Source organism: Roseovarius halophilus (ex Wu et al. 2025) (assembly GCF_047086965.1).
Map to the genome: position 1 here is coordinate 1 of NZ_JBKOTX010000022.1, position 49,122 is coordinate 49,122.

General features: G+C 63.7%; 47 protein-coding genes and 1 tRNA gene. 32 read left to right on the forward strand and 16 right to left on the reverse strand.

The annotated features are described in order from the left end of the window. Nucleotides 1-90 precede the first annotated feature (90 nt). From ACH107_RS06585 to ACH107_RS06605, 5 genes are all read left to right on the forward strand, one after another. A complete protein-coding gene (locus ACH107_RS06585) occupies nt 91-381 on the forward strand; it encodes a hypothetical protein (protein WP_412505155.1) in 291 nt (96 codons plus the stop codon). A 218-nt stretch (nt 382-599) separates the two neighbouring features. Then, the gene (locus tag ACH107_RS06590; RefSeq protein ID WP_412505156.1) at nt 600-2,207 is read left to right on the forward strand and encodes an ABC transporter substrate-binding protein; all 1,608 of its coding nucleotides are present in this window, start codon (nt 600-602) and stop codon (nt 2,205-2,207) included. 206 nt (nt 2,208-2,413) lie between these two features. Next, on the forward strand, nt 2,414-3,370 hold the full coding sequence (locus tag ACH107_RS06595; protein WP_412505157.1) for an ABC transporter permease: 957 nt from the start codon (nt 2,414-2,416) through the stop codon (nt 3,368-3,370). An 18-nt stretch (nt 3,371-3,388) separates the two neighbouring features. Continuing rightward, nucleotides 3,389-4,453 (forward strand): ABC transporter permease, encoded by a 1,065-nt coding sequence (locus tag ACH107_RS06600; RefSeq protein ID WP_412505198.1) that lies wholly within the window; start codon nt 3,389-3,391, stop codon nt 4,451-4,453. A gap of 1 nt (nt 4,454) precedes the next feature. Next, complete coding sequence (locus ACH107_RS06605) at nt 4,455-6,158, forward strand: ABC transporter ATP-binding protein (protein WP_412505158.1); 1,704 nt, start codon at nt 4,455-4,457, stop codon at nt 6,156-6,158. A gap of 317 nt (nt 6,159-6,475) precedes the next feature. On the opposite strand, the gene ACH107_RS06610 is transcribed toward ACH107_RS06605, so the two are convergent. Next, nucleotides 6,476-6,598: a hypothetical protein gene (locus ACH107_RS06610; RefSeq protein WP_412505159.1), complete on the reverse strand. Its 123-nt coding sequence runs from the start codon at nt 6,596-6,598 to the stop codon at nt 6,476-6,478. 206 nt (nt 6,599-6,804) lie between these two features. Continuing rightward, a complete protein-coding gene (gene carB, locus ACH107_RS06615; RefSeq protein WP_412505160.1) occupies nt 6,805-10,113 on the reverse strand; it encodes a carbamoyl-phosphate synthase large subunit in 3,309 nt (1,102 codons plus the stop codon). A 156-nt stretch (nt 10,114-10,269) separates the two neighbouring features. Between carB and ACH107_RS06620 the strand changes: the two genes are divergently transcribed. Together ACH107_RS06620 and ACH107_RS06625 are read left to right on the forward strand one after the other, a co-directional pair. After that, nucleotides 10,270-11,394 (forward strand): aminodeoxychorismate synthase component I, encoded by a 1,125-nt coding sequence (locus ACH107_RS06620; protein WP_412505161.1) that lies wholly within the window; start codon nt 10,270-10,272, stop codon nt 11,392-11,394. Next, nucleotides 11,349-11,990, forward strand: coding sequence for an aminotransferase class IV family protein (locus tag ACH107_RS06625; protein ID WP_412505162.1), 642 nt, complete (start codon nt 11,349-11,351; stop codon nt 11,988-11,990). Before ACH107_RS06620 ends, ACH107_RS06625 begins: the two co-directional genes overlap by 46 nt. Nucleotides 11,991-12,021: 31 nt before the next feature. Here the strand turns inward: ACH107_RS06625 and ACH107_RS06630 are convergent, their stop codons facing one another. Beyond that, the gene (locus ACH107_RS06630) at nt 12,022-13,260 is read right to left on the reverse strand and encodes a class I SAM-dependent methyltransferase (protein ID WP_412505163.1); all 1,239 of its coding nucleotides are present in this window, start codon (nt 13,258-13,260) and stop codon (nt 12,022-12,024) included. A 350-nt stretch (nt 13,261-13,610) separates the two neighbouring features. On the opposite strand from ACH107_RS06630, the gene aspS reads away from it, so the two are divergent. Next, a complete protein-coding gene (gene aspS, locus ACH107_RS06635) occupies nt 13,611-15,389 on the forward strand; it encodes an aspartate--tRNA ligase (protein WP_412505164.1) in 1,779 nt (592 codons plus the stop codon). 191 nt (nt 15,390-15,580) lie between these two features. Here aspS and ACH107_RS06640 read toward each other — a convergent pair whose 3' ends face one another. Beyond that, complete coding sequence (locus tag ACH107_RS06640; protein ID WP_412505165.1) at nt 15,581-16,213, reverse strand: MT-A70 family methyltransferase; 633 nt, start codon at nt 16,211-16,213, stop codon at nt 15,581-15,583. 145 nt (nt 16,214-16,358) lie between these two features. Next, a complete protein-coding gene (locus ACH107_RS06645; RefSeq protein ID WP_412505166.1) occupies nt 16,359-17,078 on the reverse strand; it encodes a response regulator in 720 nt (239 codons plus the stop codon). Between the two features lie 147 nt (nt 17,079-17,225). Between ACH107_RS06645 and mce the strand changes: the two genes are divergently transcribed. Then, nucleotides 17,226-17,630, forward strand: a complete 405-nt coding sequence (gene mce, locus ACH107_RS06650) for a methylmalonyl-CoA epimerase (RefSeq protein WP_412505167.1) — start codon at nt 17,226-17,228, stop codon at nt 17,628-17,630. Beyond that, entirely contained in the window at nt 17,630-17,896 is a 267-nt protein-coding gene (locus ACH107_RS06655; RefSeq protein ID WP_412505168.1) for a DUF1467 family protein, read from the forward strand. Before mce ends, ACH107_RS06655 begins: the two co-directional genes overlap by 1 nt. Here ACH107_RS06655 and ACH107_RS06660 read toward each other — a convergent pair. After that, the gene (locus tag ACH107_RS06660) at nt 17,880-18,584 is read right to left on the reverse strand and encodes an EI24 domain-containing protein (protein WP_412505169.1); all 705 of its coding nucleotides are present in this window, start codon (nt 18,582-18,584) and stop codon (nt 17,880-17,882) included. The genes ACH107_RS06655 and ACH107_RS06660 overlap by 17 nt on opposite strands. Further along, nucleotides 18,581-19,159, reverse strand: a complete 579-nt coding sequence (locus ACH107_RS06665) for a nitroreductase family protein (protein ID WP_412505170.1) — start codon at nt 19,157-19,159, stop codon at nt 18,581-18,583. Before ACH107_RS06665 ends, ACH107_RS06660 begins: the two co-directional genes overlap by 4 nt. Nucleotides 19,160-19,279: 120 nt before the next feature. On the opposite strand from ACH107_RS06665, the gene ACH107_RS06670 reads away from it, so the two are divergent. Next, nucleotides 19,280-19,534, forward strand: coding sequence for a DUF167 domain-containing protein (locus tag ACH107_RS06670; protein WP_412505171.1), 255 nt, complete (start codon nt 19,280-19,282; stop codon nt 19,532-19,534). A 10-nt stretch (nt 19,535-19,544) separates the two neighbouring features. Here the strand turns inward: ACH107_RS06670 and ACH107_RS06675 are convergent, their stop codons facing one another. Beyond that, nucleotides 19,545-19,784: a hypothetical protein gene (locus ACH107_RS06675; protein ID WP_412505172.1), complete on the reverse strand. Its 240-nt coding sequence runs from the start codon at nt 19,782-19,784 to the stop codon at nt 19,545-19,547. Nucleotides 19,785-19,904: 120 nt separating this feature from the next. On the opposite strand from ACH107_RS06675, the gene ACH107_RS06680 reads away from it, so the two are divergent. The 3 genes from ACH107_RS06680 (at nt 19,905) to ACH107_RS06690 (ending at nt 21,301) form a co-directional block, all read left to right on the forward strand. Beyond that, nucleotides 19,905-20,615 (forward strand): M48 family metallopeptidase, encoded by a 711-nt coding sequence (locus tag ACH107_RS06680; RefSeq protein ID WP_412505173.1) that lies wholly within the window; start codon nt 19,905-19,907, stop codon nt 20,613-20,615. Beyond that, the gene (locus ACH107_RS06685; RefSeq protein WP_412505174.1) at nt 20,615-20,971 is read left to right on the forward strand and encodes a YigZ family protein; all 357 of its coding nucleotides are present in this window, start codon (nt 20,615-20,617) and stop codon (nt 20,969-20,971) included. Before ACH107_RS06680 ends, ACH107_RS06685 begins: the two co-directional genes overlap by 1 nt. A 63-nt stretch (nt 20,972-21,034) precedes the next feature. Further along, nucleotides 21,035-21,301 carry a DUF6455 family protein gene (locus ACH107_RS06690; RefSeq protein ID WP_412505175.1) on the forward strand — a complete coding sequence of 89 codons (267 nt, stop codon included), beginning with the start codon at nt 21,035-21,037 and terminating at the stop codon, nt 21,299-21,301. A gap of 11 nt (nt 21,302-21,312) precedes the next feature. On the opposite strand, the gene ACH107_RS06695 is transcribed toward ACH107_RS06690, so the two are convergent. Next, complete coding sequence (locus tag ACH107_RS06695; RefSeq protein ID WP_412505176.1) at nt 21,313-22,002, reverse strand: FadR/GntR family transcriptional regulator; 690 nt, start codon at nt 22,000-22,002, stop codon at nt 21,313-21,315. Between the two features lie 474 nt (nt 22,003-22,476). On the opposite strand from ACH107_RS06695, the gene ACH107_RS06700 reads away from it, so the two are divergent. The 7 genes from ACH107_RS06700 to ACH107_RS06730 all read left to right on the forward strand — a co-directional run bounded on the left by ACH107_RS06700 (nt 22,477) and on the right by ACH107_RS06730 (nt 29,190). Continuing rightward, nucleotides 22,477-23,946: a glutamine synthetase family protein gene (locus tag ACH107_RS06700; RefSeq protein WP_412505199.1), complete on the forward strand. Its 1,470-nt coding sequence runs from the start codon at nt 22,477-22,479 to the stop codon at nt 23,944-23,946. A 145-nt stretch (nt 23,947-24,091) separates the two neighbouring features. Continuing rightward, a complete protein-coding gene (locus ACH107_RS06705) occupies nt 24,092-24,961 on the forward strand; it encodes a glutamine amidotransferase (protein ID WP_412505177.1) in 870 nt (289 codons plus the stop codon). Further along, on the forward strand, nt 24,949-25,818 hold the full coding sequence (locus ACH107_RS06710; protein ID WP_412505178.1) for a GXGXG motif-containing protein: 870 nt from the start codon (nt 24,949-24,951) through the stop codon (nt 25,816-25,818). The genes ACH107_RS06705 and ACH107_RS06710 overlap by 13 nt, the downstream gene beginning before the upstream one ends. Before the next feature lie 74 nt (nt 25,819-25,892). Beyond that, on the forward strand, nt 25,893-27,257 hold the full coding sequence (locus ACH107_RS06715) for an FMN-binding glutamate synthase family protein (protein ID WP_412505179.1): 1,365 nt from the start codon (nt 25,893-25,895) through the stop codon (nt 27,255-27,257). 76 nt (nt 27,258-27,333) lie between these two features. Then, nucleotides 27,334-27,747: a hypothetical protein gene (locus ACH107_RS06720; protein ID WP_412505180.1), complete on the forward strand. Its 414-nt coding sequence runs from the start codon at nt 27,334-27,336 to the stop codon at nt 27,745-27,747. 7 nt (nt 27,748-27,754) lie between these two features. Continuing rightward, nucleotides 27,755-28,603, forward strand: coding sequence for a carbon-nitrogen hydrolase family protein (locus ACH107_RS06725; protein ID WP_412505181.1), 849 nt, complete (start codon nt 27,755-27,757; stop codon nt 28,601-28,603). Further along, on the forward strand, nt 28,600-29,190 hold the full coding sequence (locus ACH107_RS06730; RefSeq protein ID WP_412505182.1) for a hypothetical protein: 591 nt from the start codon (nt 28,600-28,602) through the stop codon (nt 29,188-29,190). The genes ACH107_RS06725 and ACH107_RS06730 overlap by 4 nt, the downstream gene beginning before the upstream one ends. 26 nt (nt 29,191-29,216) lie before the next feature. Here the strand turns inward: ACH107_RS06730 and ACH107_RS06735 are convergent, their stop codons facing one another. Both ACH107_RS06735 and ACH107_RS06740 read right to left on the reverse strand, forming a co-directional pair. Further along, entirely contained in the window at nt 29,217-29,918 is a 702-nt protein-coding gene (locus ACH107_RS06735; RefSeq protein WP_412505183.1) for a response regulator, read from the reverse strand. Continuing rightward, nucleotides 29,915-31,822 carry a PAS-domain containing protein gene (locus tag ACH107_RS06740; protein ID WP_412505184.1) on the reverse strand — a complete coding sequence of 636 codons (1,908 nt, stop codon included), beginning with the start codon at nt 31,820-31,822 and terminating at the stop codon, nt 29,915-29,917. Before ACH107_RS06740 ends, ACH107_RS06735 begins: the two co-directional genes overlap by 4 nt. Before the next feature lie 196 nt (nt 31,823-32,018). Between ACH107_RS06740 and ACH107_RS06745 the strand changes: the two genes are divergently transcribed. The 8 genes from ACH107_RS06745 (at nt 32,019) to ACH107_RS06780 (ending at nt 40,853) form a co-directional block, all read left to right on the forward strand. Continuing rightward, the gene (locus tag ACH107_RS06745; protein ID WP_412505185.1) at nt 32,019-33,992 is read left to right on the forward strand and encodes an AMP-binding protein; all 1,974 of its coding nucleotides are present in this window, start codon (nt 32,019-32,021) and stop codon (nt 33,990-33,992) included. A 96-nt stretch (nt 33,993-34,088) separates the two neighbouring features. Further along, nucleotides 34,089-34,907 carry an ABC transporter ATP-binding protein gene (locus tag ACH107_RS06750; RefSeq protein ID WP_412505186.1) on the forward strand — a complete coding sequence of 273 codons (819 nt, stop codon included), beginning with the start codon at nt 34,089-34,091 and terminating at the stop codon, nt 34,905-34,907. Nucleotides 34,908-34,987: 80 nt separating this feature from the next. Then, nucleotides 34,988-35,974: a branched-chain amino acid ABC transporter permease gene (locus ACH107_RS06755; RefSeq protein WP_412505187.1), complete on the forward strand. Its 987-nt coding sequence runs from the start codon at nt 34,988-34,990 to the stop codon at nt 35,972-35,974. Between the two features lie 5 nt (nt 35,975-35,979). Beyond that, the gene (locus tag ACH107_RS06760) at nt 35,980-36,234 is read left to right on the forward strand and encodes a hypothetical protein (protein ID WP_412505188.1); all 255 of its coding nucleotides are present in this window, start codon (nt 35,980-35,982) and stop codon (nt 36,232-36,234) included. Beyond that, nucleotides 36,235-37,311, forward strand: coding sequence for a branched-chain amino acid ABC transporter permease (locus tag ACH107_RS06765; RefSeq protein WP_412505189.1), 1,077 nt, complete (start codon nt 36,235-36,237; stop codon nt 37,309-37,311). Nucleotides 37,312-37,390: 79 nt separating this feature from the next. Continuing rightward, the gene (locus ACH107_RS06770; RefSeq protein ID WP_412505190.1) at nt 37,391-38,671 is read left to right on the forward strand and encodes an ABC transporter substrate-binding protein; all 1,281 of its coding nucleotides are present in this window, start codon (nt 37,391-37,393) and stop codon (nt 38,669-38,671) included. A gap of 80 nt (nt 38,672-38,751) precedes the next feature. Further along, the gene (locus ACH107_RS06775) at nt 38,752-39,576 is read left to right on the forward strand and encodes an ABC transporter ATP-binding protein (RefSeq protein WP_412505191.1); all 825 of its coding nucleotides are present in this window, start codon (nt 38,752-38,754) and stop codon (nt 39,574-39,576) included. A 56-nt stretch (nt 39,577-39,632) separates the two neighbouring features. Next, nucleotides 39,633-40,853: a phenylacetate--CoA ligase family protein gene (locus tag ACH107_RS06780; RefSeq protein WP_412505192.1), complete on the forward strand. Its 1,221-nt coding sequence runs from the start codon at nt 39,633-39,635 to the stop codon at nt 40,851-40,853. 12 nt (nt 40,854-40,865) lie between these two features. On the opposite strand, the gene ACH107_RS06785 is transcribed toward ACH107_RS06780, so the two are convergent. Both ACH107_RS06785 and ACH107_RS06790 read right to left on the reverse strand, forming a co-directional pair. Next, nucleotides 40,866-42,635, reverse strand: coding sequence for a PHA/PHB synthase family protein (locus tag ACH107_RS06785; protein ID WP_412505193.1), 1,770 nt, complete (start codon nt 42,633-42,635; stop codon nt 40,866-40,868). A gap of 92 nt (nt 42,636-42,727) precedes the next feature. Next, nucleotides 42,728-43,969 carry an NAD(P)/FAD-dependent oxidoreductase gene (locus ACH107_RS06790; RefSeq protein ID WP_412505194.1) on the reverse strand — a complete coding sequence of 414 codons (1,242 nt, stop codon included), beginning with the start codon at nt 43,967-43,969 and terminating at the stop codon, nt 42,728-42,730. A 757-nt stretch (nt 43,970-44,726) separates the two neighbouring features. Here ACH107_RS06790 and ACH107_RS06795 point away from each other — a divergent pair. Beyond that, nucleotides 44,727-46,112, forward strand: a complete 1,386-nt coding sequence (locus ACH107_RS06795) for an ammonium transporter (RefSeq protein ID WP_412505195.1) — start codon at nt 44,727-44,729, stop codon at nt 46,110-46,112. A gap of 18 nt (nt 46,113-46,130) precedes the next feature. After that, nucleotides 46,131-46,301: a hypothetical protein gene (locus tag ACH107_RS06800; protein ID WP_412505196.1), complete on the forward strand. Its 171-nt coding sequence runs from the start codon at nt 46,131-46,133 to the stop codon at nt 46,299-46,301. A 164-nt stretch (nt 46,302-46,465) separates the two neighbouring features. Here the strand turns inward: ACH107_RS06800 and ykgO are convergent, their stop codons facing one another. Both ykgO and ACH107_RS06810 read right to left on the reverse strand, forming a co-directional pair. After that, nucleotides 46,466-46,591: a type B 50S ribosomal protein L36 gene (ykgO, locus tag ACH107_RS06805; protein WP_132827779.1), complete on the reverse strand. Its 126-nt coding sequence runs from the start codon at nt 46,589-46,591 to the stop codon at nt 46,466-46,468. A gap of 76 nt (nt 46,592-46,667) precedes the next feature. After that, nucleotides 46,668-46,742 (reverse strand) — tRNA-Val (locus ACH107_RS06810). Between the two features lie 143 nt (nt 46,743-46,885). On the opposite strand from ACH107_RS06810, the gene ACH107_RS06815 reads away from it, so the two are divergent. Further along, on the forward strand, nt 46,886-47,749 hold the full coding sequence (locus ACH107_RS06815) for an N-formylglutamate amidohydrolase (protein ID WP_412505197.1): 864 nt from the start codon (nt 46,886-46,888) through the stop codon (nt 47,747-47,749). A gap of 28 nt (nt 47,750-47,777) precedes the next feature. On the opposite strand, the gene ACH107_RS06820 is transcribed toward ACH107_RS06815, so the two are convergent. Beyond that, nucleotides 47,778-48,992 (reverse strand): DNA polymerase IV, encoded by a 1,215-nt coding sequence (locus tag ACH107_RS06820; protein WP_412505200.1) that lies wholly within the window; start codon nt 48,990-48,992, stop codon nt 47,778-47,780. Nucleotides 48,993-49,122: the final 130 nt, after the last annotated feature.

Below are 49,122 nucleotides of genomic sequence, written 5' to 3' on the forward strand. Positions count from 1 at the left end.
GCGCGCCCCACGCCGGGATAAAGTCGGGCGGGTGGGAGAATAACGGTTTGGGGCGGGGGGGGGGGGGCCCCCCCCCCCACGCCGGATGTGATGTACTCGTTGGCCTACAAGGCGGATGCCGACTGGAACGAAAGCCGCTGGAAGAACGAACGCTTCAACGAGCTGCTGCTTCAGGCCAAGTCCGAACTGGACGATGGCCTGCGGGCGGAAATGTACCGCGAGATGGCGATGCTGGCCCGGAATGACGGCGGCACGATCATCCCGATGTTCAACAACTTCGTTTACGCGCGGCGCAACAACGTCATGCGCGGTGACAGCCTTGCCGCGAGTTGGGAGCTCGACGGTGCGCGCGCACCGAGCCGCTGGTGGTTTGCCGGCTGAGCGGCAAGAAAAGGCCCGGCGCGCGACCGCGCCGGGTCACTGCCGTTGACCGGGTGATCCCGGTCCGGAAAAGGGGGCAACGAAAACACGAACGCACTTCATCAACCTGCTTACGATTTCAATAACTTGGCGCGCAGGGCGCGATAAACTGAAGCAGGTGCTCTTGGCTCCGACGAGCCTTGGGACAAATCACCTCAGGGTAATCTCAGGGAGACATCATGACGAAAATCAAGGATCAGGGTCTGGTAGACCGGGTGGTGGCAGCAGCACGCGAGGGCAAGATATCCCGCCGCTCCTTCATGAACTATTCGCTGGCGGCGGGGATGACAACCTCGGCGGCAACCGGGCTGTGGAGCAGCTCGGCACAGGCGCAGCCTTCACGCGGCGGGCGTTTCCGTCTTGGCGCGCACGACGGCAACACGTCGGACAGCCACGATCCGGGGACCTACGTCACCTATTCGATGATCATGCTCATCCACACATTCCGCAGCTACCTCACGCTGATCGAGCCCGACGGGTCGCTCGGGCCGGACGTGGCAACGGAATGGTCGGCAAGCCCCGATGCGACGGAATGGACCTTCAGGCTGAATGACAGGGCGACGTTCCACAGCGGCAAGAAGGTCACGGCGAATGACGTTGTCGCGTCGCTGAACCACCACCGCGGGGACGATTCGACCTCGGCGGCGAAAGCGCTCCTGTCGGATGTGGAGGACATCGTCGACAACGGCGACCACTCGGTGACGCTGAAGATGGCGACCGGCAACGCCGACCTGCCATGGCTGATGACGGATTATCACTTCGCCATCTGCCCCGCGAACGACGACGGCAGCATCGACTGGCAATCGGGCGACGGCTGCGGCCCCTACCGGTTGGTCGAGACGGAGTTCGGCGTGCGCTATCATCTGCAGCGCCACGATGGCTGGCACCTTGACGGCGCCTATTTCGACGAGGTCACGATCATCGTGTTGAACGACCCGAACGCGCGTCAGACCGCGCTGGTGACGGGTGACGTGGACGCGGTGACGCAGCTCGAACTCAAGACGCTTGCCCTGCTGGAGCGCGACCCGAACATCGAGATCGACAACGTGCCGTCGGCCTCGGCGATCACGATGCCGATGTTCTGCGATGTCGCGCCGTTCGACAACGTCGATGTGCGCAACGCCATAAAGCTGTCGATGAACCGCGACGAGGTGATCGAGAAGATCGTGTTCGGCGCGGCGACCAAGGGCAATGATTTCCACCATTCGCCGGCGATGCCCTACTGGCCCGATGACATCCCGCAGCGGGAATATGACCCGGACCAGGCGAAATCTCTGCTCAAGAAGGCTGGCGCAGAAGGCTTGTCGGTGGAGCTCAAGGTGGCCGACTCGGTGTTCTCCGGGGCGGTGGACATGTGCGTGCTCTTCGCGGAACAGGCCAAGGCGTCCGGCATCGACATCAAGGTGAGCCGGGTGCCCAGCGACGGGTATTATTCCGACGTCTGGCTGAAGGACCCGTGGTGCGTGGTTCAGTGGGGCGCGCGCCCGACACCGGACGTGATGTATTCGCTGGCCTACAAGGCGGACGCGTCGTGGAACGAAAGCCATTGGCAGAACGAGCGTTTCAACGAGCTTCTGCTTCAGGCGAAATCCGAGTTGGACGACGCGGAACGCGCCGAGATGTACCGCGAGATGGCGATGCTGGCGCGGAATGACGGGGGCACGCTGATCCCGTTCTTCTCGAATTTCGTGTATGCGCGGCGCAGCAACGTCAAGCACGGCCCGGATCTGGCGGCAAGCTGGCAGATGGACGGTGCGCGTGCGGCGAGCCGCTGGTGGTTCGGGTAAACGTGTTTTGCAGGACGGGTCCGGCGCGGCGGCGCCGGACCTTCACCGCCCGGTCGGTGCAGATTTCTTCCCATCTCATCACCGGGGCCACCAGTCGGGGTGGGCACTGCCAGACGAGCGCAGCGCCCTGACCCGCAAGAAAAACTGTTAAGCTGACCGCGCATGGGACATCGCGGCACGGTCGGGTTCAACAGCAGGAGGGACAAATGGGAGACATACTGGGGCTGATCGCGAGACGGCTCGGGCTTGGGGCGATCATTCTTCTGGTCATCTCGGTCATCATCTTTTTCATGGTCGAATTGTTGCCGGGCGACATCGCGACGGCCGTGCTCGGGCAGGGCGCCACCGAAGAGAACGTCGCCGCCCTGCGCAAGGAAATGGGGCTCGATCAGCCCGCGATCCTTCGCTACCTCGATTGGTTGAGCGGTGCGATCTTCTTCGACTTCGGCAATTCGATCGTCACCGGGGAAAGCGTGGCCAACACGATCAGCGACCGTTTCATGAACACGCTGTTCCTGGCGGCGTACGCGGCCGTGATCGCGGTGCCGTTCGCCATCATCCTCGGCATCATCGTCGCGCTGCTGCGCAACTCGATCTTCGACCGCGTGGCGAACGTCGTGACGTTGACCTCGATCTCGAGCCCGGAATTCTTCCTCGGGTACATCCTAATCCTCTATTTTGCGGTCAAGTGGGGCATGTTCCCCGCGATTTCGAGCCTGAGCGAGGACATGACGATCGGGGAGCTTCTGTCCCGCACCTTCCTGCCGGCGCTCACGCTGGTTCTCGTGGTGACGGCGCACATGATGCGCATGACGCGGGCCGCGATCATCAACCTGCTGGCATCGCCCTATATCGAGATGGCGCGGCTGAAAGGGGCGCCGCCGTGGCGGGTGATCGTCAAGCACGCCCTGCCGAATGCCTGGGCGCCGATCATCAACGTCGTGGCGCTCAACCTCGCGTACCTGATCACGGGCGTCGTGCTGGTCGAGGTCGTCTTCGTCTATCCCGGCATCGGGCAGGCACTCGTTGACGCCGTGAGCAAGCGTGACTTCCCGGTTGTTCAGGCCTGCTGCCTGATCTTCGCCGCCACCTTCATCCTGCTGAACCTGGCTGCGGATGTTGGCGCGATCCTGACCAATCCGCGTTTGCGGCATCCGAAGTAAGGGGGTGGACAGATGAGTATCTCAGTCTTCATATTCGGCTACTACACGGTTCTGTTGGCCGCCTCCTGCGTCGCGGCGTATCTGAACAAGCGTTCGGTCTTCATGCTGCTGTTCTCGCTCACGCTGGTGTCCTTCATCCTGGGGATCGTCGGCGGCGTCGGGGCGCTGCAGACGGTGGCGGCGATTGCCGGCCTGCTGGCGCTGGCCGGCATGGTTTCCTACGGGTTCAAGGAATTCCTGATCGCCATGTCCTCCGAAGAGATGGCCAAGGAATTGCGCACCGCGCCCCTGACAGCCGCATTCGGCATGTTCGTCATCTTCACCTACGTGATCATGGGTATCTTCGCACCGCTGATCGCGCCGCATGGCGAGGCGGAGGTGATCGCCTCGGCGTTTGCGCCGCGGGACGAAAACATGCTGCTCGGGGCCGACCAGCTGGGCCGCGACATCTTCAGCCGGATCATCTACGGCACGCGCAACTCGGTCGGGTTGGCGCTGGCCGCAACGGTCGCGGCCTTCGTCCTCGGCGCGCTTGCCGGGCTGCTGGCCGCCACCAAGGGCGGCTGGTTCGACCAGTTCATGGGTCGGCTCGCCGATGTGATCATGTCGATCCCGTCGCTGATCTTCGCGCTTCTGATGCTGTCGATCTTCGGGCCCGATATAAGCGTCATCATCATTGCGGTCGCGATCATCTATGCGCCCCGAGTTTTCCGCCTGACCCGCGCGGTCGCCGGCAACATCGTGGTGATGGACTATATCGAGGCGGCGAAGCTGCGCGGGGAAGGCACGTGGTACCTGATCCGCCGCGAAATCCTGCCCAACTCCACCGCGCCGCTGATCGCGGAGTTCGGGCTGGAATTCTGCTTCGTGTTCCTGCTGGTGGCGGGGCTTTCGTTCCTCGGCCTTGGCATCCAGCCGCCCACGGCGGACTGGGGCTCGATGGTGCGCGAGAACGCGACGCTGATTTCGTTCGGGGATATCACGCCCCTGATTCCCGCGGCTGCCATCGCGCTGCTGACCGTGTCGGTCAACTTCGTGGTGGACTGGATGCTGTGGCGGTCCTCCGGCCTCAAGGAGACATAAGATGGCAAAGAAGTTCAAGGAAAGTGACATCCTGCTGGAGGTCAAGGATCTCCAGATCCAGGGGTACTCGGACGAAACGTGGGTCGACATCATCAAGGGTGTAGACCTGACCCTCCATCGCGGGGAGGTGATGGGCCTGATCGGGGAATCCGGCGCCGGCAAATCGACGATCGGCGCGGCCGCCATGGGCTATGCCCGCGACGGCACGCGGATATCCGGCGGGTCGATCGAGTTCGACGGGATGGAGCTGACAACCGCCAGCGAAGCCGAAAAGCGCGCGCTGCGCGGGAACCGCATCGCCTATGTCGCGCAATCGGCGGCTGCATCATTCAACCCGGCACACAAACTGATTGACCAGCACACCGAGGCGCCGGTCCAGTACCGGTTGAAAAAGCGGCTGGAAGCACAGGAAGACGCGGTGGACCTTTACAACCGCCTGCGGCTTCCCAATCCAGACGAGATCGGCTTTCGCTATCCCCACCAGGTTTCGGGCGGACAATTGCAGCGGGCGATGACCGCAATGGCGATGTCCTGCCGGCCGGACCTGATCATCTTCGACGAGCCGACGACAGCGCTTGACGTGACCACGCAGATCGAGGTTCTGGCGGCGATCCGTGATATCGTGGACCAGTTCAACACCGCGGCCATCTACATCACGCATGATTTGGCGGTCGTGGCGCAGATGGCTGACACGATCAAGGTCCTGCTGAGGGGAGAAGAGGTCGAGGAAGCGCCGACGAAGGAGATGCTGGACAATCCGCAGGAGGATTACACCAAGTCCCTTTGGGCCGTCCGCAGCTTCAAGCGGCCCCAGAAATCGCGGCCGACCGACGGGTCCCCCCCCCTCATTTCGGTCAAGAACGTCGATGCCTCCTACACCGGCGGTGAGAAGGTGCTCGATGATGTCAGCTTTGACATTTACGAGGGGATGACGGTCGCTGTCGTGGGCGAGTCCGGCTCGGGGAAATCCACGACGGCGCGCGTGATCACCGGCCTGCTGCCGCCCTCCAAGGGGGAAGTGCTGTTCAAGGGCGAACCTTTCCCGCCGGATTACAAGGACAGATCGAAGGAACAGCTTCGGCAGTGCCAGATGATCTACCAGATGGCCGACACGGCCTTGAACCCGAAGGTGAAGATCGCCGAGATCATAGGGCGACCGGCACAGTTCTATTCCGGGCTCAAAGGTACCGCGTTGAAGAACCGCGTGGACGAGCTGCTTGACCTCATCGAGCTTGAGCCCGCCAAATTCTACAACAGGTTCCCGCCCGAATTGTCGGGGGGGCAGAAACAGAGGATCGGGATCGCGCGGGCATTGGCTGCCGAGCCCAGCTTCATCATTTGCGACGAGGTGACCTCGGCGCTTGACCAGTTGGTTGCCGAAGGCATCCTAAGACTTCTGGACCGGCTGCAGAACGAGTTGAACCTTGCCTACATGTTCATCACGCATGACTTGGCGACTGTTCGGTCGATCGCTGACGAGGTGGTTGTCATGCAGCACGGCAAAGTCGTGGATCAGGGGGCGAAGGACAAGATGTTCACGCCGCCGCACCACCCCTATACCGACCTGTTGCTGAGCTCCGTGCCCGAAATGGATCCGGAGTGGCTGTCAACCTTGCTGGAAGAGAGGGGGGTCGACAACGTTGGTGACGCGGCCACCTCGAAGATTGACCCGGAAGACGAAAAGGTCGAAGGCACGCAAGGCTGAAGCCCGAAAGAAAAAAACCGCGGGCGGCTGATACCGCCCGCGGTCTTCTTTTTGAGGGGTTCCGCGCGCGGACATGGCCCGGACGCGGACATCAGAGAATGGCCATCGCGCTGAATGCCATCGTTCCGACGATGATGGCGTAGAAAATCAGCACTGCCGGCCAGGATGCGCTGTGCATCCGGAGTTCGCGGTTGAGTTGGTCACGGTCCATTGCCTGCCTCCATGCGGAGAATGGGGTTCACAGGTATACAAAGAAAGGCGCCCGGCGGTTGTTTTCCCGCCCGGCGCCTGTTTTGTCGGCTGCTGTACGGGACGGTTCAGGCGGTGATCGCCATGGCGGAAAAAACCAGCGTTCCGACGATCACACCATAAAACAACACCACGGCCTGCCAGGTGGCGCTGTGCATCCGGAGTTCGCGGTTCAGTTCATCGCGGGTCATCTCGGCCTCCTGACGTCTGAAGGTTGCAATTGTAAGCGCTGAACTGCGCCTAGACCGACAAATAATGAAAAAACGTGACGGCGCAATGACCGCCTGGCCGAAAATTCATGCAATTCCGTCATACCGGATCTGGGAAAACGGCATGACTAGCGCGCATATTAAATTCTTGTTTCTGTATCAGGGCCTTACGCAGTGTGCGGCCCTGATCAGTCGCGCGCCTCCGATGGCCCCTGCAGCGGCATCGCCACGAGGTCCCCGTCCTGACGGGCCCGCATCGCCAGCGCGGCGGCGTGTGCGCCCGCCGCCGTGGTGAAATACGGGATCTTGTCGTAGAGCGCAACCGAGCGAATCTCGCGGCTGTCCTCGACGGCTTGGGCGCTTTCGGTGGTGTTCATGACAACGGCGATCTGCCCGTCCTTGAGCATGTCCACCACGTTGGGCCGGCCTTCGTAGACCTTGTTGACGACGTCACAGGCTATCTCGTGCGCGGCGAGGAAACCCGCCGTGCCCCGTGTCGCCACGAGGTCGAAACCCAACTCGACCAGCGTGCGGGCCGTGTCCACCAGCTGTTCCGTCTTGTCCTCGTCCTTGATCGAGAAGAAGACCTTGCCGCTTTCGGGCAGATGCGTGCCCGCCCCCATCTGCGCCTTGAGGAAGGCGCGGGGGAAGGACACGTCCCAGCCCATGACCTCGCCGGTGGACCGCATTTCGGGCCCGAGGATGGTATCGACCCCCGGGAAGCGGGCAAAGGGCAGCACGGCTTCCTTCACGGAGAACCATGGCATGTCGGGATCGGCCAGGGTCATCTGGTCGGCCATGGGCAGGCTGCCCGGCTTCGCGTCGGCGGGGTATGCCCCGCGATGCGGGAAGGCAGACATCTTTTCGCCCGCCATGAGCCGTGCGGCGATGGAGGCAATGGCCGAGTCGGTGGCCTTGGCCACGAAGGGGACCGTGCGCGAGGCGCGGGGATTGACCTCGATGAGGTAGATTTCGTCGTCCTTGACGGCGAATTGAACGTTCATCAGCCCGCGCACATCCAGCCCGAGGGCGAGCGCCTCGGTCTGGCGTTCGATTTCGGCCACGGTATCGCGCGACAGCGTGTAGGGTGGCAGGGAACAGGCGCTGTCGCCCGAATGGACGCCCGCCTCCTCGATGTGCTGCAGGATACCCGCGACATGCACGGTTTCACCGTCACACAGCGCGTCGACGTCACATTCGATCGCGCCGGCCAGATAGCCATCAAGCAAAACCGGGCTGTCGCCGGACACCACCACCGCCTCGGCGATATAGCGTTCGAGATGGGCCATGTCCCGCACGATTTCCATGGCACGGCCGCCAAGCACGTAGGACGGGCGAATGACAAGAGGAAAGCCTATGGACTCCGCGATGGACAATGCCTGCGCATCGGTGAAGGCCAGCCCGTTCTTCGGCTGTTTGAGGCCGAGCCGGTTGACCAGCGCCTGGAACCTTTCGCGGTCTTCGGCAAGGTCAATCGCGTCGGGGGACGTGCCGAGGATCGGGATGCCTTCGGCCTCGAGCGCATTGGCAAGTTTCAGCGGCGTTTGCCCTCCGAACTGGACGATGACGCCGTGCAGGGTGCCGTTCTCCTGCTCGATCCGCAGGACTTCCATCACGTGCTCGAATGTCAGCGGCTCGAAGTAGAGCCTGTCCGACGTGTCGTAATCTGTGCTGACGGTCTCGGGGTTGCAGTTGATCATGATGGTTTCGTAGCCCGCATCGGTAAGCGCGAAACAGGCGTGGCAACAGCAATAATCGAACTCGATGCCTTGCCCGATCCGGTTGGGGCCGCCACCGAGGATGACGACCTTCTTGCGGTCCGACGGGCGGGCTTCGCATTCCACGTCGCCCATGACGGGCGCCTCGTATGTCGAGTACATGTACGGCGTCTGCGCCTCGAATTCGGCCGCGCAGGTGTCGATCCGCTTGAACACCGCGGTGACCCCCGCCGCATGGCGGGCGCGGCGAATGTCGGCCTCGGTGAACCCCGTCAGGGCCGCCAGCCGGGCGTCGGTGAAGCCCATCGTCTTGAGCCGGCGCAGTGCCTCGGTGTCGGCGGGCAGGCCGTTTTGGCGGACGTCCTGCTCGGCATCGACGATTTCGCGAATCCGTTCAAGGAACCAAGGGTCATACTTCGTCGCCAGCTGTATCTCGTCGTTCGTCAGCCCGTGCCGCATGGCCTGCGCGATGGTGCGCATCCTGTCGGGCGTCTGCTGGCTGAGCGCCTTGATAACGGCGGCCTTGTCCGGCGCACCGTCAATCTCGACCTCGTCGAAGCCGGAGAGCCCGGTTTCCATGGAGGCGAGCGCCTTCTGCAGGGACTCGTGAATCGTCCGGCCGATCGACATGCCCTCGCCCACCGATTTCATCGCCGTGGTCAGCGTGGGTTCCGACCCCGGGAATTTCTCGAAGGCGAAGCGCGGGATCTTGGTGACGACGTAGTCGATCGTGGGCTCGAAGCTGGCCGGCGTGACCTTGGTGATATCGTTGTCGAGTTCGTCCAGCGTGTAGCCCACCGCCAGCTTGGCGGCGATCTTGGCAATGGGGAAGCCGGTCGCCTTGGAGGCCAGCGCGGAGGAGCGACTGACCCTCGGGTTCATCTCGATCACGACCATGCGGCCGTCCTCGGAGTTGATGGCCCATTGCACGTTCGAGCCGCCGGTTTCCACCCCGATTTCGCGCAGCACGGCGATGGAGCCGTTGCGCATGATCTGGTATTCCTTGTCCGTCAGCGTGAGCGCAGGCGCGACGGTGATCGAGTCGCCCGTATGCACGCCCATCGGGTCAACGTTCTCGATCGAGCAGACAATGATCGCGTTGTCCGCCTTGTCGCGAACAACCTCCATCTCGTATTCCTTCCAGCCCAGCAGGCTTTCGTCGATCAGGATCTGGCTGACCGGCGAGGCGTCGAGACCGGACTTGCAATAGTGTTCGTAATCGTCGCGGTTATAGGCCACGCCGCCGCCGGTGCCGCCCAGCGTGTAGGCGGGACGGATGATCGCGGGAAGGCCCACGTGCTCGATCGCGGCCATCGCCTCGTCCATCGAGTTCGCGATCGTGGCACGCGGGTTCTCGATGCCCAGCCGGTCCATGGCCTCGCGGAACAGCTTGCGGTCCTCGGCCATCTCGATGGCGTCGCGGTTCGCGCCGATGAGTTCGGCCCCGAACTTCTCGAGGACGCCCATGTCGGCCACTGCCAGCGCGGTGTTGAGCCCCGTTTGCCCGCCCATGGTGGGCAGCAGCGCATCGGGCTGTTCCCTTTCGATGATTTTCGCCACGACCTCGGGAGTGATCGGTTCGATGTAGGTGGCGTCGGCCAGCCCGGGATCGGTCATGATCGTCGCGGGGTTGGAATTGACGAGGATGACGCGGTATCCTTCTTCGCGCAAAGCCTTGCAGGCCTGCGCGCCGGAATAGTCGAATTCGCATGCCTGGCCGATGATGATGGGCCCCGCGCCGATGATCATGATGGACGAAATGTCAGTTCTCTTCGGCATGGTTTCCCCGTGGGCAGCGCAAATTGATGGCGTTATATCCATAGCGCGCAGGTGTGCAAGGGGGATCGGAAAACTTGCGGAAAAGGCCGCATTTGAGGGTGGCAAGACCGTCCGCGCCCACTAGAACGCTCACAAGGCGAACAGGGAACACATCAGGTGCAAATCCGATTCGATCACGGCCCCGACGGGACAGCCTGCCAGTTCGCGCAGGCCGAACGGCTGATCGCGGCCCACACACCCGCCGAGGTGCCGGCGGCCTTGGCCGCCCTCGCCGAGGCGCAGGCGGCCGGCCTCTGGCTGGCCGGCTACGCCAGTTATGAACTCGGGTACGCGCTGGAGCCGCGTCTCGGGTCCCTGATGCCGGGGCGCCGCCGGCTGCCCCTGCTGTGCTTCGGAGCCTTTGCCGGGCCCGGTGTGGCGCCGCCGCTGCAGGCCGGTCGGGCCGCGATCGGGGAGCCGAGGCCCGGTTGGGACGTCGCGCAGTACGCGCGCGCCTTCGAGAAGGTGCATGACTACATCTGTTCGGGGGACATCTATCAGGCGAACTTGACCTTCCCCATCGAGATGGCCGTCGAGGGCCGCCCGGCGGCACTGTACCGGGCGCTGGCGGCGCATCAGCCGGTGCGATACGGCGCGCTGGTGGAGCAGCACGAGGGCCCGGCGCTGCTTGCACGCTCGCCCGAGCTGTTCTTTCGCAGCGATGCCGACGGCCGCATTGCCACCCGGCCCATGAAGGGCACGCAGCCGCGAAGCAACGAGCCGGCCGAGGATGAACGGCGCCGGTATTTCCTGCAGACGGATGAAAAGAACCGGGCGGAGAACCTGATGATCGTTGATCTTTTGCGCAACGATATCAGCCGTATATGCGTGCCGGGGTCCGTCCGCGTGCCCGAGCTCTTCTCGGTGGAAAGCTACACCACCGTCCATCAGATGACATCGCTTGTCACGGGTCGTATGCTGCCGGAAACCGGGCTCGGGGATATCCTGCGGGCGCTGTTCCCCTGCGGATCGATCACGGGGGCGCCGAAGTTGCGGGCGATGGAAATCCTTGCCGAGCTGGAGCCCGCGCCGCGGGACATATACTGTGGCTCGATCGGCTGGGCCGCCCCGGACGGTCGGGCGGAATTCAACGTCGCGATCCGTACCCTGATGCTGGACGGGGCGCGCGCGACACTCAATGTCGGCGGAGGGCTGGTTTATGACAGCACGGCAGAGAGCGAGTACGAGGAGGCGCTATGGAAAGCCCGCTTCGCCCGCCTGACAAGCCCGGCTTCCGCCTGATCGAAACCATGGGATGGCATCCCGGTACGGGCATTCCCCGCCGGGACCGCCACCTTCGACGGCTGGAAGAAACGGCGGCGGCGCTCGGGATCGTGCCGCGCGACGTGGTGGAAACGCTGGACACCCTTGCGGCCGACGCGCCGATGCGCGTCCGCCTGACGGTTGATCGCCGAGGTGGCGCCGAGGTCATGACGGCGCCTTTCACGCCATTGCCGCAAGGCACGGTCTGGCGCTTGGGCCTGTCGCCGCATCGGCTGGATAGCGCAAACCCGTGGTTGCGTGTCAAGACGACCGAGCGCGCGCTTTACGACACCGCGCGCGCGGCGATGCCCGCGGGCGTGGAGGAGCTTGTATTCCTCAATGAGATCGGAGAACTGGCCGAGGGCACGATCACCAATCTGTTCATCGAGATGGGCGATGGGTTGCTGACGCCCCCTGTCGCGAGCGGGCTTCTGCCGGGTGTTCTGCGCGAGGAGTTGCTGGCGACGGGCCGTGCGCGGGTGCAGGTGCTCGGCATGGAGCATCTGATGGCGGCCAGCGCGATTTATGCCGGCAATTCCCTGCGTGGACTGATCCCCGCGCGGTTTGTCGGCTGAGCTTGGCGAGGCCCGTGTCCGAACACCGGTTTCATTCCGCGGCGTGGGACATGGACACCTGATCATCGCGGTACAGGTAGTCGCGGGTCAAGGGTACCGCGTCCTGTTTCGGGGACATCTGCAATTGGAACACGACCTGATCGTTGAAACGGAAGGTCAGCTCACAGGCCAGAAGATAATACCGCCACATCCGGCAGAAACGATCATCATAAAGTTCCCGGGCCTTGTCGATATTCGCCATGAAACGCGCGTACCAGTGTTTCAGTGTCTCGGCATAATGCAGGCGCCATATCTCGATATCAGTCGTCACCAGCCCCTGGTATTCGACCGCGGCGGAGGTTTCCGAAAGCGCGGGAACGTATCCGCCGGGGAAGATGTACTTGGTGATCCAGGGGCTGGTCGTGCCGGGCGGCCCCGCGCGTCCGATCGTGTGGATCAGGGCGATGCCGTCATCTGTCAGGCGGTCGCGCACCGTCGCGAAATACTCGTTGTAATGCGGCACGCCCACGTGTTCGAACATGCCGACGGAAACGATCCTGTCGAACTTGCCTTTGACGTCCCGGTAATCCATCAGCTCGAACCGCGCCTTGTCTGACAGACCGGCCTTCGCGGCCCGGGCATTGGCCATCGCGTGCTGTTCGCTCGACAGGGTCACGCCGGTAACCTCGGCGCCGTAGTCGCGTGCCAGCGTCAGGCCCATGCCGCCCCAGCCACAGCCGATATCGAGCACCCGCATGCCCGGTTCGATCAGCAGCTTGCCGGCGATGTGGTGCTTCTTGGCGTCCTGCGCCTGGTCCAGCGTCATCGCCGGGTCGCGGAAATACGCGCATGAATACTGCCTGTCCATGTCGAGGAAGAGATCGTAGAGATCCCCGCTGAGGTCGTAATGGTGCGCGACATTCGCGCGGGACCGCTTGACCGGGTTGAACTGTTGCAGGTAGCGCAGCATGTGGCGCCCCATGTCAAGCGGGCGGCGGAACCACGGTTGCCCCTGCGCGGCGATATTGCGGATGGCCAGCGTGAGAAAACCGTGCAGGTCATCCCCCTCGATCGTGAGTTCGCCGTTCATGTAGGCTTCTCCGACGGCGAGGTCGGGCGACAGCACGATGCGCCGTGGCAGGGCCGGCTCATGCAATGTCAGAGCGACGCTTTGCGCCCGGGCAGTGCCGTTGTCACCATAGCTACGGACCGTCCCGTCCGGGAAGGCAACCGTCAACGTGCCCTCGCGAATGAGATGCGAAAGCAGGGCATCCAAGGCTTTGGTCCACATGTTCACCCCCAATACTCGGCGCTTTGATCAGCGCGACAAGACCTGCATGAACCCGGCGAGGTGCCCCTGTGATATGTACGGGCGGCCTGCGCATTGGCCGGAAGTTTCGCCGAGAAAGAATTGCCTGTAAATAAGCAATCCCGTGGCGCGGAACCGGCGTGCCGTGTCATGAATGGCGGCGGTACTGTCGCCGTCGGGATCCTATTCTTGCCCGAATCGCAAATCCTGTAAACGTTTTTGCCCGGCCTCGCGGTCGGGGACGGCCGCGCAGGCCTTGACTTTGCCGCGTGGCCAAGGTGTATCGGCGCGGACCGATTGCAAAGCCTCACAGAGGGCCGAGAGAGGACGCCATGCACGCATTTCGCAGCCATACCTGCGCCGACCTTACCAAATCCAACGTTGGCGAAACCGTGCGCCTGTCGGGCTGGGTGCATCGCATCCGCGATCACGGCGGGGTGCTGTTCATCGACCTGCGGGATCATTACGGCGTCACGCAGGTGCTGTGCGACCCCGACAGCCCGGTCTTCGCCGAGGTCGAGGCGGTGCGCAGCGAATGGTGCATCCGCGTGGACGGCGACGTGAAAGCGCGCGACGACAGCCTGATCAATCCGAAAATCCCCACCGGCGAGATCGAGGTGTTCATTCGCGATATCGAGGTTCTGGGCGGCTCGGACGAATTGCCGCTCATCGTTTTCGGCGATCAGGAGTATCCCGAGGAGACGCGCCTGCGCTATCGCTACCTCGACCTGCGCCGCGAGGCGATGCAGGACAACATGAAGCTGCGCTCCGACGTTGTGGCATCGCTGCGGCGGCGGATGTGGGACATCGGGTTCCGCGAATACCAGACGCCGATCATCACGGCGTCCTCGCCCGAGGGCGCGCGCGATTTCCTAGTGCCGTCGCGCTTGCACCCGGGCAAGTTCTACGCGCTGCCGCAGGCGCCTCAGCTTTTCAAGCAGCTCATCATGGTGTCGGGCTTCGACAAGTATTTCCAGATCGCGCCCTGTTTCCGCGACGAGGACCCGCGCGCCGACCGCTCGCCCACCGATTTCTACCAGCTCGACATGGAGATGAGTTTCGTCGAGCAGCAGGACGTCTTCGACACGATCCAGCCGGTTCTGGAAGGGCTGTTCGAGGAATTCGGCGGCGGGCACAAGGTGGACAAGCACTGGCCGCAGATCAGCTACGCGGACGCCGCGCTCTGGTATGGCACCGACAAGCCCGACCTGCGCAACCCCGTGAAGATGGCCGAGGTGTCGGAACATTTCCGCGGCTCGGGCTTCGCGATTTTCGCCAAGTTGCTGGAGCAGGCGGGCACGCAGATCCGCGCGATCCCCGCGCCCGGCGGTGGCTCGCGCAAGTTCTGCGACCGGATGAACGCCTTTGCCCAGAAGGAAGGGCTGCCGGGGATGGGCTATATCTTCTGGCGGGAAGGGGAGAACGGGATCGAGGCCGCCGGCCCGCTGGCCAAGAATATCGGCCCCGAGCGGACCGAGGCAATTCGTCAGCAGCTTCGCCTTGGCAAGGGCGACGCGGCCTTTTTCCTAGGCGGCAAGCCGCAGGCGTTCGAGCGGGTCGCCGCCAAGGCGCGCGATGTCATCGGCGAGGAACTGGACCTGACCGAGAAGAACCGGTTCGCCTTTGCGTGGATCGTTGATTTCCCGATGTACGAGGCGGACGAGGAAACCGGGGCGATCGATTTCTCGCACAACCCGTTCTCGATGCCGCAGGGCGGGGCGGCGGCGCTTGACGGTGATCCGCTCGACGTGCTTGGCTACCAGTACGATCTTAGCTGCAACGGGTACGAACTGGTGTCCGGCGCGATCCGGAATCACAAGCTGGACGTCATGATCAAGGCCTTCGAAAAAGCCGGGTACGACGAGGCCGAGGTGCACAAGCGCTTTGGCGGACTGGTCAACGCGTTCCGCTACGGCGCGCCGCCGCATGGCGGATGCGCGGCCGGGATCGACCGGATCGTGATGTTGCTGGCCGATGAGGCCAACATCCGCGAGGTCATCATGTTCCCGATGAACCAGCGCGCCGAGGACCTGATGATGAACGCGCCGTCCGACCCCACGAGCGATCAGCTCATGGAGCTGGGGCTGCGAGTGATCCCGCAGGACGACTAGCGAGACGGTCGAGCCTGTCTCGGACCCGGAGCTGTCGGACGATTTCGCACCGGGCTTTCCCGTTTTTTTGTCATGGGCGAGCACGGCATGGCCACCATACACCGGGCCAGGCTGGCCGCGGGCATCGCGCGCGGGGTGGGCAATCAGTGGCCGCTGCCGTTGATCTGGCTTCTCGATCCGGTCGTTCGGCCCTACTCGGCCGCGACGCCCGAATTGTAGGGATAGGTCTTCCAGCCGGGTTTGTAATCCGCATCGGCCTGGTTGCCCCAGACCGTCCAGCCCTCGCGGATGCCGCGGCCGAAAAGTTCCAGGTACGGTCCGCGGGAACATTCCTCGATGAGTTGGTATTGCTCGTCGGGTTTGCGCGAATGCTCGCGCTTGCGCGTCTGGATCATGTTGACTTGCCGCCGGGCCGGCGGAAGGGTGCGGGCATTCTTGCCGCGTGTGCCGAACAGCAGTATCTCCGTCACGTTGCGGAAATAGAACCCCACGCCGCGCCCGTCACTGCCGCCATCCTTGCGGATCTTGTGCCAGACGATGTTCGACTTGTAATCGAATCCCCATGATTGCATGACCTGCAATCCTTCGGGCAGTAGCGCGTTCGGCACCCAGAGATAGCAATGCGCCGTATCCTCGAGATGATCGGCAACGGGCAGGTCGCAGATATCGTCCAGCGTCATGGTCGGATAACGCGACAGACGCTTGTGTTCCGGGGCGACCTTGCCGGTGCGATTGGTGAACCGCCACGGGGGATCTGCCATGACCGTCGCGAAACGGTCATGGTTCAGAAAGTTGGCCAAATCTTGATTGGCGTCTGTTGCCATTTCCGACATATAGCTTGTAACGGCACGGAATGTCACTTGGAACTTTATGGGAACATAATTTCGCGGTGTTTGCAGAGTCTTCCGCCACGCCAAGCGCCGTTTGCCGTTCCGGCGGCGCGTGCGTACGCGGATAAGGGGGCGATCGTCAGACGGCATGGCTCGGTTCGAGACGGGCCTGTACCAGATTTGCGAGCCGGTCTAGGTTGGCCGTGATCGGCCGCCCGGCGCTATGGCTTTGGGCAAGGTCGTCCGCCGCTTGTGCGAGCGAATTGTCCCGGGCCGCGCGGGCGATACCACCAAGGAACTGCGCCACATAGTCGATCGTCGGGCCGTCGCTGTGCTGCGCGAGGATGTTGGCGACATGGGCCATGTCATCGCGATACGCGGCCGGATCGGGATCGACGTTTTCTTCGTTGAGAACACGGGGGCCGACCGGCTGCCAGTCACGCGGGAGTTGCGCGATCACTGCCGCCTGGAAACCGGCCAGACTGTCGATGGGTTTCGAAAGGAACGTGTCCGCCCCGGCGTCGCGGGCCGTCTGCTCGGCCGCGGGCGTCCCGCTGATGCCGATGATCGCGCCGACGCGCGGCACGGCCTGTGCCATTTCCGAGATGAGCTCGGCGCCGTTGCCGTCTGGCAGTCCCAGGTCAACGATCGCGATGCAGGGGCGGTAGACCTTGAGGTGCCGGCGCGCGGATCTCAGGCAGTCCGCGCGCCGTATCCGGGCGCCGCTGCGAAGGCACATCTGGCGCAGTGCTTCGCAGGTGAATTTGCTGTCTTCCACGGCGAGAACGGTCATGCCCAGAAGCGGGCGGGCGGCCGTGCCGTTGCGGCGCTTGCGGGAAGTGGTGTCGAGGTCATCCATGGTTGCGGTCCTTCACAAGGGGGACCTCAAGGATTAATTCCGCATGGCTAACGAGAGGTTAATGCACACGTTGCGTCCCTGTGTCCCTTGTCAGGGCGTCGGCGGCGGATCATAACGGGCTAATCTGACAGCAACGGGATTTGAAGAATGATCGGACGTCTGAACCATGTCGCAATTGCCGTCCCCGACCTCGAGGCGGCGGCCGCACAGTATCACACCGCTCTTGGCGCGACGGTCGGGGAACCGCAGGACGAGCCGGAGCATGGCGTCACGGTCATATTCATCAACCTGCCGAACACCAAGATCGAGCTGCTTCATCCCTTGGGGGACGACAGCCCCATCAGCGCCTTCCTCGAAAAGAACCCCGCCGGCGGCATCCATCATGTATGTTACGAGGTGGAAGACATCGTTGCCGCGCGTGATCACCTGAAGGAAGCGGGGGCGCGTGTTCTCGGTAACGGGGAGCCGAAAATCGGCGCGCACGGCAAGCCCGTGCTGTTCCTGCATCCCAAGGATTTCAATGGCTGCCTCGTGGAGCTGGAGCAGGTCTGATGGGAATCACGTCCGGTATCGTTCTGTACATGGTGATCTGGTTCATGACGTTTCTCGTCGTGATCCCGATCCGGCTTCAGACTCAGGCAGAATCAGGTGACATCGTTCCCGGAACGCATGGCGGGTCGCCCCAGACGCACCATCTGAAAAAGAAGGCAAAGATCACGACGATCGTCGCGGCGGTCCTTTGGGCCATCATCGCAGGCATCATCATCACGGGCACGGTCACTGTCCGCGATATCGACTGGTTCAACCGGATGAACTGACCCGTGCCTGCACCGCGTGGTAGATGTGGGTGAACGTGGCCGCACCGAGTATCGGAATGAGCAGGTTGAGCACCGGAACGGACAGCGGTATCGCCATCAGCGTGCCGGCCAGCCAGATCAGTGCGACGTTACGGCGTCTCAGCGCCTTGGCCTCGGCTCGGCCGATACGGCGCATTGCGGCGAGCTGAAAGTACTCCATGCCCAGCAGATAACCGTTGAGCGCCCAGAAAATGAACAGGGCCAGCGGTGAAAACAGGGCATAGAGGATGAAGGCGAGCAGGTTGGCCGCTATCAGGATCCCGAGGAAATTGACCGTGTCGCGGAACGCTTCGGCGAGCGGGATCCTCGGCGGCGCCGGCAGGTTGGGATAATGACGATCCTCCACGGCTTGCGCGACCTCTTCGAGGAACATGGACGTGATGGCCGAGGCCACCGGTATCATCAGGAAAACGGACAGCACGACCATCAGCAGCAAGCTGCCCCATCCCAGAAGATCATTCAGCCACGTCACCTCGCCAATGAGGGGCAAGGTGCTGCTGTCGCCGAGGACCCATTGCAACAATGCCAGGAAGCCGGCGTAGAAAGCGACAAGAAGCGCCAGTGTTAGGCCGACCCCGAGAAACAGAACCCTGCGGAAACGCGGGTCGGTTGTCTGGGACAGGGCCTTGAAGAAGGAAGAGAGAATCATTCGGTCATCCATTGGGTGATGGCGGCGATGTCGGGTCGCGGGCGTTCCGGCGGCGCCGTGGTTTCCGTGCCGATGTGAATCAGGCCGGCGACGCTTTCGGTTCCGGATAACCCGAAGGCTTGCTGGCAGAATGTCGCATCATGGCTGGGCCATCCGCTGAGCCAGTTCGCCCCCCAGCCGGCGGCCAGCGCGGCATTCAGCAGGCCGAGGCAAACGGCCCCCGCCGAATAACTCTGTTCGATCGCCGGGATCTTGGGGGACGGTTTCCGGACCTCGATCACGGCTATGGCCAGAGGGGATTCCGCGAACTGGAGCCGCGCCTTGGCGATTTCCTCGGCGGTCCTGCCGAGTCGGGCCCCGCAATCCGGGACAAGATCGCCAACGCGTTCCAGGGCCGCGGGGCCGAGAACGATGAAACGCCAAGGTTCCAGCTTGCCATGATCCGGGCAGCGCGCGGCGGCCGTGAGCAGGCTGTGCAGCGCTTCGCGGTCGGGGGCCGGTCGGACAAGGGTCTTGGCAGGGCGGGAGCGTCGCGTTTCGAGGAAGGCCAAAGCTTCGGGATTGGGTGTGGGCATGTGTCCGGATGTTTTGTTGGAGACGCCACCACATGTCGGCGGTCGGGCGGCGCGGGTCAAGAGGGCAGGGGCCTGCCGGTTTCGATTGGACGGGCAGCCGGGACAGGATATCAGCAAGGCATGGAAATTTCGGATCTGAGCCATCTGGCCGTGGCCGGCGCAGAAATCGCGGTGACCGTCACGCCCAAGGCATCACGCGACAGGATCGTGATGCGAGACGGCAGGCTGCGGGTGTACGTGACGGTTGCCCCGGAAAAGGGCAAGGCAAACGCCCGTGTCAGGAAACTGCTCGCGTCGGTACTGGGCGTTCCGAAAACCCGGCTGGAGGTCATCAGCGGCCTCACATCGCGGGACAAGGTGTTCAAGCTCCGGTGACGGCGCGCTTTCAGGACTTATGGGAAACGAGGTTGTAGACGCCTTCCGGCAGGTCGAGCGCCGCGCCGAGATCGCGCAGCTGGGCCATCGACAGCGTGATAACGTTCACCTGCTCCGTGCGCGGGTCGACCTGTTCTATGGTGATGCATTCCTCGAAGGCGTTGATGATCACGTCTTCCTTGAGTGGCGCATCGCCATCATCGACCAGTGTTATCACGGTCGCGTCGAATTCGTGTTCGATAGAAAACATGCTCCCAGCTTACTGGCATGGAATTTCATTGCAAGTGCAGCGGTCCTCACGTCACCGGGGCTGTTGTCAGGCCCAAAGGCTGCTAGAAAGGGCGGACCAACATCAATTCGGGAAAACGCGATGCGCCGCATAAGCCTTGTCCTCATGTTTGTTCTGGCGGGATGCGTCTCGACCGTCGAGGGCCCCCGGCCCGGACAACCCGCACCCACGCAACCGGCGGCGAGCGAAATCGAGACGCCGACCGCGGCGGAGGTTCAGCGATTTCAATCAGTGGTCGCACGGGTTGAGCCGGTGGCGGAGCGGCTCTGCCGGCAGCAGGCGCCGAACCTCAACTGCGACTTCCGGATCGTCGTCGACGACCGGCCCAACCAGCCCGCCAATGCCTACCAGTCACTCGATGATAACGGCCGTCCCGTGCTTGCGTTCAACCTCGCGATGATCGCGGAGGTGCGCAATCGCGATGAACTGGCTTTCGTGATGGGGCACGAGGCGGCGCATCACATCGAGGGGCACCTGCCCCGCAAGCAGCAGAATGCGGCCGCCGGTGCGCTTCTGCTCGGCGGGCTAGCCGCGATCACGGGCGCCAGTTCGAACGTCATCGATTCGGCCGTTGATATCGGCGGCGCGGTCGGCGCGCGCACCTATTCGAAGGATTACGAACTGGAAGCAGATGCGCTCGGGACAGTCATCACGCGGCGCGCGGGCTACGACCCGGTGCGCGGGGCGGAATTCTTCACGCGGATCCCGGATCCCGGTGACCGGTTCCTCGGGACGCATCCGCCCAATGCGCAACGAATCGATACCGTCCGCCGGGTGAACGCCGGCCTCTGATGCGGCAGCTGATCGGGGTCATTAAAGACCGCGGATCGAAGTACGCGGTGTCGGGCGGGCCCGTTGCAAGCCGCGCGCAGGCTGACGCGTTTCTCAAGACGCTCAAGAAGGACAAGAAATTCGCCCGGGCCACGCACAACACGTGGGCGGTACTGCTATCCACAGGTGACGCCCTGAAATCCGATGACGGTGAAGCCGGCGCAGGCAACGTGATTCTCAGGATGCTGGAACGCGCCGGCAAAGCGGATCACATCGTCGTCGTGACACGGTGGTTCGGCGGCAAGAAACTGGGTGGGGACCGGTTCCGGCACGTTCAGGACTGTGTTCGGCTCTACCTCGACGACATCGAGGATTGATTCAGGTCAAGGTATCGGACTGCCTGCGCTGTCATGCTTCGTGAAACTGCGGGGAGAACCGACATGCCCACAACAGCTACGCTGAAGCGACACGCCGCTCTCGTCGATCGGATGGCCGAATCCCTCGGGCTCGATCTCGAGGAGAAGATGCTCGAAGCGCGTCTTGATGTCGACGATATCACGGATGCTGTCCTTGGCTGTACGGGCTGCTCCAACCCTGACGGGTGTGAACGCTGGTTGGATACCCGGCAGGGCAAGGCAAGTCGCCCGCCGGAGATTTGCCGCAACTACGAGCTTTTCGAGCGGCTCAAGGCAGGCAAGCGCGCCTGAGGGCGCGCTTGTCAGGTTTCCGAAGCCCGCGTCAATGACAGACGGGCTGTCTCAAGGTGTTCTTTCATGATGTTCGCGGCGCGCTCGGGTTCGCGGGTACGCAGGGCGTTCAATATCTGCCGGTGCTGCGCGTTGTAGGTGCTGATCGTACGCGCATCCAGTGTCAGATGACGCATCCGCGTCCAGTCGTCCTGGCTGCGAACCGTGGCGATCTGGTCCAGTATCCAGATCAGCAGACCGTTTCTGGTGGAATCTGCCAGCGCGCGGTGAAAGTCGGTGTCCGCGTCGGAAAAGCCGACCGGGTCGTTAACGCAGTCCTCCATCCGCGAGCAGAGTGACTCCATACGGTCGAAATCGGTGCGCCGCCCGTGAAGGACCGACAGTCTGCAGATATGCGGCTCAAGAGCGAATCGGGCATCCATCAGTTCGAGCGGTGTCGCGTTATCGATGGGGGCGACGGATGCCTCGTCCGGCTGATGTACCACATATGTACCGCTACCGGGGCGGATTTCCACGAATCCCTCTTCCTCAAGAAGCGTGAGGGCTTTGCGAATCGTTCCACGGGCGGCGCCGTAAGTGTCAGCCAGGACTCGTTCGGGCGGTAGACGATCGTGCAGTTGCAGATTTCCCTTGGAAATCTCGCGCCTTACGAGCGCCGCGATATCGACCGCGCCCAGTTTTTGCTCAAAGCGTCTGGTCATGGATGGTCTCCGGGCAGGTAAGAACCAATATTGTACCAATATGGTTGTTTTTCGCGGAAAATGCATTTCTTTGGATCAAAAGCGGTTGACTTTTGGATCGCTCAAGGGAAACACTATTCACAGGGCGGCACTCCGTCGCTCATGACAATGTCAACATCGCCACCCGCGCCAAGACCTAGATTAGGGATAGCTGACAGATGGCACCTTCGATGCAGGCCGCTCTCGCGACGATCCGGGCGTGTATACACGCCGAAGGTGCCGTCGCAAAGCGCTGCGATGGTTCAACTGGCGTGGTTGTTGATCATGACAAGCCCGATGCACCGGCCGGGCGGGCAATTCGCGCGGCCGGTCTGTCCCCGTTTCCGATGCTCCACGGCGAACGGAGAAGGGCAGCGCAATGGAGCCTTCAAACTGGCCGTTACCGGGCGACAGACCCGAACCGGCGCAACCATCAGGGAGAAAAACGTGGCTGAAATGGATATCGAAAGATTTGTCGAGGCCGAGGGGCGCGACGAGAAGGTCAAGGCGGTCCGCAAGAAGATCGACGAGCTGGGGATAGAGTACCTGTATCTTCAATTCGTTTCGGTCACCGGCAAGATCATGGGCAAGGGGATCCCGGCCGACCATTGGGAGCGCGTCGCGAAAAAAGGCTTCCAACTGGTTTATGGCTCGACGGTCAACCTCTTCCTGAACCGCGCGGGCGACTATCTAGGCTATGGCCCCGAGGCGGCCGAACTGGTCGGCATTCCCGAGCCCGAGACCTTCATGCAGCTGCCTTGGGCCCCCGAGATCGGTCGCTTTTATTGCACCCTGTTCCGCAACCGCGAGGAAAAGGAAAATCCCGGCGGTTACCTGACCGCGGACAGCCGCGGCAACCTGCGCCGGATGCACGAGGAATTCCAGAAGAAGCACGGCACGCAGCTGCGCATCGGGACCGAGCCCGAGATGATGTGGCTTAAGTTCGACGAGAACGGCAAGCCGGGGCCGGGCTTCTCGAAGCCGTATTGCTATCACATCGACCAGTTCGAAAGCCTGCGGCCGGTATCGCTGCAGGTGATCCGCTATGCCCGCAAGATGGGTCTCGACATGATCCAGGGCGACCACGAGGACGCGCCCGGTCAGCTGGAGCTCAACTGGGAATTCGACGACGTGCTGCGCAACGCGGACCGTCTGACGACCTACCGCCAGATCTGCGCCCAGGTCGCGCGCGAGCATGGCATTTTCGCCTGTTTCATGACCAAGCCCTTCATGGGCGTGTCGGCCAGCGGCTGCCACCACAACATGTCGCTGTGGAGCCCGGGGACGGACGAGTTCAAGCCCACCGGCAACGACCCTGACAACCTGCCCGGGTCGCCCGAGAACTACATGTACGTGAAAGGTGGCGAAAACACCTTCATGCCCGATACCGACGACCCGCAGATGCCGGGCAAGGAGGGCCTGAAGGCGATCGGCGGCGTGGTGCATCACCTGCAGGCGCTGACCGCGATCGGCTGTTCCACCGTGAACTCGTACCGCCGGTTGTGGGACACGGGCTTCTGGGCGCCGGTCTTCAGTGACTGGGGCTTCCAGAACCGGACGACCGGCCTGCGCGTGTCTGCCCCCGGCCGGTTCGAGTATCGCTCCGTCGACTCGATGGTGAACCCCTACCTGATGGGGTCCACGCTGTTGGCCGCGATGGATGACGGGCTTGAGAACAACCTTGACCCGGGCGAGCCGGAAGAGCGCAACATCTACGAAGCCATGGAGCAGGGCAAGGAAGTCAAGAAGCTGCCGATGAGCCTTGGCGAGGCGCTGGACAAGCTGGCCGACAACAAGGTCGTTCAGCGCGGCATGCCCGGCGAGATGTACAGCCTTTATGACGAGTACAAGCGGGACGAATTCGCGCGGTTCATGTCAACCGTGACGGAGTGGGACAACGAGATGTACATGGAGTGTCTGCCCTGAGGCATTCCGTACCTTGGGCGGCGGGCCCTGTGGCCTGCCGCCTTTCTTGAAGATCGTAACCTAGAGGAGGCGCATCCAGATGTGCGGAATTGCTGGATTGATCCACAAGGGCAAAAGCAGCGCGGTCGGGTCTGAAATGACTGCCATGCTGCAAGCTCTGAAGCACCGCGGGCCGGACAGTACCGGCTATGCGGTATACGGCGAACCCAAGGAAGGCGACTTTATCATGCGCCTCAAGGTGGCCGAGGCCGAGGATATGGGCCGCGGGCGCGGCGTTCACCAGATCATCGTGGACCGTATTCAGGCGGTCGAGGACATCCTGACCGAGCACGATGTTCGTATCAAGGACCGTCAAGCGCCCACTGAGTATTCGCTGCGCTATGTCCTGACCGGCGGTGGCGACATCGGCGAGATGGCGACGCATATCGAGGAGACCGACGGTGTCGAGATCCTGTCGCTCGGCGCGGGGCTAGAGCTCATAAAGGATCTCGGTGACGCGTCTGTCGTCTCGCAGCAATATGGCCTGATGGATTTCAAGGGGACCCACGGGATCGGGCACACCCGCATGGCCACGGAATCCGATGTCGATATCAAGTCGGCGCACCCTTACTGGGCATTCCCGTACAACGATGTCAGCGTCGTTCATAACGGACAGATCACCAATTACTGGATCATGCGCCGGGAGCTTGAACGCAAGGGCCACCGTTTCATGTCGAATTGCGACAGCGAGCTGCTGGCCGTTTACACCGCTCAGAATCTGGCTAACGGCATTGCGTTGGAGGACAGCCTGCGCAAGTCCATCAACGAGATTGACGGCGTGTTCACCTACCTGGTTGCCACGAAGGACCAGCTGGGCATGGCCAAGGACACGATGGCGGCGAAGCCTCTCGTTCTCTACGAGAGTGACGACCTGATCGCGATGGCCTCGGAAGAGGTCGCGATCCGGGCGATCCTGCCGCATGAAATCGACACGACTGACCCCTATGACGAGGAGGTTCGGGTATGGCAAGCGTAACCGACGAAGAACTGAAACAGATGACCCAGGAAGAGCGGGTGACCGCTCTGGGGATGCGCACCGAGCAGCTGACGGGAAAATCGCTCTACATCGAGTTTGACCCGGAAGCCACGGAACGTTTCACCTATCCATGGGCACCGGATGTCGATTTCAACAAGCGGACCGAGATCGACACCGACAAGATGACCACGACAGAGGTCAACGCGAATATCCGCGACCTCATGCGCGAGGGCTACGGCACGATCGTTCTGCAGAACCCGCGGGGCAAGCATTCGCTGGGTGTGGGCATCCTGAACAAGCTGAACCTGATCATCGAAGGCTCTTGCGGCTACTTCGGGGTCGGTCTGATCGACGGACCGAATGTCCGCATCAGTGGTCGCGTTGGCTGGTCCTGCGGCGAGAACATGATGGCCGGGACCGTTGTCATCGACAAGAACGCCGGGTCCACGTTCGGGGCGGCGATGCGCGGCGGTGACCTGGTTTGCAAGGGCTCGGTCGGTTCCCGGACGGGCATCGACCAGAAGGGCGGCACCATCATCGTGGGCGGCGACACCGGCGCGTTGTCGGGCTTCATGATGCAGCGCGGCCGGATGGTCGTCTGCGGCAACGCGGGCAAGAACCTCGGCGACTCGATGTATGACGGCACCATCTATGCCGGTGGTGACATCCGGTCGCTCGGCGTCGATGCTGTCGAGGCTGAACTGACCGACCTCGACAAGAAATGGCTGACCCGCAAGCTCACCCAGTACGGCCTGATGCCGGACAAAGGGGTCGACCACTTCACGAAAGTCGTCGCGGGCAAGCAGCTGTGGAACTACGACAACCTCGAGCCCTCCGAGAAGAAACTGATCCTGTGACGTGGATACCGGCACCGCTCCGCGAGCACGCGGGGCGGGCCGCGCCACCGATCTAAAGCGAAAGGAACGAAAACATGGCTGATGGTGATCTGCCGAAGAAAAAACAGCTGGAGCGCGATGTAAACCGCATCGGCGACAGCTTCATCTTCCCGCCCCGGGTCATGGATGACATCCATGTCAAAGCCGAACTCGGCCGGTACCGGATGCGGGCGTTCTCGTTGTTCAAGAAGATACCGCACTGGGACGACCTGACTTTCCTGCCCGGCACGCTGACGCGTTTCGTCATCGAGGGCTATCGCGAGAAATGCGAAACCAAGACGGTTCTCGGCCCGCGTGCCAAGAAACCGCTGGAGCTTGATATCCCGGTCTACATCACCGGTATGAGCTTCGGCGCGTTGTCCTACGAAGCCAAGACCGCGCTTGCGCGGGGGGCGACGATGGCCGGAACGGCAACCTGTTCGGGTGAAGGCGGCATGATCCCGGACGAGCGCCGGTACAGCTCGAAGTGGTTCTACCAGTGCATCCAGTCGCGCTACGGCTTCAACCCGAACCACCTCGTGCTGGCGGATGGCTGTGAATTCTTCATCGGGCAGGGCTGCAAGGTCGGCCTCGGTGGCCATCTCATGGGACAGAAGGTGACCGACCAGGTTGCCGAGATGCGGTCCCTGCCGGCGGGCATCGACCAACGGTCGCCGGCGCGTCACCCTGACTGGCTCGGACCCGACGATCTGGCGCTGAAGATCCAGGAAATCCGGGAGGCGACGGACTGGCAGATTCCGATCCAGCTCAAGCTGGGTGCGGCGCGTGTGTATGATGACGTGCGCATGGCCGTGAAATGCGATCCCGACACCATCTACATCGACGGGATGGAGGGCGGCACCGGCGCCGGTCCCCACCTCGCGACCGAAGATACAGGTGTTCCCGGTATGGCGGCCATCAGACAGGCGCGCAAGGCCATCGACGACCTTGGCAAACATGGTGAGATCAGTCTGATCTATGCCGGCGGCATTCGCAACGGCGCCGACATTGCCAAGGCGATCGCCCTTGGCGCCGACGCCATCGCGATCGGCCATTCGGCAATGATGGCGCTCAACTGCAACAAGGACATTCCGGAGGCCAACTTCGAGGAAGAGATGGGCGTGGAGCCGGGCTACTGCTACCACTGCCACACGGGGCGGTGCCCGGTGGGCGTGGCGACGCAGGATCCCAAGCTGCGGGAACGTCTTGACCCGGATGCCGCGGCGGAGCGTGTCTACAACTTCCTGCACACGCTGACTATCGAGGCCCAGCTCTTTGCCCGCGCCTGCGGCAAGACCTACCTGCACAGCCTTGAGCCGGAGGATCTGGCCGCGCTGACCATGGAGGCCTCGGCGATGGCCGGCGTGCCGCTGGCCGGGACAGGTCACACCGTTGGTGTCGAGGACTATCACCACCTGTAACGGTGCGTTCAAGATCGCATCCCGCGGCCCGACCGCGGGGTGCGCCGACCAACGCATCACCCGAAAGGAGAAGAAAATGGCTGGATCACAGTATCGCGGCTCGGAAATCAAGGATGTCAACCAGTTCCTCGAAGATGCCGCTGGCCTCGACTCGGAGCGTGAAAAGGAAATCGGCCAGCACATCGGCTATCGCTATGATGTGAACCTCGTGCCGGATTACGACCGGATCACCCCGTACCTGCAAAAGTACATGGAGGTCATGGGCTGGGATGACCTGAATTGGCTGGAAGATATCCACATGGGCTACGAAGAGGGGGCGCCTGCCGTGTTCGACAGAAACAACAACGGCTGGATCAGGGTTCCGGATTCGATCGAGTTGCCGGACAACCAGCAGGATCGCGACATGATCGCGCGCGAACTGCTGCTTAAATTCCAGATGTCGGATCGCCATCCGCTCGTGGCGCTGCGCAAGGCCTACATGAAGTTCTAGGACCCTCATGCCGCGCCCGCTTGATATCGCTTGCCTACAGACATGTCCGAAGCCTGACTTCCAGTCGGCATTGGACGAGGCGCTGCCGCTGGCCGAGGCCGCGGCGAAAGCGGGCGCGGATATCATCTTCCTGCCTGAATATTGCGGCGGGTTGAAGGCCGAGGGCAGCGCCATCGCGCCACCATCGGCACCGGCCGACAAACACCCGTTCCTGCAGGAAATGCAGGCGTTCGCTGCAAAGCGCCGGATCTGGATCAACCTTGGTTCCATCGCCGTGGATGCCGAGGACGGACGGATCGTCAACCGGGGCTACATGCTGGATGATACGGGCATGATCCGCGGCCACTATGACAAGATCAACATGTTCGACATCCAGTTGTCGGACACGGAAGTCTATCGTGAAAGCGCGCGTGTCAGCCCCGGCGACCGGGCCGTGATCCATGACACGCCGTTTGGCCGGGTCGGCCACACGATCTGTTATGACCTGCGGTTTCCCGAACTTTTCCGCCGGCTCGCGCAGGGTGGCGCGGAGATGCTGCTCTGCCCGGCGGCGTTCACTCGCAAGACGGGCGAGGCGCACTGGCATGTGCTGAACCGCGCGCGAGCGATCGAGACCACCCGCTTCGTCGTGTCCGCCTGCGCGATCGGCGCCATACCCGGCGGCGGGGAAAGCTACGGGCATTCGTTGATCGTCAACCCCTGGGGCGAGATCATCGCCGACGGCGGCACCCTGCCCGGGGTCGTGCAAGCGCGAATCGATCTTGATCAGGTGTCGGAAACCGCGCGCCGGGTCCCCAGCCTGATGAACGACAGGCCCTTCACCATTGAAACCCATTCGAAAAGGAATGTTGCATGAGCTCTTTGGCGGCACAGTTCGGACAAAGTTATTCCGACCACCCGATGCGCAAGGCGTTCATGAAATGGCAATGCCATGTACGCCAATTCGCCATGCGTGATCGCGAAGGTCGTCCCGACGACGGGATCATGCCCGATGTACTGCTCGACGGGGATTCCGAACCGTTGGGGCAGATCATCACGGTGATGAACAAGGCGCCCGGCTATTCGGTGACGCCCGAATTACAGCATATGGCGGCAAAAACGATCGACCCCGCACAGAAGAGAGAGCAGGCGCTGAAATTCCTGTCTGCCACGCATTACCAAAAGGCTGACGAATTCTCGGATATCCTGACCGCCACGTTTCCGCCGGGATCACCCGGCGCGGCGCGCATTCACGAGGCGGCGCAGTGTCGGCTGATCTTCGATGCCTACGCGCAACGGTTCGATCTTGAATGCAAGGTTTGGCGGCTGGCATCGCACAATCCTCTGCATCAGGCGACGATCGCACATAACTTGCTGTTCAACCCCTCGCTGCCGCCAGGCACGGAGGTGCTGGGATTCGAGCCGCAGTGGGACGCCTGTACATCAGACCCGCCCGTTCGCTGACCGGCTGACATGCGCCGGCGGTGACGTCATTCCCACGAGACATCCCCGAGAAATATGTAGCCGGCGCCGTAAATCGTCTTGATCAATCGGGGGTTTCTCGGGTCTTCGCCAAGCTTGGTCCGCAAGCGGGAAATGCGCACATCCATCGCGCGGTCGAAACTTTCCCCGGCAGCACCGCCGAGAGCCTCCTGCATGGCCTGGCGCGAGATCAGGCGCTTGGGACGTTCGAGGAACAGCCGCAGGACCTGTCCCTCGGCGTGGGAAAACGGGGTTTCAGCGCCGCTCGCGTCCTCCAGAACGTATCGATTGAAACGTGCGGTCCAGCCATTGAAATACCCGGTGTCGCCTTTACGGGCCGAGGATGTCTCGCGGCGCAGCCGGGCCCGGACGCGCGCCACCACCTCGGTCGGGTCGAACGGCTTGATGATGTAGTCATCCGCGCCAAGCTCCAACCCGGTGACCCGGTCTTTCACGTCACCTCGGCCCGAGATGATGATGACCGTCGCGCCGTTCTCAAGCGCAAGTCGATGAACGAGTGTCAGGCCGTCGCGATCCGGTAGCGAAAGATCGACGAGGCAGATATCGGGTGCCGTGTTGCGCAAGGCCGCTTCGAACTCGGTCGCGCGGCCGAAGGTCATCGTGCGAAATCCCGCTTCCTCGAGCGTGTCTCCCAGCATCGTGCGGATGGCCGGTTCATCGTCCAGGATGAATACAAGGGGGGCGGTCATGCGGGGTCTCCACCGCGCAGGAATGCCCAAAGCTCCGTCGCCGCGAATGGTTTTCGCAGGACGGGCGCCCGCGCGCGCGCGGCCCGGTGCAGCGGGTTGTCGGGCGGCAATGAGGTCATCAGGAAGGCCGGGCAATGGTTCTCGGGCAATTCATCCAGCAAATCCAACCCGTTCCCGGCGCCTTCCAACGAGATGTCGGACAGAACCACGGCTATTTCCGGCAGTTCGGAAACAAGCGCCAGCGCCTCATCGGTGCTTGCGGCCTCGACCACGCTGTGTCCCGCGTCGCGCAGCATGTCGCGGATGCCGCCCCGCAAATCGGGGCTGTCCTCGACCAGCAGGACAAGGCCGGGTGCCTCGGACGTGTCCGTACGGCGCAGGGGCAGGCGCAGGCATACCCGGCCACCGTGTTCTGTGTTCGACAGCGCGACGCGCCCGCCGGCAAGTTTTGTCATGTCGTAGACCATTGAAAGGCCAAGCCCCGAACCTTCGCCGCCCTTGGTGGTGAAAAACGGATCGAGCGCGTGCGCAAGGGCCTTTTCGGAAAATCCGGATCCCGTATCCGTGACGGCGAATTCAAGCCACGTTTCCCTGACGTCACGTACCGTCAGCGTGATGCGGCCTTCGGGGCCGCAGGCGTCGCGCGCATTGAGCACGAGATTGATCAGGGAATCCTGCAACATGCCGGTATCCAGCATGTAGCGTGCCGCGAGGGTCAGGTCGTTGACCTGGAAATCCATGCTTTCGGTGAGTGTCGATCGCGCGAGCGTTTGGAGGTCGTTCAGGAAAACCGACAAGTCCGTGGGCGTCGGCATGTGTTCGCGCGGGCCGGTCATGTCGGCGATGCGGTTCAACAGGCCGCCACCGCGTCGGGCCGCCGCGATGGTGCCGTTGATGAGGTCATCGGCCCCCTCGGGCAAAGCCATGCGCCGCAGTCTCGATTGCATGCCGAGAATGATCGTCAGAAGGTTCGAGAAGTCATGCGCGAGGCCGCTGGTCAGTTGCGCGGCCATCTCGCGGCGGCGTGTCTGTTGAAGGGCGGCGCGTGTTTGCGCCTCCTCGGTGATGTCCATCGAAAGAATGTACACGCCACCCTGCTGCCCGTCGGGGGTAAAGGCCGCGCGGATCCGGCGCGAGCTGGGCTCATGCGTGAATTCGAAGACCGACGGTTCGCCTGCAAAGGCCTGGTCCAGCTGGTCGCGGATCGCGTTGTAGGCCTGCGGGCCGAGCGCTTGCTCGATCGACGCGCCGACGATTTCCGACTGGCTGTCGGGCAGAACGCTGCTGAGGCGACGGTTCGAATACGTATACCGGCGATCAGGGCCGACATGCGCGATATGGGCCGGCATCATCTCTGTCGTGAGCCTTGTCCGTGCCTCGGAGGCGGTCAACTGCCGCTTGGCTTCCTCCAGCGCCGTGATCGTCGATTCCAGTTCGCGGTTCGTGGCCGACAGCTCTTCGGAATAGGTGGTGAGTTGTCCCGACAGCTCCTCGGAGCGGGCGCGCAGCATCTCCTCCTGACGACTGGTGCGGGTGATATCGGTATAGACCGTCACCCAGCCCCCCTGCGGCAGCGGGGACCCTTCGACACTGATCGTGCGGCCGTTGGCACGGGTGCGTTCCATGTAATGCGGCTCGAACGCACGGGCGATCTCGACGCGCGCTTTGACAAAGCCGTCAACGTCGCCCACGTCGCCGTAATCACCCCGCTCCGCCAGGAACCGGATCGTGTCGGCGAATGCGGCCCCGGGCGTGACCAGCCACTCGGGCAGTTCGAACATTTCCTGAAACCGCGCGTTGCAGACGGCCAGCCGAAGGTCGCGGTCATAGATCGTGAGGGCCTGCTGAATCAGGTTCAGCCCGGCCCGTGTCATGGCGTTCGTGTCGGTTTGCTTGGGCGTCATGCGGAAAACCTCGGGTTCAATGGCTAGCACCCTTGCGGAGGACCTCAAAGTCCCCCGGGGACACATGTTACAATTCGTAAGGATTGGGCAATCTTTGCGAAATACTTGACCGTGAACGATAACACAGCACTCTGAGGCGACGGGGAATCGCCGTTTTCAGGGGCTTGTTCGCACTGCGGACACAGGGAGGAGAAAATTGGCACAGTCGTCAGGGGCGGCAGATGGGCATCAGTCCATTCCCGCGCTATTGCACCGTAATGCCACGCGCTACGCGGACAGCATGGCGTACCGCGAAAAGGAATTCGGCATTTGGCAATGCTGGACATGGGCGCAGGCCGAGAAGGAAATCGAGGCACTGGCGCTCGGATTGCTGAACCTTGGCGTCGACGAGGGCGACTTCATCGCGGTCATCGGGCGAAACCGCCCGCATTTCTATTGGTCGATGGTGGCTGCACAGTCCGTCGGCGCAGTGCCGGTGCCGGTTTACCAGGACAGCGCCTCGGACGAGATGGCCTACGTCCTGGACCATTGCGGTGCGCGCTTCGCCATCGTGGAGGACCAGGAACAGGTGGACAAGATCATCGATATCCAGGATGGACTGCACCAGTTCGAGCACATAATCTATGTGGACCCGCGCGGCCTTCGGAAATATGATCATCACAAGCTGCACCAGTTCAGTCATGTTCAGGAGCAGGGGCGCGCCGCTCATGAGGAGTTCATCGAGGATCTGAGGGCACGGCGCGACAAGCTGGCGTATTCCAGCGTTTGCGTGATGCTTTACACCTCGGGCACGACGGGCAAGCCCAAGGGTGTGGTCCTTTCGAACCGAAACATCATCGAGGCGTCGAAGTCATCTGCCGAGTTCGACACCCTGACCCGCAACGAGGAAGTACTGGCCTACCTGCCTATGGCGTGGGTGGGGGATTTCATATTCTCGGTGGGCCAGGCCTACTGGTGCGCGTTCTGTGTCAACTGTCCCGAAAGCGCCGACACGATGCAGACCGATCTGCGTGAAATCGGGCCGACCTATTACTTCGCCCCGCCCCGTGTGTTCGAAACGCAGCTGACCAACGTGATGATCCGGATGGAGGATGCAGGCCGGCTGAAGCAATGGCTTTTCCACCGTTTCATGGATCATGCGCGCCGGGTCGGGCCGGCGATACTTGATGGCAGGCCGGTCAACGGCTTGGACAGGCTTAAATACAAGCTGGGGCATGTTCTGGTTTACGGCCCCCTCAAGGACACATTGGGCCTTGGACGCGTCCGCGTGGGATACACGGCGGGCGAGGCCATCGGCCCGGAAATCTTTGATTTCTACCGGTCGCTCGGTATCAACCTGAAACAGCTTTACGGTCAGACGGAGGCAAGCGTCTTCATCACCCTGCAACCCGATGGCGAGGTTCGCAGCGATACCGTGGGCGTGGCCGCGCCGGGGGTCGAGCTGCGGATCGACGGCTCGGGCGAGGTGTATTACCGCAGCCCCGGCGTTTTCGAGTATTATTACAAGAACGAGGAAAGCACCGCGAAGACCAAGGATGACGATGGCTGGGTCGCCACCGGCGATGCCGGCTTCTTCGAGGAAGGGTCCGGGCATCTGCGGATCATCGACCGGGCCAAGGATGTCGGCAAGATGGCGGATGGGCGGATGTTCGCGCCCAAATACGTGGAAAACAAGCTGAAATTCTTCCCCAATATCCTGGAGGCCGTCGTGTTCGGGAACCAGCGGGACGAGTGTACGGCCTTCATCAACATTGATCTCAACGCGGTCGGCAACTGGGCGGAGCGAAACAACATTGGCTATGCCTCCTATCAGGAACTGGCCGGTCATCCGCAGGTTCTGGAAACGATCAAGGGGCATGTCGAGGAGGTCAACCGCAGCCTTGCCGAGGACCCGATGCTGTCGCATTGCCAAGTGCATCGGTTCCTCGTGCTGCACAAGGAACTGGACGCGGATGACGGCGAAATGACCCGGACGCGCAAGGTGCGGCGCGGCGTGATCTCGGAGAAGTTCAAGGACCTGCTGACCGCCCTTTATGACGGGTCGAGCGAAATCCGCACGACGACGGAAGTCACCTACGAGGACGGCCGCAAGGGCAGCATCAGCGCGACGCTCAGGATCGTGGACGCGGAGGTGGTCGCGGTTGCCGGGCCAAAGGTGGCGGCCGAATGAGGGATGACCGGATGACGCTCGTTGCCGGACCGGCAACATCGCCCCACCCGCCATCCCGCAAGGCGAGGAATGCTCATTTTTTCATGGGGATAGCCGATGCTTGACGCAAGCGAGGGATACACCACCGAGGATGGTCGCGCCATCGGCGGGGTGGTGATGGAAATGAGGCACATCACGCTGCGCTTTGGCGGCGTGGTGGCCATCAAGGATATCAGCTTCGATGTCAGGGAAGGCGAGATCCGGGCGATCATCGGTCCTAACGGGGCCGGAAAATCCAGTATGCTCAACGTGGTAAGCGGGTTTTACAATCCGCAGGAGGGCGAGGTCTGGTACAAGGGGGCGAAACGGCCACCGATGAAGCCTTACCAAGTTGCGCGCCAAGGCATTGCGCGGACCTTCCAGAACATCGCCCTGTTCGAGGGGATGACCGTTCTGGACAACGTGATGACGGGCCGCATCCGGCAGATGGAAGCCGGGTTATTCGCGCAGGCATTGTGGAAGGGCAAGGCCGAAGAGGAAGAGACCGCGAACCGGGAGGCCGTTGAAAAGATTATTGATTTTCTGGAGATCCAGCATATCCGCAAGACCCCGGTGGGGCGCTTGCCCTACGGGCTCAAGAAGCGGGTGGAACTGGCGCGCGCGCTGGCCGCGGCGCCGTCGATCCTGCTGCTGGACGAGCCCATGGCGGGCATGAACGTTGAAGAGAAAGAGGACATGTCGCGCTTTGTCCTTGATGTGAATGACGAATTCGGCACCACCATCGTGCTGATCGAGCATGACATGGGCGTGGTCATGGACCTGAGCGACCGGGTGGTCGTGATGGATTACGGCAAGAAGATCGGGGACGGGACGCCGGACGAGGTGCGCAACAACCAAGCCGTCATCGACGCTTACCTGGGGGTTGCGCATGACTGATTTCGGGCCATCGGCATCGTGCCGGTATCGCGTCGGCATCGCGCCGGTGCTGGTGCCGCAGACTTGGAGGAGGCGAGTGAATGCCTGATCAGCTGGTATGGGGAATGGAGGTGTTCCTGAACGGCCTGATGGCCGGGGTGCTTTACGCGCTCGTCGCGCTTGGCTTCGTGCTGATCTACAAGGCCAGCGGCATCTTCAACTACAGTCAGGGTGTCATGGCGCTTTTCGCGGCGCTGACGCTTGTCGGGGTCATGGAGGGGCAGGTGCCCTTCAGTCACCTGATCAATGCCGTCTTCGGCACCGAGATACACCATTTCGGCTGGCGCGTGCCGGCACTGGCGGCGATCCTGCTGACGATGGCGGTGATGATCCTGCTGGCCTGGGCGGTCAACCGGTTCATTTTCCGGCATCTCGTCAACCAGGAGCCGATCATCCTGTTCATGGCGACGATCGGTCTGGCCTATTTCCTTGAAGGGTTCGGGGACCTGATGTGGGGCAGCGACATCAAGACCCTGAACGTTGGCCTGCCGCAGGGGATCAACCCGGTGATCGACGAGGTGACCTACCGGATCTTCGGCTATGGTTTCTTCATCGACAATCTGGATCTCGTGGCGACAGGTATCGCCGCCCTGCTGGTGATCGCACTTGTGATTTTCGCGCAATATACCAAGCAGGGCCGGGCGATGCGGGCCGTGGCCGACGACCACCAGGCGGCGCTGAGCGTCGGGATCAGCCTGAATTTCATCTGGGTCATGGTCTGGTCTCTGGCCGGGTTCGTGGCGCTGGTGGCGGGCATCATGTGGGGGACGAAATCCGGGGTGCAGTTCTCGCTGTCGCTGATCGCGCTCAAGGCGCTGCCGGTGCTGATGCTGGGCGGTTTCACCTCGATCCCCGGCGCCATCGTGGGCGGGCTGATCATCGGTGTGGGCGAGAAGCTGTTCGAATTCCTGATCGGGCCGCTGGTGGGCGGCGCGACAGAGAACTGGTTTGCCTACGTGCTGGCGCTTATCTTCCTCGTCTTCCGGCCGCAGGGCCTGTTCGGCGAGAAGATCATCGAGAGGGTGTGACCGACATGAGCAAGATCATCGCCATCGCCAACGTGATCGCCTGGGGCGGGTTCTGGGCCTTCGGCTATCTCGCGCTGACGGCGGGTGTGGAAGAGACCGGCCAGATGGTGCTGGCCGCCGTGCTGGCCGCCCTTGGCGGCGGTGTCGGGATGCTCGCTTTTTTCTGGCTTGTGCGCCACTCGGAGGCCACCGGGTATGCCAGCAGGCCCAACCGCGCGGAAAAGCGCGAGGACGAGGACATGCACGGGGAGGTACGCTAGATGTTTTACCGGGAAGCGGGTGATTTCAAGACCTCCTACGCGGAGGACAGCCAGACCTTTCCGATCAAGTTCGACAGGTACCGGTACTACGCGGTGCTTCTGGTCGGGTTCGCCATCATCCCGTTCGTCATAAACGATTACTGGGTGAACGCGGTTTTCCTGCCCTTCCTGATCTACTCGATCGCGGCGATCGGGCTGAACATCCTCGTGGGGTATTGCGGGCAGGTCAGCCTTGGCACGGGCGGGTTCATGGCCGTCGGGGCCTATGCCGTCTACAAGCTGATGACCGGGTTCCCCGACATCAGCATTTTCATTCACGTCATCCTTGCCGGCGGGATCACCGCGGTGGTCTGCGTGCTTTTCGGCCTGCCCAGCCTGCGTATCAAGGGGTTCTACCTGGCGGTCGCGACACTGGCGGCGCAGTTCTTCCTCGTCTGGCTGTTCAACCGCGTGCCGTGGTTCTACAACTACTCCGCCTCGGGGCAGATCAGCGCGCCCGAGCGCACGATCCTCGGGATCCCGGTGACGGGGGCGGAAACCGCGCCGTGGGCGGCCTATCTTTTCTGCCTGGTGTTCTGCGCGGGCAGCGCGATCTTCGCGCGGAACCTGACACGCGGCATGGCCGGGCGGAAGTGGATGGCCATCCGCGACATGGACATCGCCGCGGAGATCATCGGGGTGAATCCGCTGAAGGCCAAGCTGACGGCGTTCGCCGTTTCGGGGTTCTTCGTCGGCATCGCCGGGGCGCTGTTCTTCGCCGTCTATCTTGGCGCCGTCGAGGTGGGCGAGGCGTTCGGGATCAACAAGTCGTTCCTCGTGCTGTTCATGGTGATCATTGGCGGGCTCGGCTCGATCTTCGGGAGTTTCGCCGGGGCGGCGTTCCTCGTGTTGCTGCCGGTTCTTCTGAAGAACGTTCTGGTGGGCGGGCTCGGCTGGCCCACCGATCTGGCGGCGCATCTGGAATTCATCATCGTTGGCGGGCTGATCGTCACCTTCCTGGTGGCCGAGCCGCACGGGCTGGCGCAGCTGTGGCGCGTTGCCAAGGAGAAACTGAGGCTCTGGCCCTTCCCGCACTAGGGCGGGCCCAAGGAGGTGCGGCGGGGGCGCAACCCCGCCCGGAAAGTGCATCGGAGAAACCAAGGGAGGATGTGAACCGATGAAACGGAAACTTTTTGGTGCAGCGGTGGCGGCGATCATGGCCGCCGGGCCGGCACTGGCGGAACTGGTCATCGCCGATCTGAGCTATCGGACAGGCCCCTACGCCGCGAGCGGCATCCCGTTTTCCGACGGGTACCAGGACTACTTCACGCTGTTGAACGAACGCGACGGTGGCATCGGGGGGGAGCCCGTCAGGATCGCCGAGTGCGAAACGGGATACAATACCGAGAAGGGCGTCGAGTGCTACGAGTCGACCAAGGGCACCGGCGCGCTTGTCTACCAGCCGCTGAGCACCGGTATCACTTACCAGTTGATCCCCAAGGTCACCGCGGATGAAATCCCGCTGCATTCGATGGGCTACGGGCGCACGTCCGCCGCCAACGGCAAGGTGTTCAAGTGGGTGTTCAACTATCCGGGCACGTACTGGGATGCCGCCTCGATCATGGTCAAGCACGCGCTCGAGGTCGAGGGCAGCCTCGAGGACAAGACCATCGCGCTGGTCTATCACAACTCGGCCTACGGCAAGGAGCCGATCCGCACGCTGGAGGCGCTCAGCGAGAAGCACGGATTCGACCTGACACTGCTGGCCGTCGATCATCCCGGGCAGGAGCAGAAATCCCAGTGGCTGCAAATCCGCCGCGAGCGCCCGGATTACGTGTTCATGTGGGGATGGGGCGTGATGAACCAGGTCGCGATCCAGGAGGCCGCCAACATCCGTTTCCCGATGGAGAACTTCATCGGTGTCTGGTGGTCGGGGGCGGAACCCGATGTTCTGCCCGCGGGTGAGGCCGCGCACGGCTACAAGTCGATCAACTTCACCGGGACGGGCACGGATTACCCGATCTTCGATGACATGCAGGAACATGTCGTCGATGCCGGGAAGGCCGCCGGTGACGGCACCAGCCTGGGCCAGGTCCAGTACAACCGCGGCATGTTCGCCGCGATGATGGCCGCCGAGGCGATCAAGACCGCGCAAGAGATGCACGGCGTGTCGAAGATCGACCGCGACATGATGCGCGACGGGATGGAAAACCTCGAGATCACCGCGGCGAAGCTGGAGGCGCTCGGCCTGCCGGACTTCGCGCCGACATTCGAGGTGAGCTGCGAAAACCACAGCGGCCCGGGCAAGGCGCTGGTCCAACAGTGGGACGCGGAAGCCCAGGAATGGAACGCCATCACCGATTTCATGGTGGCCGACCGGGAGCTGATCATGCCGCTTATCATGGAGGACTCCATGGCCTATGCCGAGGAGAACGACATCGAAATGCGCTGCCAGTAAGGCGGTCGGCGTGACATCGGGGCGTGGCGGCGGTGCCGCCGCGCCCGTCCCAGCCCCCCGGCTATGACGGAGACACGAGAATGCAGGACGCAGGACACGGCGAGGCGACCCTTCTGGAGGTCAACAACATCGAGGTGATCTACAATCACGTGATCCTCGTGCTGAAGGGCGTGAGCCTGAGCGTGCCCAAGGGCGGCATAACCGCGCTTCTGGGCGGGAACGGCGCGGGCAAGACCACCACGCTCAAGGCGGTGTCCAACCTTCTGAAATCCGAACGCGGCGAGGTGACCAAGGGCAATATCCGCTATCGCGGCGAGCGCGTGCAGGACCTTGTGCCGTCGGACCTGGTGAAGAAGGGCGTGATACAGGTGATGGAGGGGCGCCATTGCTTCGAGCACCTGACCGTGGAGGAGAACCTGCTGACCGGCGCGTATACACGCGGGTCGAGCCGGGGCGAGATCGAGACGGACCTGGAGCTGGTCTATACCTACTTCCCCCGGCTGAAGGAGCGGCGCCGCAGCCAGGCCGGTTATACCTCGGGCGGGGAGCAGCAGATGGTGGCCATCGGCCGCGCCCTGATGAGCCGCCCGGAAACCATCCTGCTGGACGAGCCGTCGATGGGGCTGGCCCCGCAGCTGGTGGAACAGATTTTCAACATCGTCAGGTCGCTGAACGAGGAGGAAGGGTACACGTTCCTGCTGGCCGAGCAGAACACCAACGTCGCCCTGCGTTTCGCGCATTACGGCTACATCCTTGAATCGGGGCGCGTGGTGATGGACGGCCCCGCCGCCGACCTGCGCGAGAACCCGGATGTCAAGGAATTCTACCTCGGCATGTCGGAGGAAGGGCGCAAGAGTTTCCGCGACGTGCGCAGCTATCGCCGCCGCAAGCGGTGGCTGAGCTGACCGGGGTCATGGATGTGCAAGGCGCCGCAGCGGGGCGGCCAGCGGAGGAACGGGCAATGTCAGATTTTTTCGACACTCTGGAAACGCGCAGCGCGGACTTGCGGCAGGCGGCCATCGCCCGAATGCTGCCCGAACAGATCGCGCGGGCCAAGGCGCTGGCGGGCTATGGCGGGGCGCTGGACGGGGTGGACCCAGCCGCGGTACGGGACCCGTCCGACCTGCGCCGGTTGCCGGTGCTGCGCAAATCCGACCTTGGCCGCGCGCAGGGGGATGCCGCGCCGTTCGGCGGCCTGACGACCCGGACGGCCAGCCAGTTCGCCCACGTGTTCCAGTCCCCCGGCCCGATCTACGAGCCGGGAAGCGACAGCCATGACTGGTGGCGCATGGGCCGGTTCCTGCATGCCTGCGGCGTGGGCAAGGGCGACATCGTGCAGAACTGTTTCGGCTATCACCTGACACCCGCCGGCATGATCTTCGAGAACGGCGCGCGCGCCGTCGGGGCCGCCGTGCTGCCGGCCGGCACGGGCCAGACCGAGTTGCAGGCCCGCGCGGCGCATGACGTGGGCATCACCGCTTATGCCGGGACGCCCGATTACCTGAAGGTGATCCTCGACAAGGCGGACGAGATGGGCCTGCCCACAGGAATCGGCAAGGCCGCCGTGGGGGGCGGGGCGCTATTCCCGTCGCTCAGGCAGGAATACGCGGATCGCGGCATCGCGTGCCTGCAATGCTATGCCACGGCCGATCTGGGCAATATCGCCTATGAAAGCCCGGCGCAGGACGGGTTGATCGTGGACGAGGGCGTGATCGTCGAGATCGTGACGCCCGGCACCGGCGATCCGGTGGCGCCGGGAGAGGTGGGCGAGGTGGTGGTGACCACGCTGAACCCCGACTATCCGCTGATCCGGTTCGCCACCGGCGACCTGTCGGCCCTGATGGAGGGCGCAAGCCCCTGCGGCCGCACGAATATTCGCATCAAGGGGTGGATGGGCCGCGCTGACCAGACGACCAAGATCAAGGGCATGTTCGTGCGCCCCGAGCAGGTCGCCGCCCTTGTCGCGCGGCATGACGAGATCGCCCGTGCCCGCGTCATCGCCGACCGCGAGGGCGAGATGGACGTGATGACCGTGCAGATCGAGGCGGATGGCGGGGACGCGGACAGCTATGCCGGATCGGTGGCGGATGCGCTGAAGCTCACGGGCCGGGTCGAGATCGTCGCGCGCGGCAGCCTGCCCAATGACGGCAAGGTGATCGAGGACAGGCGCAGCTATGAATGAGCCTCCGGGCGGTCATTTCTCTAGCACGTAGCTTCCGGGGGCCGGGCCGAGGGGCGGCAACCCGCGGTCCGGGGCGCCGGTCGATGGTGGCGCCACGGGGGCTGCCGACCGGGCCCTGAGCCAGTCATGCCAGTGCGGCCACCATGACCCCGGCTGCGCCGGCAGGTCATCGAGCCACGTTTCGGGTGACATGTACTGATCACCGGGGGCGCGGTGGCCCGTGCGGTAGTGCCGGTGCGGATGGCCGGGCTCGGACACGATGCCGCCGTTGTGCCCGCCGCTGGCCAGAACGAAGTGCATGTCGGTCTCGGTAAAGAGCCTCGCCTTGTAGACGGATTGCCACGGGGCGATGTGGTCCTTCTCGGTGCCGAGCACGAACATCGGCACCTTGAGGTCGCTCAGGGCGATGACTTGTCCCGCGACCGCGAAGCGCCCGGCGCTGAGCCGGTTTTCAAGGAAAAGGCCGCGCAGGTATTCCGAGTGCATCCGCGCCGGCATCCGGGTGGCGTCGGCGTTCCAGATGCTCATGTCGGTCGGCATGTCTTCGTGCCCCAGCAGGTAGCGGTGAACGGCCCGGCTCCATACCAGGTCCTCGGCGCGCAGCACCTTGAAGGCGCCCGCCATCTGGGTGCTGTCGAGATAGCCCTGTTCCCACATCATGTCCTCGAGAAAGGCGATCTGGCTTTCGTCCACGAAAAGCATCAGCTCGCCCGCCTCGGCGAAATCCGTCTGTGCCGCCAGAAGCGTCAGCGAGGCCAGCCTGTCATCCCCGTCGCGCGCCATGGTGGCCGCGGTGATGGCCGAGATCGTGCCGCCAAGGCAGTAGCCGCACAGATGCACGCGGGTGTCGGGCCGAATCCGGGTGACGGCATCGAGCGCGGCCATGACGCCGGATTTCCGGTAATCCTCGAGCGAGAGCCCGGCCTGATCCGCCGTCGGGTTGCACCACGAGATGGCGAAGACCGTGTGCCCTTGCCCCACCAGCCAATTGATCAGCGAATTCTGCGGCCTGAGATCGAGAATGTAGTATTTCATGATCCAGGCAGGGACGATCAGCACCGGTTCGGGATGCACCTGTTCGGTCTGCGGGCTGTACTGGATGACCTCGCAGATATCGTTGCGATAGATCACCTCGCCCGGCGTGCAGGCCAGATCGCGCCCGACCTGCAGCGGCGGATCCTCCGGCGCGGTGCCGAGCGTGTCCTGCGCAAGCAGCGCCGCCCCGTTCAGGAAGTTGGCGCCGCCGGTTTCCTGCGCGGCGGCGATGATCTCGGGGTTGGTGGCCGGGAAGTTCGACGGCGAAAGCGTGTCGAGCGCCTGCCGGAACATGAACCGGGTGCGGTCGCCGTGCTTTTCCTGCAACCCGCTGAGGCCGGTGGTGGCATTTTCCCACCAGTCCTGCATGGCAAGGAAATTCTGCTGCAGGATGGCGGGGACGGGCGCCTGCCACCCGTCATGGGTAAAGCGGTGGTCCTGCGGGGTGGGCCGGAAGGGCGGCTCGGGCATCGGGGTCGAGGGGATGAGGGCGGACACGCTGTAGGACCAGAGTTTCAATCCGTTTTCCGTAGCGTGGCGGGCCAGTTCCATCTGGCGGCCGGGCGCGCGTGCAAGGTGCAGGGCCCAGTCCGTCAGGGCGCTGGCCGTGGCATGGGGGGACAGCCCGCCGGTCATCTGCGCGGTGGCCGCGCGCAGCGCGCGATCGACGCTGTTGCGGCCATCCGGGCCCGCGGGGGCCGGGGAACGGGGCGTTTGCTTGTCTGGCTGTGTCGTCGTGCGATCCATTCAGTGCGGTCCTTTCGTCGGTCCGGGCGATGTGCCCGCGCGTGTATCCGATCATTCTATCATGACAGGCGGGTAACGGGCCTGTCGCCTGTTCAGAACCTGTTGGCGTCATAGGGCGCCAGATCGATGTTGGGCGGCGTCCCGTCGATGAGGCCGGCCACGATGCGCCCGGTCTTGGGCCCCGCTGTCAGGCCGACATGCTGGTGGCCGAAGGCGGCATGCACGCCCGTCTGCCCGATCTCGCCGATCAGCGGCAGGCTGTCGGGGGTGGAGGGGCGGAAGCCCATCCATTCCTCGGCGCCATCGTGGGACAGGTCGGGAAAGTACCTTTTGCTGTGCCGCCGTATCAGCGCCAGCGGCGCGCGCGACGGCCCTTTCGACAGCCCGCCCAGTTCCACGGTGCCGGCGCAGCGCAGGCCGTTGTTCATGGGGTTCACCGCGAACTTGCCGCTGGCGATCATCATCGGGTTGCGCGGCAATTGCGACGGATTGGTGAAATGCAGGTGATAGCCGCGTTCGGCCTCCAGCGGGACGCGCAGGCCCAGCTTGCGCAGCAGCGGCTTGGACCAGATGCCGGCGGCAAGCACCGCCCTGTCGCAGGGCAGGGGGCCGTGATCGGTCTCGACCGACGTGACATGCCCGTCCGACAGCGTGATGTCGCGGACCTCGGCCTGCCGGTAGGTACCGCCCTCTGCGTCGAGGACCTTCGCCAGATCGGCCATGTAGGCACCGGGATCGAGTATATGGCCGTGATCCTTCAGCAGGGCCATGCAGCCCGCGGCGGGGCCTAGGATGGGCTCGGCTTCGCGCACGGCGGGGCCTTCGAGAAGGTCGGGAACAAAGCCCATCTCGCGCTTGATGGCCCATGAATAGCTGTCCTTGTCGAAATCCTTGCGGGAGCCGTAGACATACCCGAAATCGCTGGTGGCCAGCCATTTCTCGGCCATGGTGCCGCGGACGAGCGCGCGATGCTGGTCAACGCTGTCGCCCACGATGGGCATCAGCCCGGCGACCATGCGCCGCGTGCCCGCCTCGGTCGCGTTGGCCGCGAAGCGCGCCAGCCACGGCAGCATCCGGGGCAGGTACGACCATTGCATGAACAGCGGGGAGGCCGGGTTCGCAAGGTATTTCAACGCGGTCGGGATCAGGTCGGGCGTGTTGACGGGCACGATCCCCCATTGCGCGAGCAGCCCGGCATTGCCGAAGGACGCGCCGGCGCCGGGATGGTCACGGTCCAGCAGCGTCACCGCGTGGCCGCCGCGGCGCAGCCAGATCGCGGCGGACAGGCCGCAAATGCCGGCGCCGATGACGACGATGTTGCGTGATCCGGACATCGGATGCCCCCGAATTGTGCCTAGCTGGGGCGTCACCTAACCCCGGTTCGGGGGGCGGGGCAAGCCGGCGGGAGCGAATCATGTTCATGTCACCGTGGTGATGAGGGGCGCATGGCGGTATCCCGCCGGCCGCGTACACGGACCGCTGACATCGCGGGCATCGGCCCGGAAACGGCACGGATGCTGCTGAAATTGACGGCAAGCGGGGGGATGCCGCGCGCCGCGGCATGGCGTCCGGCGGGGCGGCCTGTTTCGGCTGTAGATCCATTCAGATGCGGCGCGGCGCGCACCCTGCCGTGTCTTCCTTCCCCGCTGCCCCGTGCAGCGGGGCTTTTTTCGACTCGTGCCATGCGGCTGCCACAAGGGGCCGGTCACGGGCGCAATCGGCCCCCTGCGAGATTCATGTATGCCCGCTTTCGCGGCAGAAAGCAGAAAAATTGGGCGTCCGCAGGGACGCAAAAGACCCCGAAACAGGCGCCGAGCGGGCCGGCACGGCAGGGGTGACGCGGTGCGGAAGCCCCGCCGGCGCGGCCGGGAGCATGAAAAATGGCTTCAAGATCAGCTTTCTGGCGGGCCGCGCTCGCCGCCGGGAAGGGGCGCAGACGGCGCCCGCCAGGCCGGGGGCTTGGCCAAGGGCGCGGCTTTCCCGGAAGGCGGGAAAGGTTTGTCATGGGCCGGGGCGAACCGCTTGTATTCCGGTTGTGAACCGGTCGCCCGCGCTGCGGCGGGAACCGGTACAACACGGAGGTAATGAAACATGGAAGAACAACTTGCGGAACTCGCGGCGAAGGTCGCCGCGATGGAAACCAAGGGCAATCTGACGAACACGATGTTCGCGGAGACCTATTACTACATCACGATCCCGCTCATGGTGATCATCCATGCCGGGTTCCTGGCCTACGAGATGGGCGCCTCGCGCGCCAAGAACGCGCTGTCGTCTGGCGTGAAGAACATTCTGGCGATCGCGTTCGTGATCCCGGCCTTCTATTTCTTCGGCTGGTGGGTCTACTGGGCGTTTCCGAACGGGTTTTCCCTGTCGGCGGGCCCGAACGAGATTTCCGGCGCGGCCTATGCCAGCAGCTTTGCATGGGGCTGGGGCGAGGCCGCGTCGTTCATGGGGCCCAATATCGACGACCAAATCAGCGGCGTCTTCTGGGGGGCCTTCACGCTGTTCGCCGCGACGACGGCCTCGATCATGTCGGGGGCCGTGATCGAGCGGATCCAGACCGTCGGGTTCGTGATACTGGCGGTCATTCTGGGCGGCTTCAGCTGGACGCTGGCGGCCGCATGGGGGTGGCACGCCGATGGCTGGCTGGTCCAGCAATGGGGCGTGCATGACTTCGGCGCCGCCGGCCTGGTGCACGCGGTCGCGGCGTTCTTCGCGCTCGGGGTGCTGATCAATCTCGGGCCGCGCATCGGCAAGTTCAACGAGGACGGCACGGCCAACCATCTGGCGGGGCACAACCTGCCCTTCACCGCCACCGGGCTCATGCTGATCATCGTGGGCTTCTGGGGGTTCCTGATGGCCTGTGTCGTCGTGGGCGGCGAAGCGTGGTCGTGGGGGGGCAACTTCAGCACGATCTACGGTACGCCCACCAATCTCGGGGCGCTGGCCTTCAACATCCTGATGGCGGTCGCCGGCGGGATCATCGGTGCGTGGCTGGCCACGCGGGATCCGTTCTGGATGATGTCCGGGGCGCTTGCCGGGATCATCTCGGTCGCGTCCGGTCTGGACATCTACTGGCCCGGCCTGACCTTCATACTGGCCTTCGGCGCCGGCGTGATCCTCAAGCCCGCGGCGAACGTGCTGGAGCGCATGGGCATCGACGACGCCGTCGGCGCCGTGACGGTGCATGGCACGATCGGTGTCTACGGCATGGTGGCGCTGGGCATTTTCGCCAACGGTTACCCGGCGTTGCTGGGTGAGGACGCGCCGACCATCAGCCTGATCGGGCAGATCGTCGGGGCCATCGTTTTCGTGGTGATCGGGCTGTCGACCGGCTATGTCAGTTCGCTGGTTCTCAAGGCGCTGGGAATGCTGCGCGTGCCCGAGGCCGCCGAGAAGGCGGGTCTGGACACCGTGAAGGTGCCGGCACAGGCCTATCCCGAGGGCATCAACGCATCACCGCCGGCATCGGTTTGACACAGGAGGAAGAAAGACATGGGATTTCCGTTTGACACCCAAAGCTGGGACGCCGCGAGCGGCGCGATATTCATGGGCGCCGGCGGCGCCATGCCCGGGCTTTACACGATCATTGCTATCGGCCTGTGCATATTGGCGCTGGCCATGGGTCAGAAGACCGAGATGAGCAAGTACGACAACCACAAGTGAGCCCGCGGGCCACGAGGCCCCGCCGCGTATCGTGCGGCGGGGCGTTCGCGGTTTGCGGCGGACCGGCGGATTGCCACGCGGCTGCCGGACAGGAAGCGACACCGCATGAAAAAACCCTGCCCGGGGGCAGGGTTTTTTCGTTAGTCCGTCGTACGATCGTCCTGTCAGCCCTGGCGGGCCTTGAACCGGCGCTGTGTCTTGTTCACGACGTAGACGCGGCCTTTGCGGCGCACGACACGGCAATCGCGGTGCCGGTTCTTGAGCGAACGAAGCGAGTTCTTGACCTTCATCGGTCCTCTCCTTGTGTCGCGGCGCGGGCCAGCGCCTCGGGTTCGCGGGTGTCCGCGCAATGCGCGGACAGTGAAATGGTGGGCGATACTAGGATCGAACTAGTGACCCCTTCGATGTCAACGAAGTGCTCTACCGCTGAGCTAATCGCCCGTGTTGCCGACCCGCAGGATGCCCCAACCAAAAGGGGCGCGGTTCCCCGCGCCGGTAGCAAGGGCGTATAAAAGGAGTCGGCACGGGGATCAAGGGCTTTTCCACGGTCAATTTACGACTATGATGTCGCTCAAGGAGGAACCATGCCCGAGGCCGCCTATCATCTCGTCCATCCCGCGGCACGGACCACGTCGGTGGTCTTTGCATCGCCTCACAGCGGGCGGGATTATCCGGCGGCCTTCCTTCGGCGCAGCGTGCTCAACCATCACGAGATACGCAGTTCCGAAGACGCTTTCGTCGACCGGCTGTTCGAGGTGGCGCCGCAGGTCGGCGCGCCGTTTCTCCGGGCCGGGATGCCACGCGCCTTCGTCGATCTGAACCGCAGCGCCGAGGAACTGGACCCGGCCCTGGTCGAGGGGGTGCCGCGCGGCGGGCACAATCCGCGCGTCGCGTCCGGGCTGGGGGTGATTCCCCGGGTGGTGGCGAACGGCCGGGCGATCTATGCCGGCAAGATCGATCGTGCCGAGGCCGCGTGGCGGATCGACACCTTCTGGCGGCCCTATCACCGGGCCCTGCAACAGCAGCTTGACCATGCCGCCGGGAGGTTCGGACAGTCGATCCTGATCGATTGCCACTCGATGCCGCACGAGGCGATGGATTCGGTGGCGCGCCGCGGCGGCAAGCGCCCCGAGGTGGTGCTGGGCGACAGGTTCGGCGCTGCCGCTGCCCCCGAGATCGTTGACGGGATCGAGGCGGCGTTCGCCGATGCCGGGCTGGTCGTCACGCGCAACACGCCCTTCGCCGGCGCCTACATCACCCAGCATTACGGGCGCCCGACGCGCAACCGCCACGCGATCCAGGTCGAGATCGACCGCGCGCTTTACATGGACGAGCGGCGCATCCGGCCCGGTGCCGGTTTCGAGGCGTTCCGGACGCTCCTCGGATCGGTGATTGCCGGCATCGCCGATATCGGCCGGGTGGTCGACGGCTCGCTCGCGGCGGAATAGGCCCGCGCCGCCGCGCCGGCGGGCGGCATCACCGCAGGGACCGGCCCTTGACGATCGCCTGCTTGCCGAAGCGACGGCGGATCGTGTCCGTCGCCCGCTCGGCCTGCCACCGGCGGGTGGCGTCCGGATCCAGCAGGTCGCCCGACCGGTCGGCCTGTGCCCCCGGCACCAGGTCGCTGATCCCCACCCCGATGAGCCGGAACGGCCCCTGAAGCCGGGCCGAGTCAAGAAGCGGGCGTGCCGTGCGATAAAGCGTGTCGGCCATGTGCGAGGGGTCGCGCAGGGCGTGACGCCGCGTGAGCGTGCCATGATCCGCGCGCTTGAGCTTGAGCGTCACGACCCGGCCGGCGAGCTCCTTGGCCTTGGCGCGGTCGGCCACCTTCTCGGCCAGCCGCCAGAGATGCCCGTCGAGCAGGTCCGCGTCGCCCGTGTCCTCGGCGAAGGTGGTTTCGTTGGAAATCGACTTGACCGGCGCATCGGCCGAGACGCGCCGCGTGTCCTGCCCGCGCGCGAGGTGCCACAGCCTGTCGCCCATGGTGCCGAAGCGGGCCACGAGGTCGGTATGGTCCCAGCGCAGCAGGTCCGAGAAGCGGCGGATGCCGGCCGCCTCCAGCGCGGCGCGGCTGGACTGCCCCACGCCCCAGATCAGGCTGACCGGCCTGTCATGCAGGAACGCGGCGGTCTCGGCCCGGCCGATCACCGAGAAACCGTGCGGCTTGTCCATGTCCGAGGCCAGCTTGGCGAGAAACTTGTTGTGGCTCAGCCCGATGGAGCCGGTCAGCCCCAGCTCGTCGCGCATCCGTTTCACAAGCCCGGCCAGCATGACCGCGGGGGGCGCGCCATGCAGCCGCGTGGTGCCCGTGAGATCGAGAAACGCCTCGTCCAGCGAAAGCGGTTCCACCGCCGGGGTCAGGTCACGCATCATGTCGCGGATCCGGCGGGAAATCGCGGCATAAACCTCCATGCGGGGTTTCATCACCACCGCGTCCGGACACAGCCGCAGCGCCTTGAACATCGGCATGGCCGAATGCACGCCCCGGATGCGCGCCACGTAGCAGGCGGTGGAGACGACGCCGCGGCGTCCGCCCCCGATGATGAGCGGCCGAGCCTCCAACTCGGGGTTGTCGCGTTTCTCGACGCTCGCGTAGAAGGCGTCGCAATCCATGTGGGCGATGGACAGCGTTTCCAGCTCGTCATGCGCGACGGTGCGCGGGCTGCCGCAGGCGGGGCAGCGCGCGGGCATGTCGAACCGGGTCAGGCAGTCGCGGCAAAGGTCGAAGACCGAGATGCCATCGTCGCCCCCGCCCGCGACGACGAAGGCCCGGTTGCCGATCTCGACGGTCTCGACCGCCTGCACGTCCCCGAACCGGGTG

Bases quoted from the DNA above. Each gene is read 5' to 3' on its own strand.
- ACH107_RS06585 (WP_412505155.1), top strand. From the start codon at position 91: ATGTACTCGTTGGCCTACAAGGCGGATGCCGACTGGAACGAAAGCCGC.
- ACH107_RS06590 (WP_412505156.1), top strand. From the start codon at position 600: ATGACGAAAATCAAGGATCAGGGTCTGGTAGACCGGGTGGTGGCAGCA.
- ACH107_RS06595 (WP_412505157.1), top strand. From the start codon at position 2,414: ATGGGAGACATACTGGGGCTGATCGCGAGACGGCTCGGGCTTGGGGCG.
- ACH107_RS06605 (WP_412505158.1), top strand. From the start codon at position 4,455: ATGGCAAAGAAGTTCAAGGAAAGTGACATCCTGCTGGAGGTCAAGGAT.
- ACH107_RS06610 (WP_412505159.1), bottom strand. From the start codon at position 6,598: ATGACCCGCGATGAACTGAACCGCGAACTCCGGATGCACAGCGCCACC.
- carB (WP_412505160.1), bottom strand. From the start codon at position 10,113: ATGCCGAAGAGAACTGACATTTCGTCCATCATGATCATCGGCGCGGGG.
- ACH107_RS06625 (WP_412505162.1), top strand. From the start codon at position 11,349: ATGGAAAGCCCGCTTCGCCCGCCTGACAAGCCCGGCTTCCGCCTGATC.
- ACH107_RS06630 (WP_412505163.1), bottom strand. From the start codon at position 13,260: ATGTGGACCAAAGCCTTGGATGCCCTGCTTTCGCATCTCATTCGCGAG.
- aspS (WP_412505164.1), top strand. From the start codon at position 13,611: ATGCACGCATTTCGCAGCCATACCTGCGCCGACCTTACCAAATCCAAC.
- ACH107_RS06640 (WP_412505165.1), bottom strand. From the start codon at position 16,213: ATGGCAACAGACGCCAATCAAGATTTGGCCAACTTTCTGAACCATGAC.
- ACH107_RS06645 (WP_412505166.1), bottom strand. From the start codon at position 17,078: ATGGATGACCTCGACACCACTTCCCGCAAGCGCCGCAACGGCACGGCC.
- mce (WP_412505167.1), top strand. From the start codon at position 17,226: ATGATCGGACGTCTGAACCATGTCGCAATTGCCGTCCCCGACCTCGAG.
- ACH107_RS06655 (WP_412505168.1), top strand. From the start codon at position 17,630: ATGGGAATCACGTCCGGTATCGTTCTGTACATGGTGATCTGGTTCATG.
- ACH107_RS06660 (WP_412505169.1), bottom strand. From the start codon at position 18,584: ATGATTCTCTCTTCCTTCTTCAAGGCCCTGTCCCAGACAACCGACCCG.
- ACH107_RS06665 (WP_412505170.1), bottom strand. From the start codon at position 19,159: ATGCCCACACCCAATCCCGAAGCTTTGGCCTTCCTCGAAACGCGACGC.
- ACH107_RS06670 (WP_412505171.1), top strand. From the start codon at position 19,280: ATGGAAATTTCGGATCTGAGCCATCTGGCCGTGGCCGGCGCAGAAATC.
- ACH107_RS06675 (WP_412505172.1), bottom strand. From the start codon at position 19,784: ATGTTTTCTATCGAACACGAATTCGACGCGACCGTGATAACACTGGTC.
- ACH107_RS06680 (WP_412505173.1), top strand. From the start codon at position 19,905: ATGCGCCGCATAAGCCTTGTCCTCATGTTTGTTCTGGCGGGATGCGTC.
- ACH107_RS06685 (WP_412505174.1), top strand. From the start codon at position 20,615: ATGCGGCAGCTGATCGGGGTCATTAAAGACCGCGGATCGAAGTACGCG.
- ACH107_RS06690 (WP_412505175.1), top strand. From the start codon at position 21,035: ATGCCCACAACAGCTACGCTGAAGCGACACGCCGCTCTCGTCGATCGG.
- ACH107_RS06695 (WP_412505176.1), bottom strand. From the start codon at position 22,002: ATGACCAGACGCTTTGAGCAAAAACTGGGCGCGGTCGATATCGCGGCG.
- ACH107_RS06700 (WP_412505199.1), top strand. From the start codon at position 22,477: ATGGATATCGAAAGATTTGTCGAGGCCGAGGGGCGCGACGAGAAGGTC.
- ACH107_RS06705 (WP_412505177.1), top strand. From the start codon at position 24,092: ATGCTGCAAGCTCTGAAGCACCGCGGGCCGGACAGTACCGGCTATGCG.
- ACH107_RS06710 (WP_412505178.1), top strand. From the start codon at position 24,949: ATGGCAAGCGTAACCGACGAAGAACTGAAACAGATGACCCAGGAAGAG.
- ACH107_RS06715 (WP_412505179.1), top strand. From the start codon at position 25,893: ATGGCTGATGGTGATCTGCCGAAGAAAAAACAGCTGGAGCGCGATGTA.
- ACH107_RS06720 (WP_412505180.1), top strand. From the start codon at position 27,334: ATGGCTGGATCACAGTATCGCGGCTCGGAAATCAAGGATGTCAACCAG.
- ACH107_RS06725 (WP_412505181.1), top strand. From the start codon at position 27,755: ATGCCGCGCCCGCTTGATATCGCTTGCCTACAGACATGTCCGAAGCCT.
- ACH107_RS06730 (WP_412505182.1), top strand. From the start codon at position 28,600: ATGAGCTCTTTGGCGGCACAGTTCGGACAAAGTTATTCCGACCACCCG.
- ACH107_RS06735 (WP_412505183.1), bottom strand. From the start codon at position 29,918: ATGACCGCCCCCCTTGTATTCATCCTGGACGATGAACCGGCCATCCGC.
- ACH107_RS06740 (WP_412505184.1), bottom strand. From the start codon at position 31,822: ATGACGCCCAAGCAAACCGACACGAACGCCATGACACGGGCCGGGCTG.
- ACH107_RS06750 (WP_412505186.1), top strand. From the start codon at position 34,089: ATGCTTGACGCAAGCGAGGGATACACCACCGAGGATGGTCGCGCCATC.
- ACH107_RS06755 (WP_412505187.1), top strand. From the start codon at position 34,988: ATGCCTGATCAGCTGGTATGGGGAATGGAGGTGTTCCTGAACGGCCTG.
- ACH107_RS06760 (WP_412505188.1), top strand. From the start codon at position 35,980: ATGAGCAAGATCATCGCCATCGCCAACGTGATCGCCTGGGGCGGGTTC.
- ACH107_RS06765 (WP_412505189.1), top strand. From the start codon at position 36,235: ATGTTTTACCGGGAAGCGGGTGATTTCAAGACCTCCTACGCGGAGGAC.
- ACH107_RS06770 (WP_412505190.1), top strand. From the start codon at position 37,391: ATGAAACGGAAACTTTTTGGTGCAGCGGTGGCGGCGATCATGGCCGCC.
- ACH107_RS06775 (WP_412505191.1), top strand. From the start codon at position 38,752: ATGCAGGACGCAGGACACGGCGAGGCGACCCTTCTGGAGGTCAACAAC.
- ACH107_RS06780 (WP_412505192.1), top strand. From the start codon at position 39,633: ATGTCAGATTTTTTCGACACTCTGGAAACGCGCAGCGCGGACTTGCGG.
- ACH107_RS06785 (WP_412505193.1), bottom strand. From the start codon at position 42,635: ATGGATCGCACGACGACACAGCCAGACAAGCAAACGCCCCGTTCCCCG.
- ACH107_RS06790 (WP_412505194.1), bottom strand. From the start codon at position 43,969: ATGTCCGGATCACGCAACATCGTCGTCATCGGCGCCGGCATTTGCGGC.
- ACH107_RS06795 (WP_412505195.1), top strand. From the start codon at position 44,727: ATGGAAGAACAACTTGCGGAACTCGCGGCGAAGGTCGCCGCGATGGAA.
- ACH107_RS06800 (WP_412505196.1), top strand. From the start codon at position 46,131: ATGGGATTTCCGTTTGACACCCAAAGCTGGGACGCCGCGAGCGGCGCG.
- ykgO (WP_132827779.1), bottom strand. From the start codon at position 46,591: ATGAAGGTCAAGAACTCGCTTCGTTCGCTCAAGAACCGGCACCGCGAT.
- ACH107_RS06815 (WP_412505197.1), top strand. From the start codon at position 46,886: ATGCCCGAGGCCGCCTATCATCTCGTCCATCCCGCGGCACGGACCACG.
- ACH107_RS06820 (WP_412505200.1), bottom strand. From the start codon at position 48,992: ATGCCCGCGCGCTGCCCCGCCTGCGGCAGCCCGCGCACCGTCGCGCAT.